57 protein-coding genes (1 of these 57 cut by a window edge) are annotated in these 55,171 nt (G+C 73.5%); 15 read left to right on the forward strand and 42 right to left on the reverse strand.

Annotation, left to right across the window (positions count from 1 at the left end; translation table 11 throughout):
• On the reverse strand, nucleotides 1-893 hold an 893-nt coding region (infC, locus tag AC1DYZ_RS15595; protein WP_477066064.1), incomplete at its 3' end, for a translation initiation factor IF-3.
• Between the two features lie 293 nt (nucleotides 894-1,186).
• Between infC and AC1DYZ_RS15600 the strand changes: the two genes are divergently transcribed.
• Nucleotides 1,187-1,555, forward strand: a complete 369-nt coding sequence (locus AC1DYZ_RS15600; protein WP_477066065.1) for a DUF1844 domain-containing protein — start codon at nucleotides 1,187-1,189, stop codon at nucleotides 1,553-1,555.
• On the opposite strand, the gene AC1DYZ_RS15605 is transcribed toward AC1DYZ_RS15600, so the two are convergent.
• Nucleotides 1,536-2,825: an MFS transporter gene (locus AC1DYZ_RS15605; protein ID WP_477066066.1), complete on the reverse strand. Its 1,290-nt coding sequence runs from the start codon at nucleotides 2,823-2,825 to the stop codon at nucleotides 1,536-1,538. The genes AC1DYZ_RS15600 and AC1DYZ_RS15605 overlap by 20 nt on opposite strands.
• A 107-nt stretch (nucleotides 2,826-2,932) precedes the next feature.
• Here AC1DYZ_RS15605 and AC1DYZ_RS15610 point away from each other — a divergent pair, with 107 nt between their 5' ends.
• The 3 genes from AC1DYZ_RS15610 to AC1DYZ_RS15620 are packed head-to-tail and all read left to right on the forward strand — an operon-like array spanning nucleotide 2,933 to nucleotide 4,726.
• The gene (locus AC1DYZ_RS15610) at nucleotides 2,933-3,586 is read left to right on the forward strand and encodes a hypothetical protein (RefSeq protein ID WP_477066067.1); all 654 of its coding nucleotides are present in this window, start codon (nucleotides 2,933-2,935) and stop codon (nucleotides 3,584-3,586) included.
• Nucleotides 3,583-4,308 carry a S1C family serine protease gene (locus tag AC1DYZ_RS15615; RefSeq protein ID WP_477066068.1) on the forward strand — a complete coding sequence of 242 codons (726 nt, stop codon included), beginning with the start codon at nucleotides 3,583-3,585 and terminating at the stop codon, nucleotides 4,306-4,308. The genes AC1DYZ_RS15610 and AC1DYZ_RS15615 overlap by 4 nt, the downstream gene beginning before the upstream one ends.
• A gap of 16 nt (nucleotides 4,309-4,324) precedes the next feature.
• Complete coding sequence (locus AC1DYZ_RS15620) at nucleotides 4,325-4,726, forward strand: spore germination protein GerW family protein (protein WP_477066069.1); 402 nt, start codon at nucleotides 4,325-4,327, stop codon at nucleotides 4,724-4,726.
• Here the strand turns inward: AC1DYZ_RS15620 and AC1DYZ_RS15625 are convergent.
• The 10 genes from AC1DYZ_RS15625 to hisD all read right to left on the reverse strand — a co-directional run bounded on the left by AC1DYZ_RS15625 (nucleotide 4,723) and on the right by hisD (nucleotide 15,145).
• Nucleotides 4,723-5,454, reverse strand: coding sequence for an SseB family protein (locus AC1DYZ_RS15625; RefSeq protein WP_477066070.1), 732 nt, complete (start codon nucleotides 5,452-5,454; stop codon nucleotides 4,723-4,725). The two genes, AC1DYZ_RS15620 and AC1DYZ_RS15625, sit on opposite strands and share 4 nt — an antisense overlap.
• Nucleotides 5,451-6,191, reverse strand: coding sequence for a bifunctional 1-(5-phosphoribosyl)-5-((5-phosphoribosylamino)methylideneamino)imidazole-4-carboxamide isomerase/phosphoribosylanthranilate isomerase PriA (priA, locus tag AC1DYZ_RS15630; protein ID WP_477066071.1), 741 nt, complete (start codon nucleotides 6,189-6,191; stop codon nucleotides 5,451-5,453). Before priA ends, AC1DYZ_RS15625 begins: the two co-directional genes overlap by 4 nt.
• Nucleotides 6,188-6,838, reverse strand: coding sequence for a type 1 glutamine amidotransferase family protein (locus tag AC1DYZ_RS15635; protein ID WP_477066072.1), 651 nt, complete (start codon nucleotides 6,836-6,838; stop codon nucleotides 6,188-6,190). The genes priA and AC1DYZ_RS15635 overlap by 4 nt, the downstream gene beginning before the upstream one ends.
• A 95-nt stretch (nucleotides 6,839-6,933) precedes the next feature.
• Nucleotides 6,934-7,428 carry a hypothetical protein gene (locus tag AC1DYZ_RS15640; protein WP_477066073.1) on the reverse strand — a complete coding sequence of 165 codons (495 nt, stop codon included), beginning with the start codon at nucleotides 7,426-7,428 and terminating at the stop codon, nucleotides 6,934-6,936.
• Nucleotides 7,428-8,039, reverse strand: a complete 612-nt coding sequence (hisB, locus tag AC1DYZ_RS15645; protein ID WP_456826875.1) for an imidazoleglycerol-phosphate dehydratase HisB — start codon at nucleotides 8,037-8,039, stop codon at nucleotides 7,428-7,430. Before hisB ends, AC1DYZ_RS15640 begins: the two co-directional genes overlap by 1 nt.
• A complete protein-coding gene (locus tag AC1DYZ_RS15650; RefSeq protein WP_477066074.1) occupies nucleotides 8,036-9,151 on the reverse strand; it encodes a histidinol-phosphate transaminase in 1,116 nt (371 codons plus the stop codon). Before AC1DYZ_RS15650 ends, hisB begins: the two co-directional genes overlap by 4 nt.
• A 10-nt stretch (nucleotides 9,152-9,161) precedes the next feature.
• A complete protein-coding gene (locus tag AC1DYZ_RS15655; protein WP_477066075.1) occupies nucleotides 9,162-10,157 on the reverse strand; it encodes an NAD-dependent epimerase/dehydratase family protein in 996 nt (331 codons plus the stop codon).
• A complete protein-coding gene (locus tag AC1DYZ_RS15660; protein ID WP_477066076.1) occupies nucleotides 10,154-12,706 on the reverse strand; it encodes an alpha/beta fold hydrolase in 2,553 nt (850 codons plus the stop codon). Before AC1DYZ_RS15660 ends, AC1DYZ_RS15655 begins: the two co-directional genes overlap by 4 nt.
• Complete coding sequence (locus tag AC1DYZ_RS15665; protein WP_477066077.1) at nucleotides 12,703-13,725, reverse strand: 3-oxoacyl-ACP synthase III; 1,023 nt, start codon at nucleotides 13,723-13,725, stop codon at nucleotides 12,703-12,705. Before AC1DYZ_RS15665 ends, AC1DYZ_RS15660 begins: the two co-directional genes overlap by 4 nt.
• A 97-nt stretch (nucleotides 13,726-13,822) precedes the next feature.
• Nucleotides 13,823-15,145, reverse strand: a complete 1,323-nt coding sequence (hisD, locus tag AC1DYZ_RS15670; protein WP_477066078.1) for a histidinol dehydrogenase — start codon at nucleotides 15,143-15,145, stop codon at nucleotides 13,823-13,825.
• Between the two features lie 99 nt (nucleotides 15,146-15,244).
• On the opposite strand from hisD, the gene AC1DYZ_RS15675 reads away from it, so the two are divergent.
• Nucleotides 15,245-15,463 (forward strand): RNA-binding S4 domain-containing protein, encoded by a 219-nt coding sequence (locus tag AC1DYZ_RS15675; RefSeq protein WP_456825205.1) that lies wholly within the window; start codon nucleotides 15,245-15,247, stop codon nucleotides 15,461-15,463.
• Nucleotides 15,464-15,476: 13 nt separating this feature from the next.
• Here the strand turns inward: AC1DYZ_RS15675 and AC1DYZ_RS15680 are convergent, their stop codons facing one another.
• Nucleotides 15,477-15,974 (reverse strand): SRPBCC family protein, encoded by a 498-nt coding sequence (locus AC1DYZ_RS15680; RefSeq protein WP_477066079.1) that lies wholly within the window; start codon nucleotides 15,972-15,974, stop codon nucleotides 15,477-15,479.
• On the reverse strand, nucleotides 15,964-16,335 hold the full coding sequence (locus AC1DYZ_RS15685; protein ID WP_477066080.1) for an ArsR/SmtB family transcription factor: 372 nt from the start codon (nucleotides 16,333-16,335) through the stop codon (nucleotides 15,964-15,966). The genes AC1DYZ_RS15680 and AC1DYZ_RS15685 overlap by 11 nt, the downstream gene beginning before the upstream one ends.
• A gap of 51 nt (nucleotides 16,336-16,386) precedes the next feature.
• Here AC1DYZ_RS15685 and AC1DYZ_RS15690 point away from each other — a divergent pair, with 51 nt between their 5' ends.
• Genes AC1DYZ_RS15690 through AC1DYZ_RS15715 form a run of 6 tightly spaced genes read left to right on the forward strand, consistent with a single transcriptional unit; the run spans nucleotide 16,387 to nucleotide 20,789 of the window.
• Entirely contained in the window at nucleotides 16,387-16,977 is a 591-nt protein-coding gene (locus tag AC1DYZ_RS15690) for a peroxiredoxin (protein ID WP_477066081.1), read from the forward strand.
• Nucleotides 16,978-17,010: 33 nt separating this feature from the next.
• Nucleotides 17,011-17,580 (forward strand): RNA polymerase sigma factor, encoded by a 570-nt coding sequence (locus AC1DYZ_RS15695; RefSeq protein ID WP_477066082.1) that lies wholly within the window; start codon nucleotides 17,011-17,013, stop codon nucleotides 17,578-17,580.
• The gene (locus AC1DYZ_RS15700) at nucleotides 17,577-18,395 is read left to right on the forward strand and encodes a zf-HC2 domain-containing protein (RefSeq protein ID WP_477066083.1); all 819 of its coding nucleotides are present in this window, start codon (nucleotides 17,577-17,579) and stop codon (nucleotides 18,393-18,395) included. The genes AC1DYZ_RS15695 and AC1DYZ_RS15700 overlap by 4 nt, the downstream gene beginning before the upstream one ends.
• Complete coding sequence (locus AC1DYZ_RS15705) at nucleotides 18,392-19,270, forward strand: ATP-binding cassette domain-containing protein (RefSeq protein WP_477066084.1); 879 nt, start codon at nucleotides 18,392-18,394, stop codon at nucleotides 19,268-19,270. Before AC1DYZ_RS15700 ends, AC1DYZ_RS15705 begins: the two co-directional genes overlap by 4 nt.
• Nucleotides 19,267-20,145 carry a hypothetical protein gene (locus AC1DYZ_RS15710; protein ID WP_477066085.1) on the forward strand — a complete coding sequence of 293 codons (879 nt, stop codon included), beginning with the start codon at nucleotides 19,267-19,269 and terminating at the stop codon, nucleotides 20,143-20,145. The genes AC1DYZ_RS15705 and AC1DYZ_RS15710 overlap by 4 nt, the downstream gene beginning before the upstream one ends.
• Nucleotides 20,146-20,168: 23 nt before the next feature.
• Nucleotides 20,169-20,789 carry a hypothetical protein gene (locus AC1DYZ_RS15715; protein WP_477066086.1) on the forward strand — a complete coding sequence of 207 codons (621 nt, stop codon included), beginning with the start codon at nucleotides 20,169-20,171 and terminating at the stop codon, nucleotides 20,787-20,789.
• Here the strand turns inward: AC1DYZ_RS15715 and dnaE are convergent.
• From dnaE to mraZ, 22 genes are all read right to left on the reverse strand, one after another.
• Nucleotides 20,730-24,269, reverse strand: a complete 3,540-nt coding sequence (gene dnaE / locus AC1DYZ_RS15720) for a DNA polymerase III subunit alpha (RefSeq protein ID WP_477066087.1) — start codon at nucleotides 24,267-24,269, stop codon at nucleotides 20,730-20,732. The genes AC1DYZ_RS15715 and dnaE overlap by 60 nt on opposite strands.
• A gap of 94 nt (nucleotides 24,270-24,363) precedes the next feature.
• Nucleotides 24,364-24,843 (reverse strand): GNAT family N-acetyltransferase, encoded by a 480-nt coding sequence (locus AC1DYZ_RS15725; protein ID WP_477066088.1) that lies wholly within the window; start codon nucleotides 24,841-24,843, stop codon nucleotides 24,364-24,366.
• Nucleotides 24,840-25,778: an RluA family pseudouridine synthase gene (locus AC1DYZ_RS15730; protein WP_477066089.1), complete on the reverse strand. Its 939-nt coding sequence runs from the start codon at nucleotides 25,776-25,778 to the stop codon at nucleotides 24,840-24,842. Before AC1DYZ_RS15730 ends, AC1DYZ_RS15725 begins: the two co-directional genes overlap by 4 nt.
• The gene (locus AC1DYZ_RS15735) at nucleotides 25,771-26,364 is read right to left on the reverse strand and encodes a signal peptidase II (protein ID WP_477066090.1); all 594 of its coding nucleotides are present in this window, start codon (nucleotides 26,362-26,364) and stop codon (nucleotides 25,771-25,773) included. Before AC1DYZ_RS15735 ends, AC1DYZ_RS15730 begins: the two co-directional genes overlap by 8 nt.
• Nucleotides 26,365-26,384: 20 nt before the next feature.
• Nucleotides 26,385-26,846, reverse strand: a complete 462-nt coding sequence (locus tag AC1DYZ_RS15740; RefSeq protein ID WP_456825218.1) for a TraR/DksA family transcriptional regulator — start codon at nucleotides 26,844-26,846, stop codon at nucleotides 26,385-26,387.
• A 167-nt stretch (nucleotides 26,847-27,013) separates the two neighbouring features.
• Nucleotides 27,014-27,697: a DivIVA domain-containing protein gene (locus AC1DYZ_RS15745; protein WP_477066091.1), complete on the reverse strand. Its 684-nt coding sequence runs from the start codon at nucleotides 27,695-27,697 to the stop codon at nucleotides 27,014-27,016.
• Between the two features lie 129 nt (nucleotides 27,698-27,826).
• Entirely contained in the window at nucleotides 27,827-28,111 is a 285-nt protein-coding gene (locus tag AC1DYZ_RS15750; RefSeq protein WP_456825220.1) for a YggT family protein, read from the reverse strand.
• Between the two features lie 3 nt (nucleotides 28,112-28,114).
• A complete protein-coding gene (locus AC1DYZ_RS15755; protein WP_477066092.1) occupies nucleotides 28,115-28,606 on the reverse strand; it encodes a cell division protein SepF in 492 nt (163 codons plus the stop codon).
• A gap of 171 nt (nucleotides 28,607-28,777) precedes the next feature.
• Nucleotides 28,778-29,539: a peptidoglycan editing factor PgeF gene (gene pgeF / locus AC1DYZ_RS15760; protein WP_477066093.1), complete on the reverse strand. Its 762-nt coding sequence runs from the start codon at nucleotides 29,537-29,539 to the stop codon at nucleotides 28,778-28,780.
• A gap of 5 nt (nucleotides 29,540-29,544) precedes the next feature.
• Nucleotides 29,545-30,801 carry a cell division protein FtsZ gene (ftsZ, locus tag AC1DYZ_RS15765; protein WP_456825223.1) on the reverse strand — a complete coding sequence of 419 codons (1,257 nt, stop codon included), beginning with the start codon at nucleotides 30,799-30,801 and terminating at the stop codon, nucleotides 29,545-29,547.
• 213 nt (nucleotides 30,802-31,014) lie between these two features.
• Nucleotides 31,015-32,010: a cell division protein FtsQ/DivIB gene (locus AC1DYZ_RS15770; RefSeq protein WP_477066094.1), complete on the reverse strand. Its 996-nt coding sequence runs from the start codon at nucleotides 32,008-32,010 to the stop codon at nucleotides 31,015-31,017.
• Nucleotides 32,007-33,434 carry a UDP-N-acetylmuramate--L-alanine ligase gene (gene murC, locus AC1DYZ_RS15775; RefSeq protein WP_477066095.1) on the reverse strand — a complete coding sequence of 476 codons (1,428 nt, stop codon included), beginning with the start codon at nucleotides 33,432-33,434 and terminating at the stop codon, nucleotides 32,007-32,009. Before murC ends, AC1DYZ_RS15770 begins: the two co-directional genes overlap by 4 nt.
• Entirely contained in the window at nucleotides 33,431-34,567 is a 1,137-nt protein-coding gene (murG, locus tag AC1DYZ_RS15780; RefSeq protein WP_477066096.1) for an undecaprenyldiphospho-muramoylpentapeptide beta-N-acetylglucosaminyltransferase, read from the reverse strand. The genes murC and murG overlap by 4 nt, the downstream gene beginning before the upstream one ends.
• Entirely contained in the window at nucleotides 34,560-35,798 is a 1,239-nt protein-coding gene (ftsW, locus tag AC1DYZ_RS15785; protein WP_477066097.1) for a putative lipid II flippase FtsW, read from the reverse strand. Before ftsW ends, murG begins: the two co-directional genes overlap by 8 nt.
• A gap of 22 nt (nucleotides 35,799-35,820) precedes the next feature.
• Nucleotides 35,821-37,251, reverse strand: a complete 1,431-nt coding sequence (murD, locus tag AC1DYZ_RS15790; RefSeq protein ID WP_477066098.1) for a UDP-N-acetylmuramoyl-L-alanine--D-glutamate ligase — start codon at nucleotides 37,249-37,251, stop codon at nucleotides 35,821-35,823.
• Nucleotides 37,252-38,334, reverse strand: a complete 1,083-nt coding sequence (gene mraY / locus AC1DYZ_RS15795) for a phospho-N-acetylmuramoyl-pentapeptide-transferase (RefSeq protein WP_477066099.1) — start codon at nucleotides 38,332-38,334, stop codon at nucleotides 37,252-37,254.
• Nucleotides 38,331-39,779: a UDP-N-acetylmuramoyl-tripeptide--D-alanyl-D-alanine ligase gene (locus AC1DYZ_RS15800; RefSeq protein WP_477066100.1), complete on the reverse strand. Its 1,449-nt coding sequence runs from the start codon at nucleotides 39,777-39,779 to the stop codon at nucleotides 38,331-38,333. The genes mraY and AC1DYZ_RS15800 overlap by 4 nt, the downstream gene beginning before the upstream one ends.
• On the reverse strand, nucleotides 39,776-41,353 hold the full coding sequence (locus AC1DYZ_RS15805) for a UDP-N-acetylmuramoyl-L-alanyl-D-glutamate--2,6-diaminopimelate ligase (RefSeq protein ID WP_477066101.1): 1,578 nt from the start codon (nucleotides 41,351-41,353) through the stop codon (nucleotides 39,776-39,778). The genes AC1DYZ_RS15800 and AC1DYZ_RS15805 overlap by 4 nt, the downstream gene beginning before the upstream one ends.
• A 49-nt stretch (nucleotides 41,354-41,402) precedes the next feature.
• Entirely contained in the window at nucleotides 41,403-43,277 is a 1,875-nt protein-coding gene (locus AC1DYZ_RS15810; RefSeq protein ID WP_477066102.1) for a peptidoglycan D,D-transpeptidase FtsI family protein, read from the reverse strand.
• Nucleotides 43,274-43,690 (reverse strand): cell division protein FtsL, encoded by a 417-nt coding sequence (gene ftsL, locus AC1DYZ_RS15815; protein WP_477066103.1) that lies wholly within the window; start codon nucleotides 43,688-43,690, stop codon nucleotides 43,274-43,276. The genes AC1DYZ_RS15810 and ftsL overlap by 4 nt, the downstream gene beginning before the upstream one ends.
• Nucleotides 43,687-44,703, reverse strand: coding sequence for a 16S rRNA (cytosine(1402)-N(4))-methyltransferase RsmH (gene rsmH, locus AC1DYZ_RS15820; RefSeq protein ID WP_477066104.1), 1,017 nt, complete (start codon nucleotides 44,701-44,703; stop codon nucleotides 43,687-43,689). Before rsmH ends, ftsL begins: the two co-directional genes overlap by 4 nt.
• Before the next feature lie 150 nt (nucleotides 44,704-44,853).
• Nucleotides 44,854-45,330, reverse strand: a complete 477-nt coding sequence (mraZ, locus tag AC1DYZ_RS15825) for a division/cell wall cluster transcriptional repressor MraZ (protein WP_477066105.1) — start codon at nucleotides 45,328-45,330, stop codon at nucleotides 44,854-44,856.
• Between the two features lie 358 nt (nucleotides 45,331-45,688).
• Here mraZ and AC1DYZ_RS15830 point away from each other — a divergent pair, with 358 nt between their 5' ends.
• Genes AC1DYZ_RS15830 through AC1DYZ_RS15840 form a run of 3 tightly spaced genes read left to right on the forward strand, consistent with a single transcriptional unit; the run spans nucleotide 45,689 to nucleotide 50,216 of the window.
• Nucleotides 45,689-46,690 (forward strand): AAA family ATPase, encoded by a 1,002-nt coding sequence (locus AC1DYZ_RS15830; protein WP_477066106.1) that lies wholly within the window; start codon nucleotides 45,689-45,691, stop codon nucleotides 46,688-46,690.
• On the forward strand, nucleotides 46,690-47,937 hold the full coding sequence (locus tag AC1DYZ_RS15835) for a DUF58 domain-containing protein (RefSeq protein WP_477066107.1): 1,248 nt from the start codon (nucleotides 46,690-46,692) through the stop codon (nucleotides 47,935-47,937). Before AC1DYZ_RS15830 ends, AC1DYZ_RS15835 begins: the two co-directional genes overlap by 1 nt.
• A complete protein-coding gene (locus AC1DYZ_RS15840) occupies nucleotides 47,934-50,216 on the forward strand; it encodes a transglutaminase TgpA family protein (RefSeq protein ID WP_477066108.1) in 2,283 nt (760 codons plus the stop codon). The genes AC1DYZ_RS15835 and AC1DYZ_RS15840 overlap by 4 nt, the downstream gene beginning before the upstream one ends.
• Here AC1DYZ_RS15840 and AC1DYZ_RS15845 read toward each other — a convergent pair.
• From AC1DYZ_RS15845 to AC1DYZ_RS15855, 3 genes are read right to left on the reverse strand one after another with little or no spacing between them, the layout of a single operon-like run.
• The gene (locus AC1DYZ_RS15845) at nucleotides 50,161-50,565 is read right to left on the reverse strand and encodes a DUF3040 domain-containing protein (RefSeq protein ID WP_477066109.1); all 405 of its coding nucleotides are present in this window, start codon (nucleotides 50,563-50,565) and stop codon (nucleotides 50,161-50,163) included. The two genes, AC1DYZ_RS15840 and AC1DYZ_RS15845, sit on opposite strands and share 56 nt — an antisense overlap.
• 39 nt (nucleotides 50,566-50,604) lie before the next feature.
• Nucleotides 50,605-51,876 (reverse strand): DNA polymerase IV, encoded by a 1,272-nt coding sequence (gene dinB, locus AC1DYZ_RS15850; RefSeq protein WP_477066110.1) that lies wholly within the window; start codon nucleotides 51,874-51,876, stop codon nucleotides 50,605-50,607.
• 22 nt (nucleotides 51,877-51,898) lie between these two features.
• Nucleotides 51,899-52,369, reverse strand: a complete 471-nt coding sequence (locus tag AC1DYZ_RS15855; protein ID WP_477066111.1) for an SAV_6107 family HEPN domain-containing protein — start codon at nucleotides 52,367-52,369, stop codon at nucleotides 51,899-51,901.
• Nucleotides 52,370-52,469: 100 nt separating this feature from the next.
• On the opposite strand from AC1DYZ_RS15855, the gene AC1DYZ_RS15860 reads away from it, so the two are divergent.
• Nucleotides 52,470-53,348, forward strand: coding sequence for a spermidine synthase (locus AC1DYZ_RS15860; RefSeq protein WP_477066112.1), 879 nt, complete (start codon nucleotides 52,470-52,472; stop codon nucleotides 53,346-53,348).
• 45 nt (nucleotides 53,349-53,393) lie between these two features.
• Here AC1DYZ_RS15860 and AC1DYZ_RS15865 read toward each other — a convergent pair whose 3' ends face one another.
• From AC1DYZ_RS15865 to AC1DYZ_RS15875, 3 genes are all read right to left on the reverse strand, one after another.
• Nucleotides 53,394-53,597, reverse strand: coding sequence for a cold-shock protein (locus tag AC1DYZ_RS15865; protein WP_055921997.1), 204 nt, complete (start codon nucleotides 53,595-53,597; stop codon nucleotides 53,394-53,396).
• A gap of 262 nt (nucleotides 53,598-53,859) precedes the next feature.
• Nucleotides 53,860-54,795, reverse strand: coding sequence for a proteasome assembly chaperone family protein (locus AC1DYZ_RS15870; RefSeq protein ID WP_477066113.1), 936 nt, complete (start codon nucleotides 54,793-54,795; stop codon nucleotides 53,860-53,862).
• A 71-nt stretch (nucleotides 54,796-54,866) separates the two neighbouring features.
• A protein-coding gene (locus AC1DYZ_RS15875) for a response regulator (RefSeq protein ID WP_477066209.1) crosses the window boundary here: on the reverse strand, nucleotides 54,867-55,171 show its 3' portion. The gene runs 73 nt beyond the window's last position; the window shows 305 of its 378 coding nt (coding positions 74-378); the start codon falls outside the window, past its right edge; it ends in the stop codon at nucleotides 54,867-54,869.

A 55,171-nucleotide genomic window follows, 5' to 3' on the forward strand; every position in this document is an offset into this window, starting at 1 on the left:
GCGGCCGGACGCGAGGCAGCCGGGCGAGGAGCAGCGGCCGGACGAGGCGCGACCGGCGCGGGCGCCGGGGTCTCGACGGCGGCGGGCGCCTCGACGACGGGCTCGACAGCGGCGGGAGCCTCGACCGGGGCCGGCGTCTCCACCACGGCGGGCGTCTCGACGACGGCCGGGGTCTCGACGACAGCGGCGGGCGCCTCGACGACGGGCTCGGCCGGAGCCGGGTTCGCCGCCGCAGCAGCGGCCGCGGCGGCTGCCGCAGCGTTCTGCTCGCGTGCCGCAGCAGCCTGCGCCGCACGGCGCTGCTCCTGCTTCTGGTCCGCCTTCTTCTTGTTCGGGCCGAGCACCATGATCATGTTGCGGCCGTCCTGCTTCGGCATGCTCTCGATGAAGCCGAGCTCCGAGACGTCGTCGGCCAGCCGCTGCAGCAGGCGCACGCCCATCTCGGGGCGGGACTGCTCGCGGCCGCGGAACATGATCATGACCTTGACCTTGTCGCCGGCCGTGAGGAACCGCTCGACGTGGCCCTTCTTGGTGCCGTAGTCGTGCGGGTCGATCTTCAGCCGGAAACGGATCTCCTTGAGGACCGTGTTGGTCTGGTTCCGCCGGGCCTCGCGGGCCTTCATGTCTGCTTCGTACTTGAACTTGCCGTAGTCCATGATCTTGCAGACGGGCGGACGAGCGTCAGGTGCGACCTCGACAAGGTCGAGGTCAGCGTCCTGAGCCAGGCGCAGTGCGTCCTCCACGCGGACGATCCCGACCTGCTCGCCGTTGGGGCCGACCAGGCGGACCTCGGCTACGCGGATCCGATCGTTGATGCGGGGCTCGCTGATGTGGTGCTCCTCAGGTTCGTCGTGGCGACCGTCAGGAACGAGGAAGGCCCCCGTCCTGAGCACAGGAGGAGGCCTCGAAGTCCGCCACGTGCCCACGGCCGCAGCCATGCTCACGCCACCGGGACCTGCTTGCGCCGTCCGGTGCGGACTGGAACCCGGTCTCTGTCGTCGGTGCGCATCCAGCGCATCGATCGGTCGAGGCCCAGGTGGGAGAGACTCCACTTGTGCGCCTGAGCCGTGTTCCGCTCGTGAGAGCGAGGCACAGCCCAGGTCAGTCGACTGCCAAGACTACCAGAGAAGCGGGGTGCGCCCGAACCGGCGCCGGAGCACCCATGGCCCGATGAGAGGATCGAGCCATGACCGAGAGCAGTCCCAGCACGGACCCCACCACCGCGGCCACCCGCGACATCGCGGACGTCGCCGCCGTCGAGGTCATCACGACCGCCGCCGTCCACCTCATGAGCGCAGCCGCCGTCAAGTGTGGTCTCGCCGAGGACGGACCGACCGGTGCGGGCGCCGACTTCATGGACCTGGACGAGGCCCGCAAGCTCATCACCGCGCTCGCCGCGCTGGTCACGGCCTCGGCTCCGGACATCGGCAACCAGCACGCCCGCTCGCTGCGGGACGGTCTGCGCTCACTGCAGCTGGCGTTCCGCGAGGCGTCACCGTTCCCCGACGCCCCCGGCGAGGGCCCCGGCGAGAAGTTCACCGGCTCGGTCGTCTGACCCGCTCGCGTCGGGCGGCGCCGGCGCCGCGGTGGCGGACGAGCCGGACCCTGGTGCGGGTGGCGGGCACGTGACGCGGCACCTCACGGTCGGCCGTCTCGGGCTCGCTCCGGCGGCGGACGGTCGCGAGCGCGACGAGCCCGCTGACGGCGATGGCGCCGCCCACGACGGCGGCGGTGAGGAACCCGGCGCCCGGCGTCGTCCGGTCGATCACCGCGCCGCACAGGGGTGCGCCGAGCGCGTTGCCGACCGTTCCCATCGTCCCGCTCCAGCCCATGACCTCGCCCCGCCGGTGCTCGGGGACCAGGCGGACGAGCGTCGCGTTGATCGAGGACAGCGCGGGCGCGCAGGGCAGGCCGGCGATGACGATCGCGACCGCGAGCCAGACCTGCCCCGTGGCGAAGGCGGCAGGGACGGCGGCGAGCGCGAGGACGGCGACCAGCACGAGCGGTGACGGGTTGCGGTGCGTGGCCCCGTGCACGAGCCCGCCGACCACCGAGCCGCCGGCCCACAGCGCGATCATCCAGCCGACGTCCGCCGAGCGGCCGGCGTCGTTCAGGGTGGCGACGAGCGACACGTCGGTGCCGACGAGCACGAAGGCGGCAGCGAGGCCCGCGAGGAGCACGACGACCAACCCCGGGCTGAGCAGCCGGCCCTTCGGCAGCTCCGCGACCGGCCCGGCCGACGGTGCGCTGCGGGTGGGCGGGTTCGCCCACATGAGGAGGACCCCGGCGCCGACGGTCAGCGCGCCGACCACGGTCAGGGCCACCGACGTCGACGCCTGCGTCGCGAGCAGCACGCCGACGACCGGCGAGAGCATGAAGGTCAGCTCGACGGCGACCGAGTCGAGCGAGAACGCGGCCCGCTGGTGCTGGAGGGGCACCAGCACCGACAGGGACTGCCGGCTGACGGAGAACACTGGCACCAGGAAGAGCCCGGCGAGGAACGCCGCACCGATGAGGGCCCCGTAGGTGAGGTGCGGAGCCGCGAGCCAGACCGCCGACTCGACGACGACCGACGGGGCGACCGCGCGGCGCAGCCCGAGCTTGTCGACGAGGCGGCCGCGCCACGGCGCGCCGAGCGCCATCCCGACGGTCGCGGCGCCGACGACGATGCCCGCCTGGGCGTAGCCGCGGCCCAACGTGGAGACGACGTGCAGCGTGAGGACCACGCCGACCATGGCCGACGGGATGCGGGCGAGGAAGGAGACGCCGAAGAGCCGCGCGACGCCGGGCAGGCGCAGCACGGCTCCGTAGGTCGTCGAGGGCATCCGACGATTGTCGCCGCTGCCTCGCGGTGTCCCGGGCGCGGTCGCCGTCCGCCGGCCGGGGCCGAACATCACCCTGAAAGCGGCTGATGGCCTCCTATCCTGGGGCGATGCAGCCCGACGACCCCCGCGCGAGTGCCGGGACGCCCCCGGAGCCGCAGCGCCCGGTGACGGAGATCACCCCCGCGCCTCCGTCGTGGCTGCCGGCCGTGCCGGATTCGTCCGAGTCCCCGTCGCCGACCCGTCGGCGCGGGCCTCGGGTCACGACGACCGTGCTCGCGGTGCTGCTCGTCGCGACCCTCGTGGGCGGGGGCCTGCTCCTGGCGCACATGCTCCGGACGAACGAGGCGTGGCAGGCCTCGACGCAGGACTGGGAGACGCTCGCGCGCTCGACCGGGAAGGACCTCGCGACGTCCCAGGCCGACCTCGCCGCGACGCAGGCCGAGCTCGACGCCGCGCGGGGGCAGCTGGCGACCGCCCAGGAGCGGATCACACAGCTGGCCGACGAGAAGGCGCAGCTGGGCGACACGAGCGCGTCGCAGCAGCAGCTCGCCGACTACCAGTCACGCGTGTCGCAGGCGGCCGGGCAGGTGGCCACCGCGCTGGCCGCCTGCGTCGACGGGCAGCAGCGCCTCATCGGGTACCTGCAGAACTCCGCGCAGTACGACCAGGCCGACCTCGCGCGGTTCACCTCCGACGTGCAGACGGTGTGCCAGAAGGCGACCGACGCCAACGCGGCGCTCCAGGGCGAGCTCCAGCGATGAGGAGCCGCGTCGTGCTCGTCGGCGCCGTGCTGCTGCTCACCGCGGGGTGCAGCGTGCTCCCGGCGATGCCCGCACCCGTGCCCACCAGCGTCGTGCCCACCGACCTCCCCCGGCCGACCCCGACGTCCAGCGGGAACCTCTCCCCCGACGGCTTCGACTCGGCGCAGCGGATGGCCGTGCGCATCCGCAACATCGGCTGCGGGGCGCTGTCGACGGGATCGGGCTTCGCGATCGACGACCACACGCTGGTCACCAACCGGCACGTGGTCGAGGACGCCTCGACGCTGCAGATCGCCACGTACGACGGCCGTGACGTCGCGGCCGCCGCGGCCAGCACCGCCGACCTGGCGGACCTCGCGATCGTGCACACGCAGGACGCGCTGCCGGCCGCTCCGGAGCTCGCCAGCGCCGACCCGGCGATCGGCGACGCCGTCACGGTCGTCGGCTACCCGCTCGGGCAGGCACTCACCGTCACCACGGGCCACGTCCTGTCCAGCGAGACCGACCCGCTCAACGAGAACCTCGGCGCCGTCCTGGTCACCGACGCCCCCGTCGAGCACGGCAGCTCGGGCTCCGCCGTGCTGGACGCCGACGGCCGCGTGGTGGGCGTCGTGTACGCCAAGGACGCAGACGGGCACAGCTTTGTGGTGCCCGTGAGCACGCTGCGGTCCATGCTGGACGACGAGGCGTCGTTCACACCCGCCGCACCCTGTACCGGCTGACCCTTCGGAGGTTCTCATGCCTGTCCCGCGCTTCGACCCAGAGACCGTCACGCGTGCCACCAACGACGCCCTGTCCGTCCGACGGGTGTTCGGTGAGGCGTACGAGCGCGAGGGAACGCTCGTCATCCCGGTCGCCAAGGTGTGGGGCGCGACCGGGTCCGGGGCCGGCTCCGGCCAGAGCGGTGCGTCGGACGAGCCCGAGGGCGACACCGTGCCCAAGGGCACCCAGGTCGGGCACGGCGGGGGCGGCGGGTACGGCGTGCGGGTCAAGGCGGTCGGCGTCTTCGTCGTCGACGGCGCAGGCGCCCACTGGCGGCCGGCCCTCGACCTCAACCGCGTGATCCTCGGCGGTCAGCTGGTGGCCGCGTTCGTGCTCAGCACGTGCGCCCTCGCGTGGGCGGTCAGGCGCCGCCGCTAGCGTGCCGCGCGCGGCCGCAGCTCGAGCGAGTCGACCCGCGTAGCTACCAGCTCCACACCGGCCACCGCGGTGTTGACCTGCGCGAGCACCGAGTCGAGCCCGGCGCGGTCCAGGCCGGCGACGAGGTCGACGACGACCGCGACCTCGGCGCGCGCTCCGGGCACCGCGTCGACGGCGACCACGCCAGCAACGGGTGCCACCGCCGCGGCGATCGCGGCGCGGACCTCCGGGTCCACGCCGTCGGCCGTCACCGCCGGGCGCCAACGCTCCTGCTGGGCGAGCGCCCACACGGCCGGCCGCGGGACGAGGACAGTCGTCGGACCGCCCGGGTCCACGACGAGCACCTCCCAGCCCTCGGTCACGGCCGAGAGCGCCGCGCGGGCGACGTCCGAGGGCACCGGTCGCGCGTCGGGCCGCCACGCCGTCATCGTCGCGACCGACGTGAAGACCGGCAGGGCCGTGCGGCCGTCGGGAGCCCGCAGCGCGACGATGCCCGCGGAGGCCTCCTTGTCGACCGTGTGCTCGTGGCCGGCGTGCACGACGACGTCCTCGACCTCCAGCTCGGCGAGCACGGGGACTAGGACGCGGGTGCCCTCGAGCGCGTCGACCACCGCCGCGACCGTGCCGGTGCCGGCGTCGAGCGCGGCCAGCGCGGCGGCCACGGCGGGATCGGCCGTGCCGTCGTCGCCCGCGAACGGGGAGGACGGCGGCAGCTCGCGTCCCGTCACGGGCGGCCCGCGACGTCCAGCGCCTCGGGCAGCGTGAACGCGCCCGCGTACAGCGCCTTGCCGACGATCGACCCCTCGACACCGAGCGGCACGAGCGTCCGCAGCACGCGCAGGTCCTCGAGGCTGGACACGCCGCCCGAGGCGATCACCGGGGCGTCGGTCCGGGCGCACATCTCGCGCAGCAGCTCGACGTTCGGGCCGTTGAGCATGCCGTCCTTGTTCACGTCGGTCACGACGTAGCGGGCGCACCCGGCGTCCTCGAGGCGGGCGAGGACCTCCCAGAGGTCGCCGCCGTCCTTCGTCCAGCCGCGCGCGGCGAGCGTGGTGCCGCGCACGTCCAGGCCCACCGCGATCTGCTCGCCGTAGGACCCGATCACGCGTGCGGTCCACTCCGGGTTCTCCAGGGCGGCCGTGCCGAGGTTGATGCGCGTGGCACCGGTGCCGAGCGCGCGCTCGACCGACGCGTCGTCGCGGATACCGCCGGAGAGCTCGACCTTGACGCCCTTGGCGACCAGCTCGGCGGTCACCTCGGCGAGCAGGACCGCGTTGGAGCCGCGCCCGAATGCCGCGTCGAGGTCGACCAGGTGGATCCACTCCGCGCCACCGGCGTACCAGTCGAGCGCGGCCGAGAGCGGGTCGCCATACCCCGTCTCTGTGCCGGCGGCGCCCTGGGTCAGGCGGACGGCCTGGCCGTCGGCGACGTCGACGGCGGGCAGCAGCTCGAGGCGGTCGGTCATGCGTGGTCTCCGGGGGTGGCAGGGGCGGGAAGGGACGCGACCCAGCGTGCGAGCACCTGGGCGCCGGCGTCGCCGGAGCGTTCCGGACGCAGCTGGAGGGCGGTGAGGGGGCCGTTCTCGACGGCGGCGACGAACCGGGCCGGGCCGGCCGACCAGGTGACGACGGGGACGACGAGGCGCGTGTCCGCGGGCCAGTCGTCGAGCAGCGGGAACGTCGTGGCGGCGTGGGCGTGCTCGAAGGCGAACTCGGCGTCCTCGAGCCCGGCGAACAGCCGCGACCCGTCCGACACCTCGACCGGGACCGGTCCCGGAGGCTCGACGGGGTCGACGACGCCCGGCCACTCCCCCAGGCCCTCGGCTCCCGGTCCGGCCGCGAACATCACGTGCATCCCGACGCCGATGGCGAGCACGGCCCGACCGCCCGCGAGCCGACGGTCCACGACCTGGTCKCCGCCGACGGCCAGGACCCCGGCGATGACCTCCGCGAACGGCCCGTTCMCCGCGATGACCAGCCCGTCGGCGACGAGGGCGGCGCGCTTGTCGGACGTGATCTCGACCTGGGCGCCCGCGCGGGTCAGGGCCTCGGCCAGCGGGACGTGGTCGTCGGGACCGTGGTCGAGCACGACGACGAGGGGCTGGGCGGGCACCGGACCACGGTACCCGCGGCCGGCGCGCCGCTCGGTCGGGCGCCGGTCCGCGAGACGGATGCTCCGCGACGGGCGAAACGTTCCTCTCGGGACGGCTACTGCGACTTCTTCTTGCCCGAGCCCGTGATCGTCCGCATCGCCTGCCAGCGCGACATCCCCACGCTCGTGACGACGCCCTCGACGTCGCCCGCCTGCACCGAGCCGAGCAGCAGGTCCTCGAGCACCGCGGGCGCGTCGGACAGGACCAGGCCGGCGGGGAGCTTGTCGCCGCGCTCGCCGGCGGTCCAGCGGGTCGCGGTGATCTGGCCCTCGCGCCGCTCCAGCAGGATCACCGGCAGCGTGCGCAGCAGCTTCGAGATCGCCCCGGCGCCCTCGGCGGCGGCCCGCGGGTCGCGCAGGACCGCGATCGCGCCGATGTCCGTCGGCACGACGTCGACCTCGACCTTGGCGATCGCGCACGCGGCCGCCAGCGGCGCGGGAGCGGCCACCTGCGTGATCACCAGGACGACCGACGGGTCCTCCGGCGGCGCGTCGAGCAGCGAGGAGAGGTCGTCGGGGACCTCGAAGTCGTCGGGCAGCTCGTCGGACATCACAGCGCGCCCTTCGTCGACGGGATCCCGTCCACCCGCGGGTCGAGCGCGACGGCGAACCGCAGCGCCCGCGCGAGCGCCTTGAACTGGGCCTCGACGATGTGGTGCGGGTCGCGGCCCGCGAGGACGCGGACGTGGATGCTGAAGGCGGCGTGGTGCGCGATCGACTCGAGCACGTGCCGGGTGAGCGAGCCCGTGAAGTGGCCGCCGATCAGGTGGTACTCCTGGCCGGGAGGCTCGCCCGTGTGCACGAGGTACGGCCGCCCGGACACGTCGACGACCGCCTGGGCGAGCGCCTCGTCGAGGGGCACCGTGGCGTCGCCGAACCGCGAGATCCCGCGCTTGTCGCCCAGCGCCTCGCGCAGGGCCTCGCCGATCGTGATCGCCACGTCCTCGACGGTGTGGTGCGCGTCGATGTGCGTGTCGCCGGTCGCCTTGACGGTGAGGTCGATCAGCGAGTGCTTGCCCAGCGCGGTGAGCATGTGGTCGTAGAACGGCACCGTCGTCGAGATGTCGGTGCGACCGGTGCCGTCGAGGTCGAGCTCGACCAGCACGCTCGACTCGCTCGTCGCGCGCTCGATGCGCGCGGTACGGGCCTTGGGAGTACTCACAGCCCAGCCACCTCCACCAGGGCGTCCCGGAACGCCGCCATGTCCTGCGGGGTGCCGACCGACACCCGCAGCCACCCGTCAGGCCCCACCTCACGGATGAGAACCCCACGGTCGAGCAGACCCTGCCAGATCGCGTGCCGGTCGTCGAACAGGCCGAACAGCACGAAGTTCGCGTCGGACTCCGCGACGGTGAGCCCGCGCTCCCGCAGCCACACGACGAGGGCGTCGCGCTCGTCGCGCAGGGAGCCCACCTGGGCCATCAGGGCCGGCGCGTGCGCGAGCGCCGCGCGGGCGACCGCCTGCGTCACGGCCGAGAGGTGGTACGGCAGGCGGACGACGCGCAGGGCGTCGACGAGGGCCGGCGCAGCGGCGAGGTAGCCGACGCGTGCACCGGCGAGACCGAAGGCCTTCGACATCGTGCGGCTCACGGCGAGGTGCGGGTGGTCGGCCAGGAGCTCGAGCGCCGACGGCGTGCCCGCGCGGCGGAACTCGCCGTACGCCTCGTCGACGACGACCACGCAGCCGCCCGGCACCGCCGCGGCGGCGTCGAGCACCGCGAGCACCGTCGCGGCGGGCAGCGCCGTGCCGGTCGGGTTGTTCGGGCTGGCCAGCAGCACGACGGACGGCGCGTGCTCGGCGATCGCGGCGCGCGCGACGTCGGGGTCGAGCCCGAAGTCCTCCTCGCGGCGCCCGGCGACCCACCCCGTGAACGTGTCGCGCGCGTACTCCGGGTACATCGAGTACGTCGGTGCGAACGACAGCACCGTGCGGCCCGGTCCGCCGAAGGCCTGCAGGACGTGCAGCATGATCTCGTTCGACCCGTTCGCGGCCCACACCTGCTCCGTGGCCAGCGCGACGCCGGACTCCACCTCCAGGTACGCGGCGAGGTCGGCGCGCAGGGCGTCGAAGTCCCGGTCCGGGTAGCGGTTCAGGCCCGCGGCCGCCCGCGCGACCGCCGCCGCGATGTCGGAGACCACGTCGGGCGCGGGCGCGTACGGGTTCTCGTTGACGTTGAGCAGGTGCGGCACGTCGAGCTGGGGCGCGCCGTACGGCTCGAGGCCGACGAGGTCGGGACGCAGCGGGAGGGCGCCGCGAAGGAGATCAGCAGTCACGTGCCCGAGTCTAGGGAGCCGCGGACGACGGCTGCCGCGCCGTCCACTCCGCCAGACGGGCCAGCCCCTCGTCGAGGCTCACGGCGGGCTCCCACCCGAGCGCCTCGCGCGTGCGCCTCTGGTCGAACCAGTGGGCGGTGGACAGCTGCTCGGCGACGAAGCGGGTCAGCGGCGGCTCGCCCGGCAGGGGCAGCGCCCGCCAGGCCGCGTCGAGGACGGAACCCGCGCCGCGCGCGAGCGCCGCGGGGACGTGCCGTCGCGGGGTCGGGACGCCGGAGGCCTCGCAGATCCCGATGAGCAGCTCGAGCACGGGTCGCGGCTCGCCGTTGGTGACGACGTAGGCCTCGCCGTACGCGGCCGGGTCGGCGTGCAGCGCCGCCACCAGGGCGTCGACCGCGTTGTCGACGTAGGTCGTGTCGATGAGCGCGGCGCCCTTGCCGAGGACGGGCAGCCGGCCGCTGCGCGCGCGGTCCACCACGCGCGCGACCAGCTGGGTGTCGCCCGGTCCCCACACGACGTGGGGCCGGACCACGATGACTCCCACGCCGCCCGGGTCGTGCGCCGCGAGCGCGAGGAGCTCCGCGGTCGCCTTCGTCCGGGCGTAGTGGCCGCGCGCGTGCGACGGGTCGGCGGGGCCCGCGGGCGCCCCGGCCAGCGACCGGCCGAGGTGAGCCACCGACGGCGACGAGACGTGCACGAACCGACGCACCCCGGCTGACGCGGCCTCGTTCAGCAGGTGCCGGGTGCCGTCGACGTTCACGGCCTCGAACTGGCTGAGCGGCCCGGTGATGTCCACCTTGGCCGCGAGGTGCACGACCGCGTCCCGGCCGTCGACCGCCGTGCGCACGACAGCGGGGTCCGTCACCGACCCGGCGACATCCTGCGCTCCGGCCACGCGCGACGGGCTGCGCTGGAGGGTGCGGACGTCGTGCCCGTCGGCCACCAGGCGCTCGGCGACCGCCCGCCCGAGCATGCCGCTGGCACCGGTGACCAGGACGCGCGTCACAGCCGCGCCCGCTCCCCCGCCAGCACGCGCTCGGCCCAGGCCGCGACACGGGCCCGGTCGACCTTCGAGTTGTGCCGGACGTCCGTCGGCAGCTGCTCGACGACGAGCACGGCGGCGACGTCGGTGCCCACGAGCGCGGCCCGCACCTCCGCCGCCAGCCCCGGCTCCGCGACGACCGGGCCGTGCGAGAACACCTCGGGCTGCACCACGACCACGACCTGCTGGGCTCCACGGGGGCCGACACCGACCACGGCCGCCGCGACCACGCCCGGGACGGACTGGGCCCGCTGCTCCAGCCCGACGGGCGTGCGGACGTCGGTGGCCGTGACCAGGACGTGGGCCAACCGGCCCTCGATCCAGAGCCGACCGTCGGCGTCGAGGTGCCCGACGTCGCCGGTGCGGTGCCAGCCGGCGTCCCGCGACGAGGCCTGCTGGGTGAGCCAGAGTCCGTCGTACCGCTCCTTCACGTGGGCCGCGGAGACCAGCACCTCGCCGGTGACTCCCGGCTCCTGCACCGGTGCGCCGGTCGCCTGCCCGTTGGCGTCGAGCTGGCTCACGGCGACCCGCACGCCCGGCACGGGTCGGCCGACGCACACCCCGTCGCCCGGCGGCAGCACCCGCAGCTCCTCGAGCGAGACGTCGGCCACGACCAGGGCCTCGGTCATCCCGTACGGCGTGTGCGCCTCCGCTCCGGGCATGAAGTCGGCGGCCGCCTCCAGCAGCTCGCGACCGACCGGCGCGCCCGCCGAGAGGAACAGCCGGACGCCGGCCAGCGCGGCCCGCTCCGAGCCGTCGGCGGTGCGGACCACCGACCGCAGCGCGGCCGGGGAGGCGAACACGACCGCGGCGTCGATCGCGCGCACGGCCTCCGCCAGCGCGGCCGCGGTGAGCGTGCCCGGCGAGGTCACGTCCATGTGCGGGCTCGCGCTCGTCGCGCCGAGCGCGGGGCCCAGCAGGACGAACGGCGCGAACGCCGCGACGAGCGGGCTGTCGGGTCCGATGCCGTAGGTGCGCCCGACGACGTCGCGCATGGCCGCGAGCCGGCGGTGCGTATACGCGACGCCCTTGGCGGGGCCTGTCGAGCCCGAGGTGAAGAGGACCGCGGCGTCGGCGTCGGCGTCCGGCCACGGGAGGTCCTCGGTCGAGGCTCGCCCCAGCGCGGCGAGCTCGTCGAGGGACGCGCTGACMCCGAGCGCCTGGCGCACGCCCGCGCGCAGCGGTCCGGCGCTGACCAGCATGGGTGCCCAGCGCAGCCACCGCGCCGCGACCAGCGCCCGCTCGATCCCGATGACGACCGTGGGCTCGGCGGCGCGCACCGCGCGGGTGAGCCCCTGGACGCCGAGGCCGGCGTCGGCCACGACAACGACGGCGCCGAGCCGCAGGCACGCGTAGAGCACGGACGTCAGGTCGACCCCCGGCGGCACGAGCAGCGCCACCCGGTCGCCCGGTCGCACCCCGCTCGCCGCGAGGCCTCGGGCGAGCTGGTCCGTGCGGGCCGCGAGCGCCGCCCAGCTCGCGCGGCGGGACCGCGTCCCGGCCAGCTCGACGAGCGCCGTGCCCTCGTCGGCGGCGCGCTCGACCAGGGTCGCGCCGAGCGACCGGTACGGCTCAGGGCTCTCCGCGGGTTCGGGCGCGGCGCCCTGCGCGTCGAGCCAGCGCAGCACTCCCCCGGCCACGTCCGCATCCTCGACCACCAGGTGGCCGGCCCCCTCGAAGCGATGGACGGCGGCGTGCGGGAGGCGTTCGCGCAGGTCCCGCAGGTAGCGCGCGGAGAAGACCGGGTCGCGGGGGCCCCAGAGCAGCAGGGCCGGCACGTCGAGGCCGCGGACGCCGTCGGCGATCCGGTCGAGCTCCGCGCGGCTCGGGTGGTCGGGCGTCGCGGGGATGTCGGCGACGAAGCCGCCGATCCCGGCGCGCCGCTCGGGCGTCCGGTACGGCGCGCGGAAGGCGTCGGCGACCTCGGGTGCCAGTCTCGGGTGGGCGAGCGCGAGGGTGGTCTCGAGGAACGCCGGCGTCGTCACCGTCCCGACGGGCAGCACCCCCGGCGCCATCGCGACGCGCAGCGCCGCGGGCAGCGGGTCGTCGGCCGGCTGGTGCACGGCGGTGTTGGTCAGCACGATCCCCGTCAGCAGGTCCGGGTGGTCCAGCGCCCAGCCCAGGCTCACCACGCCGCCCCAGTCGTGCCCGACCGTCACGACGGGTCCGGTCAGGCCGAGCTGGTCGGTCAGCTCCCCCAGCTGTGCCACCCGGTCGGCGAGCCGGTGCTGCTCGCCGGTCCGCTCGGAGAACCCCATCTCCAGCTGGTCGACGGCGATCACGCGCCACGGGCGCTCGGCCCGCGCCCCAGCCGCGACGAGGCGGCGCCACAGGAAGGACCACGTCGGGTTGCCGTGGACGCACAGCAGCGTCCCGACCGGCTCGGCCTCCAATGAGGGGCCGTTGTCGAGCAGGTGCCAGGTCCGCGATCCCAACTGCACCACCCGCGACCAGCGCGGATCGATCCCGCCGGCCTCGAGGACGTCCGCCGGGGGTGTCGACGCGGCGGTCACCAGACGATCTCGGCCATGGCGGTGTGGAGGCCCGAGCCGACGCCCATGCACAGCACCCGGTCGCCCGTGCGCAGCGAGTCGGCCTGCGTCGCGAGCGTCATCGGCAGGGCGGCCGGACCGACGTTCCCCCAGCGCGGGAAGGTCGTCGGCACGCGCTCGGGGTCCAGGCCCAGCGCCTCGACGATCGAGCGGGTGTGCACCGAGGAGACCTGGTGGGTGACGATGCGGTCGACGTCGGCCCAGTCCCACTCGGGCTGCGCCTCGTTCCAGGCGTCGACGACGAGCTCCAGCCCGCCCGCGAGCAGCCCGCTCGGGTCGGTCTTCATCCCGTCGACCCCGCCGACGCACAGCTCGTGGTGCTGGGTGGCCGAGCGCGCCACGCCGCCGACGAGCCGGTGGGCGCCCGGGTGCAGGTGCGCCGGGCCGAGCACGGCGGCCGCGGCGCCCGCGCCGAGCGTGAGCGTCGCGAACTCCTCGAGGAACGACTCGCGTGTGGTGTCCGGCGAGGTCAGCCGCGCGATCGTGGCCTCCTGCGTCGGACGCGGGTCCTCGCCGTTGACGATCAGCGCGTAGGAGATCTGGCCCGAGTCGATCAGCTGCGCCGCGAGCGTCATGCCGTTGACGAAGCCCAGGCACGCGTTGGTCAGGTCGAAGTTGAGCGCGCTCGACGGGAGCGACAGGTTGGAGTGGATCCGGGAGGCGACGGAGGGCTCCAAGAACGTCCGGGTCACCGACGTGTTGACCAGCAGGCCGACGTTCCCGGCGTCGATCCCCGCCTCGGCCAGCGCCTTGGCGCCGGCGGCTGTCGCGGCGTCGTCGAACGTCATCTCCTCGTCCCACCAGCGGCGCTCGTGCACCCCCGCCACGCGGGACAGCAGCCCCCGCGGCAGGCGCAGCCGCTTGAGCGTCGGCGCCAGTCGCTCGTCGAACACCGTCGACGGCACCACGACCGGCGCCTCGATGCCGACGACCGCGAGGAGTGCGACATCACGGTGTCGGAACGTCGCGTTGCCTGTCACAGGCTGTCCTCTCGACGGGGGCTGAGGTCGCGCGCCCGGGTGGCGGCGCACACGCAGGGTCGGCGCGGTCCGCGCGCCGGCTCTGGGGAGGGATGAGTCAGAATCGGGCCCGCACCGCCTCGCCGTGCGCCGGGAGTCCCTCGGCGTCCGCGAGCGCGACGATCTTGTCCGCGACCTCGGCGAGCGCATCGGCGTCGTACTCGACCACCTGGACCGCGCGCAGGAACGAGTGCACGCCGAGCCCGCTGGTGAAGTGTGCGCAGCCGCCGGTCGGCAGCACGTGGTTGGAGCCGGCCATGTAGTCGCCCAGCGAGACCGGGGAGTACGCGCCGACGAAGATCGCCCCCGCGCTGGTCACCCGCTCCGCGAGCGCCGCGGCGTCGACCGTCTGGATCTCGAGGTGCTCCGCGCCGTAGGCGTTCACCACCTCGAGGCCCTGCTCCAGGTCGTCCACCAGCACGATCGCGGACTGCTCGCCGCTCAGGGCGGTGGTCACCCGCTCGCGGTGCATCGTGGCGTCGACCCGGTCCATCAGCTTGGCCTCGACCGCCCCGGCGAGCTCGACCGAGGGCGTCACCAGGACGGCGGCGGCGAGCGGATCGTGCTCGGCCTGGGACACAAGGTCCGCGGCGACGTGCGTGGCGTCAGCCGTGCCGTCCGCCAGGATCGCGATCTCGGTGGGGCCGGCCTCGGCGTCGATGCCGACGATCCCCCGCACCAGCCGCTTGGCCGCCGCCACGTACACGTTGCCCGGGCCTGTGACGACGTCGACCGGCTCGCAGAGCGTCTCGCCGTCCACGTCGTCGCTGCCGGCGGCCCCGTACGCGAACATCGCGATCGCCTGCGCACCGCCCACGGCGTACACCTCGTCCACACCGAGCAGCGCGCACGTGGCCAGCACCACCGGGTCGGGCAGCCCGGCGTCGTTCTTCTGCGGCGGCGACGCGACGGCCAGCGACCCGACGCCGGCGGCCTGCGCCGCGACGACGTTCATGACCACCGACGACGGGTACACCGCGAGGCCGCCCGGCACGTAGAGGCCGACGCGACGGACGGGCACCCAGCGTTGCCGGACCTGGGCCCCCGGTGCCAGCTGCACCGTGAAGTCCGCCGGTCGTTGCGCGCCGTGGACCTCGCGCACCCGACGGATGGTCTCCTCGAGCGCTGTCCGGACGTCCGGGTCGAGCACGTCGACGGCCGCGGCGATCGCCGCGGCGGGCACCCGCAGGTGCACGGGCCGCACACCGTCGAAGCGCTCGGCGAGGTCGCGCAGCTCGGCGGCGCCCCGCGCGCGGACGTCCACCAGGATGGGCGCGACGACCTCAGCCGCGTGCTCGACGTCGACCTCCGCGCGGGGCAGCTCCTCGAGGAGCTCCCGGCGCGTGAGGGTGCGACCGCGCAGGTCGATGCGGGTGATCACGTTCCTGAGCATAGGACCGACGTCTGCCGGTGGCCTGACCACGACCACGGTGCGGGCCGTGCGCTGCACCACACTGTCTGCACCAGGCAGACTGCTCCCATGACCACGGTGCCCATCTCCGACGACTCGATCCGGCTCGGCCAGTTCCTCAAGCTCGCCGACCTCGCCGACTCCGGCGCGCACGCCCGAGAGCTGCTCGAGGACGGCGCGGTCACCGTGAACGGCGAGGACGAGGCGCGCCGCGGTCGCCAGCTGGTCCGCGGGGACGTCGTCGAGGTGGACCTGCCGACCGGCTACAAGGAGGCCACGGTCGGCTGACCGGGGCTCGCCTTCACGCGTCCCGGTAGTGCGGCAGGGCCGCCTCGAAGATCTGCTGCCACATCCGGACCGGTCGACCCGCCGTGTGGTCGTCGAGCTGCCCGAGCGAGGCGTGCCAGCCGGCTCCGTAGCCGCGGGCCGCGGACTCGGACAGCCCCAGGTGCTCCAGCACGAGGACCGAGCCGCCGCCGTCCGGGCGGATGGTGACGCTCACGCGCGACTCGTCCTCACCCGGGAACGACCAGCCGACCACCAGTCGCCGCGGCGCGTCGCACTCGAGCACGTCGCCGACGGCGTTCTGTTGCGAGCCCGCCACGTCCTCACCCATCCGCAGCTCGTACCGGCCGCCCACCCGCAGGTCGCCGTAGACCGGTCCGAGCCACCGGCTCAGCCGCGAGGGTTCGGTGATTGACGCCCAGAGGTCCTCCGGCGTCGTCGGGTACCGGCGCTCGAAGCGGACCGACACGTCCGCCCCGGTCGGCACCAGCACGCCCCACACGTCAGTCGTCATCTCGGCTCCTCGTCGTCCCGGTGGACAGGCGGCGCTCACGGGCTCCGCGCACGATCTCCGTCTCCAACGCGTCCAGCCGGCCATCCCAGAACCGGCGGATGCCCCGCGCCCAGCGCTCGACCTCGTCGAACGCCTCGGGGCGCACCGAGTAGAGGCGGACGGCACCCTGCGGCACCGAATCGACAACCCCGGCCTCGCGCAGCACCCGCAGGTGCCGGGACGTCGCGGGCTGGCTGATCCCGAACTCGTCGCCGACCGCCGCCGCGAGGTGCCCCGCGCTGCGCTCCCCGTCGGCCAGGAGCTCGACCAGCCGCCGCCGGACCGGGTCCCCGAGTGCGTCCATCGCGTGCATGGCGACCATGTTTGCATCTAGCGTTATATAACGCAAGCCGCATACGAGTACGGTGGACCCATGGATCTGACGCGGCTCCCCGACGACCTTCCGGTGCCGGTCGACGACGGCGCGGCCGACCACCTCACCGGTGCGCGGTTGCCGGCTCTATCCCTGCCCGCGACGGACGGCAGCGCCGTCGCGCTCGACCGGCTCGGGCCGGGCCGAGCGGTGGTCTACGCGTACCCGATGACGGGCGGCGGCCCGGGCGCGGCGCTACCGGACGACTGGGACAGCATCCCCGGCGCCCGCGGCTGCATCGCCGAGGCGTGCGCCTTCCGGGACCACCACGCCGACCTGCTCGCCGCCGGTGCGGCGGCGGTGTACGGCCTGTCGACGCAGGACACGGCCTACCAGCGCGAGGCCGTCGACCGCCTGCACCTGCCCTTCCCGATGCTCAGCGACGAGGCGTTCGCCCTCACGCACGCGCTGAGGCTGCCGACGTTCGAGGCCGGCGGCCGCACCCTGCTGCGCCGGCTCACGATGATCGTGACCGACGGCGTCGTCGAGAAGGTGTTCTACCCCGTGTTCCCGCCGGACCGGCACGCGGCCGAGGTGCTCGCGTGGCTGACGCAGGCGGTCCGTCCGACAAACTCGGTGCCCCCGATCTGATCCGTCCGCCGGTCGACTCGCGACAGGAGGAGTGTGGAAGCCGCGGCCCTCTCGGACGTCGACCTCCTCCGGGCCGTCGGAGGGGGTGACGAGGCCGCGCTCGCCGCGCTCTTCGACCGTCATGCCGGCTGGCTCGCTCTCCGGCTCGGCCGACGCACGGCCGACGCCGACCTGGTCGCCGACGCACTGCAGGACACGTTCGTGGCCGTGTGGCGTTCCGCTGCGCGGTATCGCGGCGACGGCGACGTCGGTGCGTGGCTCTGGGGCATCGCGATCCGGCGGCTCATCTCCCGGCTGCGGGTGCGGCGCGCGCCGCTCCCGATCGGGGCAGCCGTCATCGAGGCCGGCACCCCCGTCGCGCCCAGCGCCGAGGACGAGCTGCTCGTGCGGCTCGAGCACGGCGACGTGGGTACCGCCCTGCGCTCGCTGTCGCCCGAGCTGCGCACCGTCCTGCAGGCGACCGTGCTCGACGGCCTCACCACACGTGAGGCGGCTCGGCTGCTCGACCTGCCCCAGGGCACCGTCAAGAGCCGGCTCCGGGCGGCGCGCGCCCAGCTGCGACACCACCTCGTCGCCCGTCCCGAACCCTGGAGGCCGACATGACGACCAGCACCTGGCACGCGGCCCCCGACCTGCTCGCGCGGTACGCCGGCGGGAGGCTCGACGACACCGCCCAGGCAGCGGTCGAGGCACACCTGACCGCGTGCGCTCCCTGCCGTGAGCACGCCCGCTCGCTCGCGCCGCCGACACTGCTCGACCGGGCATGGCTCGGCATCCGGAGCGAGGTCGCGGCACCCACCGGCCCGGCGGTGCTGCGACGGCTCGTGCGTCTCGGCCTGCCCGAGCGCGACGCGGTCATCCTGCGCGCCTCGTCCAGCCTGCACACCTCGGCGGCGCTGGCGGTCGGCGCCGCGATCGTGTGCGCGATCGTCGGGGGAACCATCGGCGCGAACCGTCAGGACGCGGCGTTCCTGCTCCTGGCCCCCCTCGTGCCCGTGCTCGCAGTCGTCGCGGCCTACGACGCGACCGACCCGCTGCGACACCTCACCGGCACCACGCCGGCGAGCGCACTGCGCACCGCACTGCTCCGCTCCGTCGCCGCGCTGACGATCGCCGTGCCGCTCACGATCGCCGTCGGCCTGCTGGTTCCCGGCCTGCGTGACCTCGCGGGCACGTGGGTCCTGCCCGGCCTCGCCCTGACGAGCGGTTCGCTCGTCCTGCTCACGAGGTGGACCGCACGAGTGACCTTCCCCGTCGTCGCCGCCGGCTGGCTGGTGCTCGTCGGACTGCGGTCCGGGTCGACCGTCGCCGCGCTCACCTCCACCGGCGGGCAGGTCGCCTGCCTCGTCGCCACCGCTCTTCTCACCGCAGTGCTCGTCCTGCGGACCTCGTCCGCCCGTCCGGAGGGACAGTCATGACACAGACGCCACCCGTCGCCGTGCTCGAGGGGGTCAGCCGGTCGTACGGGTCGACCCACGCGCTGGCGCCCACCGACCTCCGGCTCGACCACGGCATCGTCGGGCTGCTCGGCCCGAACGGAGCCGGCAAGTCCACGATGATCCGCCTGCTCGCGACGGCCATGCAACCGAGCGCCGGCCGCATCGTCGTCGCCGGCTTCGACATCACGGGCTCGGCGGCCGACCGTACGCGGGCGCGGCGCCGGATCGGCTACCTGCCGCAAGAGGTCGGGTTTCCCCGCGGCATGACGGCCTTCGGGTTCCTCGACTACGTCGCGGTGCTCAAGGAATGGCGTGAGACCGGCCCCCGACACCTCGAGGTCCGACGAGTCCTGGACCTCGTCGGCCTCGGAGACCGGCCCACGCGTCGGATCCGTGCCCTGTCCGGTGGGCAGCGGCGCCGGCTCGCGCTCGCGCAGGCGCTCATGGGGACACCGGAGCTCGTCATCCTCGACGAACCGACCACCGGGCTCGACCCGGAGCAGCGCGCCTCTCTCCGGGGGATCCTCTCCGGTCTCGCCGGTGCTGGCTGCGTGCTGCTGGCCACCCATCAGACGGAGGACGTCTCAGCGCTCTGCGATCGGGTGCTGGTGCTCGACGCCGGTCGGATCCGGTTCGACGGGACGCCGGCCGAGCTGATGGCGACGGCCGAGGGGGCAGTCTCGCAGGGCGCGGAGGTCGCCCCGGGTGCGGTGACCTCGTGGCGCACCGGGACCGGTGCTGTCCGGTCCGTCGGCGGCGCCCCCGGACCAGGGTCGGTGCGCGTGGAGCCGACCGTCGAGGATGCGTACCTGCTGCTGCGCGCCGCGCAGCCCGTACCGGGAGCAGTCCGGTGACCGCCGTGGCGAGCTCGGTCCGCCTCGACGCACCTCGCGGCATCGGGGTGCTGGCGCGCCGGGAGATGGTGCGGTACCTGCGTCACCCCCTGTTCTGGCTCGGCGTGCTCCTCACCGCCGCCAGCTGCCTCGGACGGCCCGACGAGCGCATGTCGAGCCTGCTGTCGGTCATCGCCCCGGCGGCGGGGCTCGGACTCTTCGGGCTCGTCGTGATGATGTCGCTGGTCCGCTCATCAGATCGGGCCGCGGCCTCCGGCACGGTGGCCACACCGGAGCGGCTGCGCACGCTCGCCCTCGCCTGTGCCGTCGCCGTCCCGTTCGTCGCCGGCCTGGCGTGGTTCGCGTGGGCCGTCTGGGCGTACCGCCACTGGCCCCCGGCGCCGGACGGGGCTCCGTTCGGCGGGCTGGGCGACAGCTGGTCGCTGGCCGTCCTGTTCGACCTCGGAGTCATGCCTTCCGTCGGCGGCCCTCTCCTCGGACTGGTGGTCGCACGCTGGCTGCCGTTCCGCGGCGCCGCAGCCGTCACAGTGGTGCTCCTCGTTCTGGCGACCATCGTCATGCAGGGGATCTTCGCGCCCCTGCGCACCGTGCGGCTCCTGATGCCTTGGACGTACTTCGGCGGGCCCATCGGCATCCCCGGTGACCCGGAGCGGGTCCTCATCCTCGTCGGCTCGCCGTTCTGGTACGGCACCTACCTCGTCAGTCTGTGCAGCCTCGCCGTGCTCGCGGCTGCAAGCCACGACCCCGAAGGCCCGCGCCGCCGTCTCGGCGTGGCGATGGCCGTCGTCGTCCTGGTCGCCGCCGTCCTCTGCCTGCTCGCTGTCACCATGGGTGTCGACCACACCATGGTCAACCCCATCCCCTCGGCTCCCTGATGTTGCGGTACGCCAGGACGGCGGTGCCCTGGACCCGGGTCGTCGTCGTCGCCGTGCTCGTCCTCGTGCTCCTGGACGTGGTGCGCCGCTGGCCCTACACCATGTGGCCGCTCGAAGGCTGCGCGGTGGGACTGCTCGCCGCCGGCGCGGCGTGGTGCTACGACGAGCCCGCCGCGGCCGTCGCGGACTCCACGCCCCGCGGTCTGGCCTGGCGGACGTGCGCGCGAGGGCTGGGGGTGCTGGCACTCGTCGCGTTCTGGCTCGGCGGCGTCGCGACGGCGCGCGCATCGCTCTTCGGGCACGCGCCCGACGTCGCGCTTCAGGGGGTCGCGGCCATCGTCGTCACGTCCGCTGTCGCCGTCGCCGCGCGCTCACGGGGGTCCGCCATGCCGGGGCGGTCGGTCGCGACGGTCGCCGTGCCGCTCGCCGTCTTCGTCGCGCTCGCCCGACCGATGAGTGACACCGTGGCGGTCTTCCCGTACGTCACCGACGACTGGGGCCGCAGCCGCCTGCTCTGGGTCGCGCTCGGAAGCGCGGCCGCGGCCGTGCTCGTCGCCGTGCTGGCCGGGATCCGAGGGCCGAGCTCAGGACGCCAGGCAGCTAGGCCCGAGCAGCGCCTTGAGGTCGCCGAAGAGGGACGGTGACCGTTCGACCCGGAGCCCGTGGTCGAGGCGCATCACCGTGGCGCGACCGGGACTGGTGAGCCTGAGGTGGACCTCCGTGACGCCCGGGTGCGTGGAGAGCACCTCGCGCAGCCGCTCGACCACGGGTGGGGTGCAGCGCGAGACCGCCATCGACACGACGACCGGAGCGTCGGCGGCCTGCGAGACGTCCGGCAGCGACACCTCCATGGCCTGCAGCTGCATGGTCTCGTCGCGCCGCCGCACGCGCCCCCGGATCACGACGACCGCGTCCTCGGCCAGCGCCGTGGAGTACGCCAGGTAGGTCTCGCCGAAGAACATGATCTCGACCGAGGCCTCCATGTCCTCGATGGTGACCGCGGCCCACGGGTTGCCCTGCTTCGACATCTTGCGCTGCAGCGACGTGATCAGACCCGCGACCACGACGGTCGAGCCGTCCGGACGCTGCTCGTCACCCAGCAGGGTCGCGATCGACACGTCCGCCGCCGCGGCGAGCACGTGCTCGAGCCCCGACAGCGGGTGGTCCGACACGTACAGGCCGAGCATCTCCCGCTCGAACGCCAGCCGCTGCTTCTTGTCCCAGTCCGGCAGGTCCGGCACGACGACCGCGAAGCCCTGCGCGCCGTCGTCGCCACCCAGCATGTCGGCGAAGAGGTCGAACTGGCCCTCGGCCTCCTTGCGCTTGACGCCGATGACCGAGTCCACGGCCTGCTCGTGCACCAGCAGCAGGGCGCGTCGCGCGTGGCCGAGGGAGTCGAACGCGCCGGCCTTGATGAGCGACTCGATGGTCCGCTTGTTGCAGACGACCGCGGGCACCTTGTCGAGGAAGTCGGTGAAGGACGTGAACTCGCCCTTCTCCTCGCGCGCCCGCACGATCGCGTCGACCACGTTCGAACCGACGTTGCGCACGGCCGTCAGACCGAACCGGATGTCCTTCCCGACGGCCGTGAAGTTGGCCGACGACGAGTTCACGTCGGGGGGCAGGACCGTGATCCCCATGTGCCGCGCCTCGCCCAGGTACAGCGCGGACTTGTCCTTGTCGTCGCGCACGCTGGTCAGCAGCGCGGCCATGTACTCGGTCGAGTAGTTGGCCTTCAGGTAGGCGGTCCAGTACGAGATGACCCCGTACGCCGCGGAGTGCGCCTTGTTGAACGCGTAGTCGGAGAACGGCAGCAGGATGTCCCAGAGGGTCTGCACCGCGCCCATCGAGAAGCCGCGCTCGACCATGCCGGCCGAGAAGCCCTCGAACTGCTTGTCCAGCTCCGACTTCTTCTTCTTTCCCATCGCGCGGCGCAGGATGTCGGCCTGGCCGAGCGAGTACCCGGCGACGCGCTGGGCGATCGCCATGACCTGCTCCTGGTAGACGATCAGGCCGTACGTCGTGCCGAGGATCTCCGCGAGCGGCTCCTCGAGCTCGGGATGGATCGGGGTGACGGGTTGGACGCCCGTCTTGCGCAGCGCGTAGTTGGTGTGCGAGTTGGCGCCCATCGGGCCCGGCCGGTAGAGCGCGCCGACCGCCGAGATGTCCTCGAAGTTGTCGGGGCGCATCAGCCGCAGCAGCGAGCGCATGCCGCCGCCGTCCAGCTGGAACACGCCCAGGGTGTCGCCGCGGCCCAGGAGCTCGTACGTGGCCCGGTCGTCCAGCGCGAGGTCCTCGAGGACCACGGGCTCCTTGCCGTTCATGACGATGTTCTCGAGCGCGTCGTCGAGGATCGTCAGGTTGCGCAGCCCGAGGAAGTCCATCTTGATCAGGCCGAGGCCCTCGGACGTCGGGTAGTCGAACTGCGTGATGACTGCGCCGTCCTGCGGGCGCCGCATGATCGGGATGATGTCGATCAGCGGGTCGCTCGACATGATGACGCCGGCCGCGTGCACACCCCACTGGCGCTTCAGGCCCTCGATGCCCTTGGCCAGCTCGACCACGCGCTGCGCCTCGGGGTCCGTCGCGTGGACCTGGCGGAACTCCTCGGCCTCGTTGTACCGCTTGTCCGCCGGGTCGAAGATGCCCGTGAGCGAGATGTCCTTGCCCATGATGGCGGGCGGCATCGCCTTGGTGAGCTTCTCCCCCATCGCGAACGGCATGCCTAGCAGTCGCGCGGAGTCCTTGAGGGCTTGCTTGGCCTTGATCGTGCCGTAGGTGACGATCTGCGCGACGCGGTCCTCGCCGTACTTCTCGGTCACGTACCGGATGACCTCGCCGCGGCGACGCTCGTCGAAGTCGACGTCGAAGTCGGGCATCGAGACGCGGTCGGGGTTGAGGAACCGCTCGAAGATCAGGCCGTGCTGCAGCGGGTCGAGGTCCGTGATCCGCATGGCGTACGCCGCCATCGAGCCGGCACCGGACCCACGGCCGGGGCCGACCCGGATGCCGTTGTTCTTGGCCCAGTTGATGAAGTCGGCGACCACGAGGAAGTACCCCGGGAAGCCCATGCCCGTGATGACCTCGGTCTCGAACTCGGCCTGCTTGCGCACCTCGTCGGGGATCCCGTCCGGGTAGCGCACGTGCAGGCCGGTCTCGACCTCCTTGATGAACCAGCTGGTCTCGTCCTCGCCGGCCGGGACGGGGTAGTTCGGCATGTAGTTGGCCGAGGTGTTGAACGACACCTCGCACTGCTCCGCGACGAGCAGGGTGTTGTCGCAGGCCTCGGGGTGCTCGGCCCAGACGCGGCGCATCTCCTCCGCGGTCTTCACGTAGTAGCCGTCGCCGTCGAACTTGAACCGGTCGGGATCGGCGAGCGTGGAGCCCGAGTTGATGGCCAGCAGCGCGTCCTGCGACGCGCGGTCCTCCTGCTTCACGTAGTGCAGGTCGTTGGTGGCTAGCAGGGGCGCGCCGATAGTCTCCGAGAGGCGCAGCAGGTCCTTGATCGCCCGGGTCTCGATGTCGAGCCCGTGGTCCATCACCTCGATGTAGAAGAAGTCCTTGCCGAAGATGTCCTGCAGCTCGCCGGCCGCGCGGACGGCCTCGTCCCACTGGCCCAGGCGCAGCCGGGTCTGGATCTCTCCCGACGGGCAGCCGGTGGTCGCGATCAGGCCTTTGCCGTACCGCTGCAGCAGGTCGCGGTCCATGCGCGGCCACTTGCCCATCTGCCCCTCGAGCGACGCCAGCGACGAGGCGCGCATGAGGTTGTGCAGGCCCTCGTTGTTCCGGGCCAGCAGCGTCATGTGGGTGTAGGAGCCGCGCGCCGAGACGTCGTCCTGCTCCTGGCCCTGCTGGCCGAACCGCACGCGGGTCTGGTCGAACCGGCTGGTCCCGGGCGTGACGTACGCCTCGACGCCGATGATGGGCTTGATGCCCGCCGCCGTCGCCTTCGACCAGAAGTCGAACGCGCCGAACAGGTAGCCGTGGTCCGTGGTGGCGATCGCCGTCTGGCCGACCCGCTCCACCTCCGCGAACAGGTCGCCCAGCCGGGCGGCGCCGTCCAGCATCGAGTACTCGGTGTGCACGTGGAGGTGGACGAAGTCGGAGCCCCCAGCTGATGCCATGCGGGCGATCCTACGTCGCCGGTCGGACACTCCCTGGCCGCCACCGGCTGTGTCGGCGCGGTGCTCGGCGTGTCGCACCCAGGTGTGTCGCGGGCTACGCGGGAGCCGACACGACCTTCACCGCGTCGCGGTGCCAGATGGCCTCGTCGAGGTACCGCTCGGGCCGTGCGACGTAGCCCAGCCGCCCGTAGAACCCGAGGGCCTGCTCCTGGGCGCTGAGCTCGACGGACACCGTGCGCAGCCCGTCGGAGACGACCCCGAAGCGCTCCAGCGCCGCGGCCTCGAGCGCCGTCATGAGCAGCGCTCCGACACCCAGCCCGCGGGCCTCGGCGCTCACGGCGACCCGTCCGATGTGCGCGGGCTGCTGGTCGTGGTGCGGCGGCAGCAGCCGCGCGGTGCCCAGGGCCGTGCCGTCGTCGGCGACCGCCAGCACATGGAGCGTCGACGGGTCGTCGTCCAGCGCGTCCATCTCACGCTCGGCGGCGACGTTCTGCTCCTGCACGAACACGGCCATGCGGATCGCCGTCATCTGCGCGCGCTGCTCGGGCGTCTCCACCCGGACGATCTCGGTCACACGTACCCGTCCTGCAGCACGGCCAGCGAACGTGCCAGGTCCTCGGGGTACTCGCTGGTCAGCTCCAGCCACTCGCCAGTGCTCGGGTGGTGGAACCCGAGCCGCATCGCGTGCAGCCACTGCCGGGTCAGCCCCACGCGCGCCGCGAGCGACGGGTCCGCACCGTACGTCAGGTCGCCCACGCAGGGGTGCCGCGTCGCCGAGAAGTGCACGCGGATCTGGTGCGTCCGGCCGGTCTCGAGGTGGACCTCGACCAGCGACGCCGCGGGCAGCATCTCCAGCACCTCGTAGTGCGTGATCGACGGCTTGCCGTCCGCCACCACGGCGAACTTCCAGTCCGAGCTGGGGTGGCGGCCGATGGGTGCGTCGATGGTGCCCGTCGTCGGCTCCGGGTGGCCCTGCACGAGCGCGTGGTAGACCTTCTCGACCGTGCGCTCCTTGAACGCCCGCTTGAGCACCGTGTACGCGTGCTCGCTCTTGGCGACCACCATGAGGCCCGAGGTGCCGGCGTCGAGCCGGTGCACGATCCCCTGCCGCTCGGCCGCGCCGGACGTCGAGATCCGGTAGCCGACGGCCATGAGGGCGCCGACGACCGTCGGGCCGGTCCAGCCGGGCGACGGGTGCGCGGCGACGCCGACGGGCTTGTCGATGACCACCAGGTCGTCGTCGTCGTAGACGATCCGCATGCCGGGCACGGGCTCGGCGACGATCTCGATGGTCGCCGCCGGTGCCACGTCCGGGATCTCGACCTCGAGCCAGCCGTTCGCCGCGAGGCGGTCCGACTTGCCGAGCTCCTTGCCGTCGAGGTGCACGCCACCGGCCTCGGCGATCTCCGCGGCGCGCGTCCGGGACAGGCCCAGGAGGCGCGACAGGGCCGCGTCGACCCGCTCGCCGACCAGCCCGTCGGGCACGGGCATCGCGCGCGTGTCAGGCATTCTGCTCGGTCTGCTCGATGGGGGTCTCCGCAGCCTCGGCCTCGGGGGCCGGGTGCCCGTCGCGGGTCCCGTCGATGTGCACGCCCGTCGCCGCGAGGATCACGACCATGACGGCGGCGACCACGATCGCGATGTCCGCGACGTTGCCGACGAACCAGTGCGCGTACGCGATGAAGTCCACGACGTGGCCGCGCGCGGGCCCGGGCTCCCGGATCCACCGGTCCACCAGGTTGCCGAGCGCACCGCCCAGCAGGAGGCCGAGCGCGACCGCCCACGCCCGGGACCCGATCCGGCGGCTGGCGCGCACGACGACCACGATCACCACGGTCGCGACGAGGGTCAGCAGCCAGGTCATCCCGGTCGCGATGGACAGCGCCGCGCCCGGGTTGAACACCAGCTGGAGCCCGAGCAGGTCACCGATCAGCTGCCGGCGCGCACCGTCGGCCAGGGCGTCCAGCGCCCACGCCTTCGACGCCTGGTCCAGCACCAGGACGACGGCGGCGATCGAGAAGAGCGCGATCAGGAGCGCACGACGACGTGGGTGGGTCGGGGGCGCGGCGCTCTGGTCGTCCGTGGTGGTGGGCACCGCCAGAGTCTACGTGCGCGTCAGCGGCGCTCTTCGCGCTGCTTGCACTCCACGCAGAGCGTCGCCCGCGGGAACGCCTGCAGACGTGCCTTGCCGATCGCCTTGCCGCACGACTCGCAGGTGGCGAAGGTGCCGGTCGCGATCCGTGCCAGCGCGCGGCTGGTCTGCGCGAGGAGATCGCGCGTGTTGTTCACCAGGGTGAGCTCCTGCTCGCGCTCGAGCGCGGAGGAGCCCGAGTCGGCCTGGTCGTCGCCCGCTCCGTCACCGGAGTTGCGCAGCAGGTCCGAGAGCTCGGCATCCGCTGCCGCGAGCTCGCTGGTGAGTCGGTCGATGTCGCTGGTCAGCTCTTCCGCGACGTCCTTGACCTCGCGGGCGGTCCACGGCTTCTCGCCGTCGCGCACCGGGAACGTCTTGACGAGCTTCGCGAGCTCCTTGGTGTCCGTGCTGATCTCGACCGTGCTCAGCGCGTCATTGATGGCCACGAGCGGGCCCCCCTGTCCTCGAAGTCACGTGACTGTATGCGGGGACGGCCAGGGACACAACACGCCACGCCGGGTGAAACCCGGCGTGGCGTGTGGTGGACGTACGACCTGACCTGTGGTGATGCAGGGCGGGCGCGCGGGTTCGGCGGGTGGACGCCGAACCGCCGTCAGAGGTTCTGGCCGTCTCCGACCGGCTGCGGCTGGCCCGACCGGGGCGGCAGCGCGTTGCCCCGGTTGTCGAGGTCGCCGAGCAGGTTCTCGAGGTAGCTCTTCAGACGCGTGCGGTAGTCGCGCTCGAACACCCGCAGCTCGTCGATCTTGCGCTCGAGGAGCGAACGCTCCTGCTCGAGCTGCCCGAGGGTCCGCTGCGACGTCTCCTCGGCCTCACGGACGATGCGGTTCGCCTGGCTCTTGGCGTCGCCGACCAGTCGGTCGGACTCCTCCTGGCCGCTGCGCACGTAGTCGTCGTGCAGCTTCTGGGCCAGCGCGAGCATCCCGGTGGCCGACTCCGGCTCGCTCGCCCGGGCGGCGGGCTGGACGGGCGCGACGACCGGCGCCGGTGCCGCCACGGGAGCGGCGGCCACGGGTGCGGGAGCCGGGACCGGCTCCGGCGTGGGCTCGGGCTTCGGGGCCGGTGCGGCCTGCTGCGAACCCGCCCTGCTCAGCTCCGCGATGCGGCGCTCGGCCGCGGCGAGCTTGGTCTTCAGGTCGTCGTTCTCACCCTGCACCTCGCGCAGCGTGTTGACGACCTCGTCCAGGAAGTCGTCGACCTCGTCCTGGTCGTAGCCCTCGCGGAACTTCGTGGCCTGGAACTTCTTGTTCAGGACCTCGTCTGCGGTCAGCAGAGCCATCGTCATCACCTCAGTCGGTAGTGCTCGGTCGGGCCGGCGGCAGTCCACCGACCGCCTCGGGCCACGGTAGCGGAGAATGCGGTGGGCGCACGTCCCTGCGACACGCCCACGGACGGGTGGTTCGTCGTCTCAGAACTGGCCGAGCAACGACATCAGGACAGAACACCCGAGGACAAGAACCAAGAATGCGAGATCGAGGCGCACGGATCCGATGCCCACGGGAGGCAGGATCCGGCGCAGCGCCTTGAGCGGCGGGTCCGTCACCGAGTACGTCGCCTCGGCGATCACCAGCGCGATCCCCGACGGCTTCCAGTCGCGCGCGAAGAACTGCACCCAGTCCAGCACCAGCCGGACCAGGAGCAGCAGGAAGAAGACGAGGACGACGTAGAACAGCAGGGTCGCGACGAGGTGCACGCGTCAGCTCTGGTTGTAGAAGCCTGCGCGCGTCGGCGGCTCTGCGGCCGGTCCGGCGGCCTCTCCGGCCACCTCGACGTGCGCCGGCGAGAGCAGGAAGACCTTGCTGGTCACCCGCTCGATGGCGCCGTGCAGGCCGAAGATGAGCCCCGCGGAGAAGTCGACGAGACGCTTGGCGTCGGCGTCGTCCATGTCCGTGAGGTTCATGATCACCGGGGTGCCCTCGCGGAACGCCTCGCCGATCTTGCGGGCGTCGTTGTACGAGCGCGGGTGGATGGTGGTGATGCGACGCAGCTCACCGGCGACGGGCGTCTGCGGCGCGGCCTGCGTGGGCAGCGTCGTGCGCGTCGGCCGGTGCAGCGGCGTGACCTGGGCCTCGTACTCCTGCGGCACCGCGACCTCCTGGTCGTCGAACTCCTCGAGGTACTCCTCGTGCTCGGACCGGTCGTCGGCCAGGCCGAGGTACAGCATCGTCTTGCGCAGCGCTCCGGCCATCGCCTTGGCTCCCTCCCCGGATCTCTCCGGACCACCCCCGGAGCCCCACGCTGCTGCTGAGCAGTCACTCAGCAACGTCGGGCTCCCTCTGCCGGTCACGCTAGCAACGGCCACGAACGGCGCGCGCCGCGACACGCCCGACAACCTCGGCATTCACCATCAGCCGTGCCCTCAGCGCGGCGGCCGCACCACACCGGCGAACCGGCCCGTGCGCGGCGACCGCCGGAACGAGAAGAGCGCCGGGTCAGTCCACGTGTCCCGCGCGTGGTCGGAGACGTGCGCGATGCCCGCGGCGCGCAGCACCGCCACCACACCGGCCGGCAGGTCGAGCGCGGGCGTGCCCCACGCCGTGGTGGCGCGCGTCTCGGGCACCACCGCGACGACCTCGTCCTGCAGCTCGGCCGGCACCTCGTACGACTCGCCCGCGATCGCGGGGCCGACGGCGGCACGGATCCGGGCGACGTCGGCGCCCTGGTCCACCATCGCCGCCACCGCGGCCTGGACGACGCCCGCGACGAGCCCGCGCCTGCCGGCGTGGACGGCGGCCACGACCCCCGCGTCGGGATCGGCCAGGAGGACGGGGACGCAGTCGGCGACGAGCACGGCGACGGCCACGGTCGGGGACACCGACACCAGGGCGTCGGCCTCTCCGACCGTCTGCACGCCCGCCCGGGGCGGCTCCGAGAGCACCCGCACCCCGGTGCCGTGCACCTGGGTGGCGTACGCCACCGGCGCACCGGCCCAGCGCGCGAGCCGCTCCCGGTTCTCGGCCACCGCCCAGGGCTCGTCGCCCACGGCGGTGCCGAGGTTGAGTGCGTCGTAGGGCGGCCTGCTGACGCCACCGCCCCGCGTGCTGAAACCGGCCCGGACGGCGGCACCGAGATCGACCTCGACGACGGGCGGGAGGTCCGTCCCCGGTCGAGCGCCGGACACGAGGCCTACTTGAGGAAGTCCGGTACGTCGAGCTCGTCGCGGTCGCGGCGCGCGGCGTCCTCGGTGAAGATCCGCGGCACCTCGAGCGCTCCCGTGATCGGCGTGGGCTCGGCCTCGGTGGACAGGAACGCCGGCACGTCGGGCTGCGCCGGGGCCGCCGCGCGGTTCTGCGCGTACGAGCCGACCGGCACCAGCTGCTCCTCGGGGTCGAGGACCGGGCGCGGCGTGGGCACCTGCGACGCGACGGCGGGCACCTGGCGCGCCGAGTTCCCGCTGACCTGGCCGAGCGCGCGGGCGTCCCGACGGACCGTGGGCGAGCCGGAGTCGAACCCGGCGGCGATCACCGTCACCCGGACCTCGTCGCCCAGGGCGTCGTCGATGACCGCGCCGAAGATGATGTTCGCCTCGGGGTGCGCGGCCTCCTGGACCAGGCGCGCGGCCTCGTTGATCTCGAACAGCCCCAGGTCGGAGCCGCCCTGGATCGAGAGCAGCACGCCGTGCGCGCCGTCGATGCTGGCCTCGAGCAACGGCGAGGAGATCGCCATCTCGGCCGCCTGCACGGCGCGGTCGTCGCCGCGGGCGAAGCCGATGCCCATGAGCGCCGAGCCGGCACCCTGCATGACGGACTTCACGTCGGCGAAGTCGAGGTTGATGAGGCCCGGCGTCGTGATCAGGTCCGTGATGCCCTGGACACCGGACAGCAGCACCTGGTCGGCCGAGTGGAACGCGTCGAGCACGGAGACGGACCGGTCGGAGATCTGCAGCAGCCGGTCGTTCGGGATGACGATGAGCGTGTCGACCTCGGCCCGCAGGGCCTCGATCCCGGAGTCGGCCTGGACCGACCGGCGACGGCCCTCGAAGGTGAACGGGCGGGTGACGACGCCGATGGTCAGCGCGCCGAGCGACCGCGCGATCCGGGCGACGACGGGTGCGCCACCGGTCCCGGTGCCACCACCCTCGCCCGCCGTGACGAAGACCATGTCGGCGCCCCGCAGGACGTCCTCGATCTCGTCCTTGTGGTCCTCGGCGGCCTTCTTGCCGACCTCGGGGTCCGCGCCCGCGCCGAGGCCGCGCGTGAGCTCGCGGCCGACGTCGAGCTTGACGTCCGCGTCGGACATGAGCAGGGCCTGGGCGTCGGTGTTGACGGCGATGAACTCGACACCCTTGAGGCCGACCTCGATCATGCGGTTCACGGCGTTCACGCCGCCGCCGCCGATGCCGACGACCTTGATGACCGCCAGGTAGTTCTGCGGAGCTGCCACGGTGGGTGCCTCTCGTTCTGTGCCGGTCGCGGCCCTGGGCCACGGGGTCCGTCCGCGCCCCGCTGCGAGCGGCGGGACGAGGCGGCGGTGAAACCTTCACCCTCTACTTGAGGGTTATAGTTATGTCAGGTGTTCTGTCAGTGCGTGACGCTAGGTGCCGCCCGGACCGCGATCAACGACCGCGCCGCGCGTGTCGGGAGTTGGTGTCGAAACTCACCTGGTGATGGGCAGCCGCGGCGCGGACACGTCGATGACGGTCGCGCCGGCCGCCTGGGGCGACGCACGCAGCGCCGTCAGGACCGCGATCTTCAGCGGGGTCTGGTGGGCGCTCCCCCAGTCGACGACGACGCCGTCGCGCAGCGTCATGCTCACGGTGTCCTGCGTGTGCGCCGACACGTCGGCCACCTGCGCGAGGAGGTCGGCCGGCAGCTGCTGCAGGACGCTGAGGACGGCGTTGAGCGTGCGCTTGTCGCCCACGGGGACGTCGACCACGGGCAGCCCCTCCGGCGCCGCGTCGACCCGGCCCACCTGCACGCCGTCCATGTCGAGCAGCGCGTAGCCGGGCGCGGGGTGCGACGAGTCGCCCGTCTGCTCCGGCACCGCGGCGACCGGCTCGCGCGCGACGAGCACGACGGCGAGGCCCCGCGGCCAGTCGCGCGTCACCCGCGCCTCGCGGACGCCGGGCACGTCGAGCACCTCGTCGCGCAGGCGCACGGTGTCCAGGCGCGGCAGCGGGGTGCCGGCATGGGMGTCGACGACGCCCGCGACCTGGTCGACCGCGACGACGGTCCCGGCCCCCTCGACCCGGACGAGCGTCGGGTCGAGCGCGAGCACCGGGGAGAAGAACAGCAGCCAGCCCAGCCCGCCGACCGCGAGCACCGACGCGGCCACCAGGACGACCTGCCGCCGGGCGAGGTTGCGCCGGGCGCGGGCGCGCTCGGCGAACCGGGCGACCGAGCTGGTCGACACCACGGGTGGCTCGACGGGTCCGGAGTACCCGCGGGCTCCCCCGGCGCTGTACGTCGTCACGGCGCGGCCGAACTGTGCAGGGTCCGACCGGTCCGGCTGGGTCGGGAGCGCGGCCGTCGGGACGCTCACGGGCGCGGACGGCTTGGGGCGCGTCGCGGGCTCGGGCGGCGCGGCTCGCCGAGGGGCGGCGGGTCGACCGGGCGCGGGGTCGCGCGGGGCGGTGGGGCGCGACGGGCTCATGCGACCGGTCCGTCGCCGGCGGCGAGCGCATCGAGCACGACGGACGCCAGCAGGGTCACGTCCCCCGCCCCGACCGTGAGCAGCAGGTCGCCCGGACGCGCGGCGGCGGCGGCCGCCCGGGCGGCGGCCAGCTTGTCCGCGACGAAGACCGCCTTGCCCGCCGTCGGGACCCGGTCGACGATGAGCGCGCCGGTGACCGACGGGTCGGGGTCCTCGCGAGCGGCGTACACGTCGGTGACGACGACGACGTCGGCGAGGTCGAGCGCGGCGCCGAACTCGGTCGCGAACGTGCGGGTGCGCGAGTACAGGTGGGGCTGGAACAGCACGACGACGCGGCCGTCGCCGACGACCGATCGGGCGCCGCGCAGCAGCGCGGCGACCTCGGTCGGGTGGTGCGAGTAGTCGTCGACCACGCGGACGCCACCGGCGGTCCCGCGGTCCTCGAAGCGTCGACCGGTGCCCCGGAACGCGGCGAGACCGTCCGCGGCATCGGGCACCCCGAGGCGGCGGGCGGCCGCCCAGGCGGCCGCGGCGTTCAGCGCGTTGTGGGCGCCCGGGAACGCGAGGCTGACCGTGGTGGTGAGGTCACCGGCGGTGAGCTCGAACGCCCATCGTCCGGCGTCGGCGCGCAGCTCGCCCACGACGACGTCGGCGTCGGGCGACGTGCCGTAGGTGACGACGGAGACATCCCGCGCCGCGAGCGTGTCGCGCACGCGGCCGACAAGCCGGGCCGCGCCGGGGTCGTCGGCACAGACGACGAGCGTGCCGCCGGGGCGGATGCGGCCGGCGAACTGGACGAACACGTCCTCGAACGCCTCGGCGGAGCCGTAGTGGTCGAGATGGTCCGGCTCGACGTTCGTGACGACGGCGACCAGCGGGGCGTACGCGAGGAACGAGCCGTCGGACTCGTCCGCCTCCGCGACGAACGCGGGGCCCGCGCCGTCCCGACCGCCGCCGAGCGGCCCGTCGGCGGAGAACACGGTCCCGCCGATGGCGAAGGAGGGGTCGGCGCCCGCGTGCAGCAGGGCCGTCGCGATCATCGCCGACGTCGTGGTCTTGCCGTGGGCACCGGCCACCGCGACCGCGTCCCGGTCGACCATGAGCGAGGCGAGCGCCTCCGACCGGTGCAGCACCCGCAGGCCCCGCTCACGTGCGCGGGCGAGCTCCGGGTTGGACTGCCGGACCGCCGACGAGATCACGACGGTGTCGACCCCGTCAACCAGCGCGGCGTCGTGGCCCACGTGCACGGCGACACCGGCGTCCCGCAGCGCGGGGAGCGCGGGGCCGTCGGCGGCGTCGGACCCGCTGACCACCAGGCCGCGGGCGGCGAGCAGAGCGGCGACGGCCGACATGCCGGCGCCACCGACGCCCACCAGGTGCACCCGGCCGAGGTCGGCGGGACGCAGCTCCTCCGCCGCGGTCACGGCAGCTCCGCCTCGACCAGCCGGGCGACGCGGGCGGCCGCGTCGCGGACCCCCACGCTCGCGGCCGCGGCGCTCATGCGCTGGCGCGTCTCGGCGGCCGAGTCGCCCACGAGCAGGACGGGCAGGTGCGCGCGGATCCACGCCGGGTCCAGGTCGGCGTCATCGACCAGCAGCCCGCCGCCCGCGGCGACCACGGCGGCGGCGTTGAGCCGCTGCTCGCCGTTGCCGATCGGCAGCGGGACGTAGACGGCGGGGATGCCCAGCGCGGCCTGCTCGCAGACCGTGCCCGCGCCGGAACGACCCACCACGACGTCGGCGACGGCCAGCGCGAGGTGCATCTCGGTCAGGTACTCGCGGACGTGGTAGCTCTCGGCTCCCGCGACGCCCTCCAGCGCCGCGCGGACGGCGTCGGCCTTGCCGGCGCCGGTCAGGTGCAGCACCTGCACGCCCGCGGCGAGCAGGTCGGCGGCCGCGCCGGCGACGGCGGTGTTGACGCTGACGGCGCCGAGCGAGCCGCCGCTGACCAGCAGCGTGGGCCGGTCGGCGTCGAGCCCGAGCTCGGCGGCCGCGGCGGCCCGGGTGCCTGCGCGGTCGCGCGCGAGCTCGTCCGCCAGGCGGGCGATGGGCGCGCGCAACGGCAGGCCCGTGAGCTGCGCCCCGCGTAGCGCGGTCCCGGGGAACGTCACCGCGACGGACTTCGCCCACCGGGCACCGAGCCGGTTGGCCAGGCCGGGGCGCGCGTTCTGCTCGTGGATCACGACGGGGATCTTGCGGCGCCTGGCGGCCAGGTAGGCGGGGGTCGCCACGTAGCCGCCGAATCCCACGACCACCTGGGCGCCGGACTCGTCGATCGCGGTGCCTGCGGCGCGCACGGCGTCGCGCAGCCGCCACGGCAGCCGGAACCAGTCGAGGGTGGGTCGGCGCGGCAGCGGGACCCGCGGGACGACAGCGAGCGGCAGGCCGTGCTCCGGCACCAGCCGCGCCTCGAGGCCCTCGGCGGTGCCGAGCACCGTGAGCTGTGCGTGCGGGTGGCGGCGGCGCAGCTCGTCGGCGACCGCGAGCAACGGGTTGACGTGGCCCGCGGTGCCGCCGCCGGCGAGCAGCACGCTCGGGACCGGACGAGCCTCAGCCACGGGACCGCCCGATCACGGCCAGCGACCGGCGCACGACGCTCGGGCGCGCGGCGAGAGCCTCCGCCGCACCCGGTTCCGAGCGCGCGAAGGCGATGAGCACACCGAGGGCCGCCATCGTCATGATGAGCGCCGACCCACCGGCGGAGACCAGCGGGAGCGGCACGCCGATGACCGGCGCCAGGCCGATGACGACCGCGACGTTGACCAGCGCCTGCCCGATGATCCAGCACAGGATCGCGCCGGTGGTGATCTGCACGAACGGGTCGGGGTGCCGGCGGATCACGCGGATCATGGCGAACGCCAGCAGGCCGAACAGGCCGAGCACCAGCAGCGTCCCGATGAGCCCAAGCTCCTCGCCGAGGATGGCGAAGATGAAGTCGTTGTGCGCCGCGGGCAGGTAGGACCACTTCTCGCGGCTCTCCCCCAGCCCCAGGCCGCCCCAGCCGCCGCTCGCCAGACCCCAGCCGCCGTGCAGAGTCTGGTAGCACGAGGACTGCACGTCGCACTCGTTCGAGAGCCAGCTGGTGATGCGCGCGGTCCGGTTGTCGCTGGTCACGGTGAGCAGCGCCGTCAGACCGCCGGCCATCAGCGCGGCGAGGCCGAACATCCGCATGGGCACCCCGGCGACGAACAGCGCCCCGGCCACCAGCATGATGAGGACCAGCGCGGTGCCCAGGTCGTGGCCCGCCAGGACGACGAGGATCGCCAGGCCCGCGACCGGCACGGCCGGGATGAGCGCGTGCTTCCACTGCCGCAGCAGCGGCAGCTTGCGGGCCAGCACGGCGCCCAGCCAGACGGCGAGCGCCAGCTTGATGGTCTCCGACGGCTGCGCGGACAGACCGGCGAAGCAGACCCAGTTCTGGTTGCCGCCGGCGCCGCAGCCCAGCGGCGTGAACACGGTGAGCTGGAAGACGATCGCGACCGCGAGGGCCGGCCAGGCGATCGCCTGGAAGAACTTGACCGGCGCCCGCGAGAGCCCGAAGAGGATCGGCAGGCCGATGAGGGCGTACTTCGCCTGGTCCAGGAACACGGCGTAGGCCGAGTGCCCGCCGTCGAGCGACTCGACGCTCGAGCTCGACAGCACCATGACCAGCCCGATCACCAGCAGCAGGGCGGTCGCGCCCAGCAGCACGTAGTAGCTGGTCACCGCACTGTTCCACTGGCCGAGCAGGGAGCTGGTGCTGGGGTCGTCGGCGCGGGGCGCGCCGGTGCGCGGTGTCGTCGCGGTCATCCCGGTGTCCCCTTCGTGCGCCTCACGCGTCCCCGCCGAGCGCGCGCACGGCAGCGGCGAAATGTTCGCCCCGCGCGGCGTACGACGTGAACTGGTCCATCGACGCGCAGGCGGGGGCGAGCAGAACGGTCACCGCGTCGCTCGAGGCGGCGGCCAGCCGGCTGGCCTCGGACACGGCGCGGGTCATCACCGAGCCAGTCTCACCGGCGTCGACCTCGACCACGGGGACCTCGGGTGCGTGTCGGGCGAGCGCCTCGCGCAGCGGCGCGCGGTCCACCCCGATGAGGACGACCGCGCGGAGCCGGTCGCGGCGCGCGGCGACGAGCTCGTCGAACTGCGCACCCTTGGCCAGACCACCCGCGACCCAGACGACGCTGCCCGGCGCGAACGCGCCGAGCGCCGCGGCCGCCGCGTGCGCGTTGGTGGCCTTCGAGTCGTCGACGTAGGCCACGCCGTCGACCACCGCGACGGTGGCCAGCCGGTGCTCCCCGGGGCCGTAGGCGCGCAGCCCGGCGCGGATCGCCGCCGGCGCGACGTCGTGCGCCAGCGCCAGCGAGGCGGCGGCGAGCGCGTTCGCGACGACGTGGGGCGGGACCGTCCCGTCGGGACCGGCCAGCTGGGCCAGGTCCTCGAGGGTGCCCAGCTCGGCGGCGTGCGTGTGCCGGAGCCGCGCGAACCCGCGGTCCACCAGGACGTCCTCGACGAGGCCAACCTGCCCGACCAGCGGGGTACCGAGCGTGAAGCCCACCGCGACCGCGCCGTCGACGACGTCGGCCTCGCGCACGAGCGACTCGGTCGCGGGATCGGCCAGGTTGTACACGCAGGCCACCTGCGCGCGCTCGAAGATGCGGCCCTTGTCGGCGGCGTAGGCGTCGAGCGACCCGTGCCAGTCGAGGTGGTCCGGCGCGACGTTGAGCACCGCGGCCGCCTGCGCGGACATCGAGTGCGTGAAGTGGAGCTGGAAGCTCGACAGCTCCACGGCGAGGACGTCGAGCGTCGGGTCCGTCGCCGCGAGCACGACGGGCGTGCCGACGTTGCCGACGGCCACCGCGTTCTCGCCCGCGGCCCGCAGGATCGACTCCAGCATGCCGACGGTCGTCGTCTTGCCGTTGGTGCCTGTCACCGCGAGCCACGGGGCGGGGCCGCCGCCGGACGCCCGGTCGACGCGCACGTGCCACGCGAGCTCGACTTCGCTCCATACCGGCAGGCCGCGGTCGAGGGCCGCCGCGAGGAGCGGGTGGTGCGGCGGCAGGCCGGGCGAGGCGACGACGAGGTCCGCGCGGTCCAGCACGGAACCCTCGAGCAGCTCCGCGGTCCCGATGACGTCGTCGGCGTGGTCGTCGACCGGCACGACCCGCGCCCCGCGCGAGGCCAGGACCTCGACCGCGGCGCGTCCCGAGACCCCGAGCCCGGCGATCACCACCAGGGCGCCCTCCAGCACGAGCTCGGACACCTAGCCGGCCACCCACTCCGCATAGAAGATGCCCACGCCGAGCGCGACGAACAGCCCGGCGATGATCCAGAACCGGATGACGATCGTCACCTCACCCCAGCCCGAGAGCTCGAAGTGATGGTGCAGCGGTGCCATCTTGAACACCCGTTTACCGGTCAGCTTGAAGAAGCCGATCTGGATGACGTCCGAGAGCACCTCGAGCACGAACAGGCCACCGATGATCGCGGCGAGGATCTCGGTCCGGGACAGGATCGACAGGCCGGCGAGCGCGCCGCCCAGCGCGAGCGAGCCCGTGTCCCCCATGAAGATCTTCGCGGGGCTCGCGTTCCACCACAGGAACCCGAAGCACGCGCCGGTGATGGCCGCCGCCACGACGGCCAGGTCCAGCGGGTCCCGCGTCTCGTAGCACCGCGGCCCCGCGCTGGCCAGGAACTGGCAGCTCTGGTTGAACTGCCACACCCCGACGATGACGTACGCGCCGAACACGATGAGCGAGACGCCCGTCGCCAGGCCGTCGAGGCCGTCGGTGAGGTTGACCGCGTTCGACCAGGCCGTGATGAGGAAGTTGGCCCACACGACGAACAGGATGATCCCGAGCGTCACCCCCCAGAACGCGAGGTCCAGGTTGGTGTCGCGGATGAACGAGATCCGCGTGGACGCCGGCGTGCGGAACTTCTCGTTCGGGAACTGCAGCGCGGCGATCGCGAACGTGACGCCCACGATCCCCTGCCCGAGGATCTTCCACCGGGCCTTGAGCCCGAGGCTGCGCTGCCTCGAGATCTTGATGAAGTCGTCGAGGAACCCGACGACGCCCAGGCCCGTCATGAGGAAGAGCACCAGGACGGCGGACGCGCTCGGCACGGTCTGGGTCGCGATCAGGCCGCCGATCCAGCCCAGCAGGGTCGCGCCGATGATGACGACGCCGCCCATGGTCGGGGTGCCGCGCTTGGTGAAGTGCGCGGTCGGTCCGTCCTGCCGGATGAACTGCCCGTACTGCTTGTGCACCAGGTACCGGATGAACAGGGGCGTGCCCAGCAGCGCGATGAGCATCGCGAGGCCGCCGGAGATCAGCACCGCCCTCATCGGGCGGTACCCGCGACCAGCTGGTCGCCCAGCTTCCAGAGGCCGGCGCCGTACGACGACTTCACCAGGACGACGTCGCCCGGCCGCAGCTCGCTCTCGAGGAACGCGGTGGCCACGGCCAGGTCGTCGGCGAGGACGACCTCATCGCCCCAGGAGCCCTCGTGGTTGGCGCCGTCGCGGATCGCCCGTGCACCCTCGCCCACCACGATCGTCAGACCGATGTTGAGCCGGACGCACAGGCGGCCGATCGCGTCGTGCGCCTCGCGCGCGTCCGGGCCGAGCTCGAGCATCTCGCCGAGCACCGCGATCGAGCGGCGGTCCCGCCCGGCCAGCACGGCCAGCGCCTTGAGCGCGGCACGCATGGAGTCGGGGTTCGCGTTGTAGGAGTCGTCGACGACGGTCACGCCGTCGGGCCGGTCGACGACGTGCATGCGGTGGGGGCTGAGCGCGTCGGCGGCGCTGAGCCCCTCGGCCACCTGGTCGAGGTCGAGACCGACGGCCAGGGCCGCGGCGGCCGCGGCGAGCGCGTTGTGCACGTGGTGCTCGCCGACGAGCCGCAGCTCGACCTCGGCCGTCCGGTCGTCCCCGCGGTCGACGAGGGTGAACCGCGCGCGGCCGGCGCGGTCGAGGCGCACGTCGCGGGCCCCGACGGTCGCCTGCGGTGCGGCGCCGAACGTGATCACGTCGCCGGGAGCGAGGGAGGCCATGGCGGACACGCGCGGGTCGTCCGCGTTGAGCACCGCGATGCCGTCCGACACCAGGCCCTGCACGATCTCCGACTTCGCCACGGCGACCGCGTCGATGCCGCCGAAGCCGCCCAGGTGCGCGTGGCCGACGATGAGGACCACCGCCACGTCGGGCGGTGCGATGTCCGTGAGGTACGTGAGGTGCCCGGGTCCGCTGGCGCCCATCTCGAGCACGAGGAACTGCGTCGACTCGTCGGCGCGGAGCACCGTCAGCGGCAGCCCGATCTCGTTGTTGAACGACCGCACCGGGGCGATCGTCGGACCGACGCTCCCGCACAGCTGCGCGAGCAGGTCCTTGGTCGTCGTCTTGCCGACGGAGCCCGTGATGCCGACGACGCGCAGCTCGGAGCCACCCGGCTCGTGCGAGAACTCGCGCAGGCGCTCGAGCACCACGCGCGCGAGGTCGCCCAGCGCCTTCTCGACGTCGGTCACGACGACGCTCGGCAGCACCGCGCCGCCGGGGCCGACCACGTCGCGGGCGGCGAGCACCAGCGCGGCACCCCCGGCCACCGCCACGGCGGCGTACTCGTGCCCGTCGACGTGCTCGCCGGGCAGCGCGACGAAGAGGCCGCCCGTGACGTCCTCGCGCGAGTCGACGACGACGGGCCCGCTCACGACGAGGGCCGGGTCTGTGGCGGCCGCTCCGCGCAGCACGCCACCGGTCGCGGCCGCGATCTCGGCCGCGGTGAGAGCGATCACGCGTGCTGCTCCTGACGGGCGAGGCGTGCCGCGATCAGCACGTCACGGTCGTTGTACCGGTGGAACACGCCGGCGATCTCCTGTGTCGGTTCGTGGCCCTTGCCCGTGATGATCACGGTGTCCTGCTCGGCGGCGAGGTCGAGGGCGTCGCGGATGGCCTGCGCGCGGCTGGTGGCCTCGTGCACGTCGGCCAGGTCCGGCCGCTGTGACCGGACTCCGTCGAGGATGGCGGATCGGATGGCGGACGGCTCCTCGGAACGGGGGTTCTCGTCGGTGACGACGATCACGTCGGCCAGCCGGGCGGCGATCTCGCCCATGATCGGACGCTTGCCCTGGTCGCGGTCGCCGTCCGAGCCGAACACGATCACGAGCCGGCCCGGCGTGATCGGGCGCACCGCGTCGAGCGCCAGCACGAGTGCGTCGGGCGTGTGCGCGTAGTCGACGATGGCCAGCGGGAGCCCGTCGCCGCGCTCGATCACGCGCTCCATGCGCCCCGGGATCTCGTGCGCCACGGCGACTGCGGCGATCGCCGCGTCGAGGTCCACCCCGGCCGCGTGCGCGAGCACGATCGCCAGCGCGGCGTTGGAGACGTTGACCATGCCGGGCAGCGGGCTCGCGGCGACGTGCTCGACGCCGTCCGGGCCGCGCAGCGTGAAGCTCGACCCGACGCCGTCCAGGCCGATGTCGGCGGCGACGACCGCCCAGTCGGCGTCGGCACCCTCGGGCTCTCCGACGTGGGTGGCGACCGACTCGACCGGGATCGGGGACTCGGCCACGAGCCGGCGGCCCCACTCGTCGTCGACCACGACCACGCCGCGGCGCGCCTGCCCGAGCGCGAACAGGCGCGACTTGTCGCGGAAGTAGCCCTCCATGTCGCCGTGGAAGTCGAGGTGGTCGCGCTGCAGGTTGGTGAACCCGACGACGTCGAACATCAGGCCGTGCACCCGCCCGAGCGCGAGCGCGTGCGACGACACCTCCATCGAGAGCGCAGTAGCGCCCCGCTCGACGCCCAGCGCGAGGATCGCCTGCAGCGCCGGCGCCTCGACGGTGGTGCGCGGGCTCTCGACCGCGTCCGGGCCGATCCGGAGCTCGACGGTGCCGAGCACGACGGTCGTCGCGTGCGCCGCGCGCAGGGCCGCGTCGAGGAAGTAGGAGGTCGTGGTCTTGCCGTTGGTGCCGGTGACGCCGACCGTGACCAGCCGCTCTCCCGGCGCGTCGTGCGCCCACGCAGCCACGGGACCGGCGATCGCGCGCGGGTCCGGTGCGACCAGCACCGCCACGCGGTCGGACAGTCCTGCGGCGTCGAGGTGCCCGAGGCCGGCGTCGTCCGTGAGCACCGCCACGGCACCGGCGGCCACGGCCTGGTCCGCGTAGGTGGCGCCGTGCACCTTGAAGCCCGTCACGGCGACGAAGACGTCGCCGGGCTCCACGTCACCGCTGGCCAGTGTCACGCCGGTCAGGACGGCGTCGGCCGGCAGCGCCAGACCGTGCGTGACCAGGCCGAACGTCGAGACGAGGTCGGCGACCCGATGGGCCGCGGGATGCAGCGGGCGCATCCGAGCGGGGGTCGTCATGGGGAGAATCTACCCCGGGCGTGGTCACCGGACGTCCGGTGCGGGCCCGTCACCACGTCGTCGGGAAGAGCGTCCCGGTGGTGCCGGAGGGGGCCACCCCGAGCTCGCTGAGCGTGTATCCGGCCACGTCCGAGAACACCGGTGCGGCGACCGTGCCGCCGTAGATCGAGGTCTTCGGGTTGTGCAGGATCACCGCGACCGCGATGCGCGGGTCGTCCGCGGGCGCGACGCCGATGAACGAGGCGGTGATGCCCTTCGACCAGTTCTCCGCCGTCCCCGTCTTGCCGGCCACCTGGTAGCCGGGGATCGCGGCACTCGCGCCCGTGCCGTCGTCGACGACGCTCTGCATCATGGTGAGCACGGTCTTGGCCGTCTCGGGCGAGACCACCTGGGTCTTCGCCGCCGCGGCGACCGGCGTGTAGGTGCCGTCGGGCGACGTCCAGCCCTTGATGATGTGCGGCTGCACCCGGACGCCGCCGTTGGCGATGGTCGCGAACACCTGCGTCGCCTGGATCGCCGTGACGGACACGCCCTGCCCGAACAGGACCGCGTACTTGGTGCGGCCGTCCCACGCGTCGACGGGGTGCAGGATGCCGTTCGACTCCCCCGGCATCTCGATCCCGGTCTTGGCGCCGAACCCGAACTTCGCCATGTAGTCGTACCGCGTCTGCGCGGGCAGGTTCTGGCCGATCATCACGGTGCCGGTGTTCGAGGACTCGGCTAGCACGCCCGTGGTGGTCAGGCGCAGCACGCCGTGCTCGTGCGAGTCCTTGAACGTCTGGTTGTTCTCGGTCGTGTACTGGTACGGCACCTCCCACTGCGACAGCGGGTCGGCGACGTGGTTCTCGAGGATGGCGGACATCGTGATGACCTTGCCCGTCGAGCCCGGCTCGAACACGTCCGAGACGGCGCTGGACAGCGAGCCCGACGCCTCCCCCGGGTGGTTGGGGTCGACCGATCCCGAGTCCGCCAGGGCGTAGATCTCGCCGGTCTTGGAGTCCAGGACGATGAGCGAGCCCGAGTCCGATCCGGTCGCGGCGACCTGCGCGTCGAGCGCCGACTGGGCCTTCCACTGGATGTCGGACTTGATCGTGAGCTGCACCGAGTCGCCCTGCCGGGCCGGGGTGTCCTTGGTGTACCCGCCGGGGATCGCCTGCCCCTTGCGACCGCGCTCGTACGTCTCGCTGCCGGCCGTGCCCGTCAGGCGCGGGTCGAGGGACGCCTCGAGGCCCGCGAGCCCCACGCCGTTCGAGTTGACGAAGCCGATGACGTTCCCGGCGAGCGTGTTGTTGGGGTAGACCCGCTCGGCCACGCGGTCGACGTTGACCCCGTTGATCCCGAGCTTGCGGATCTCGCGGGCGACCTCGGGCAGGACACCCTTGCGGATGTAGACGAACGAGCGGTCGCCGACCAGCGAGCCGCCCAGCTCGGCGGCGTTCACGCCGAGCAGCGGGGCGAGCGTCGCGGCCACGCCGGCCGCCCCGTCGGGCACCGCCGGGTTCGTCGTGCCCTTGAACTTCGCGATCAGCTTCTGGTTCACCGAGATGTCGTAGCGCTCGACCGAGGTCGCCAGCGGGTTGCCGTCGGCGTCCGTGATCTGGCCGCGGCCGCCGATGAGGGTGATCGACGTCAGGCGGGCGTTGCGCGCCTGCTCGGCGATGCTCGACCCCCGCAGCCCCTGGACGTAGACGAGGCGCCCGCCGAAGACGGCGAGCGCCAGGACCACGAGAGCGGTGAGGAAGGCCATGCGCCGGCGCGAGCCAGGCCGCACCGGTCCCACCGGCGGGCCGCCGCGGGTGCCCGGAGGGACCTCGACCGTGCGCTGGCGCGGCGGGGTCGCGCCCGGCGCGCGGTTGGTCGGTGCCGGGCGGCGGGTGCCGGTCTGCTCGGTGCGGGCGCGCGGGCGCGCGACCGGTGTGGTCATCCGCCTGCTCCGGCCGGCTCGGGCGTGCCCTGCACGCTGCCGTCGGAGAGGCGCAACCAGCCCGTGCCGTTGGTGGGGACCATGCCGAGCGCGGCCGCGGCCCCGGCCAGCTGCGTGGGCGACGCCTTCGCGTCGAGCTGCGCGGTCAGGTCCTGCTCGTCCTGGTTCAGCCGGCCCAGCTCGTTGGACAGGTCGTACTTGGCGTACGCGGTCGCCGCCATGGACGTGTTGAGCAGCAGCGCGGACAGGAGCGCACCGGCGAGGACGGCCATGCAGGCAAGGATGAACGGAACTCGCGTCCTGGCGTGCTCCGGCGCGCGGACGACGCGAAGTCTTGGTGCGGGTGGATTTGCGGTGCGCGGGCGGGACGGGGCCGGGTAGGCCGTTGCTCGGGCAGCGGACTGGGCGCTCATGCTGCCCTCCTTCCGGTCTGGCGTGGCGTGAGGTGGTCGGGCGTGGGGCGGATCCGCTCGGCGGCGCGGAGACGGACGGACTGCGAGCGCGGGTTGTGCGCCAGCTCGTCCTCGTCGGCCTCCTCGGCGCCCCGCGTCACCAGGCGCAGGAACGGCGCGTGCGTCTCGGGCTCGACCGGGAGGTCGGGCGGCGCGCTGGAGGTCGCACCGACGGCGAGCGCGCGCTTGACGGCGCGGTCCTCGAGCGAGTGGTACGACTCGACGACGATCCGACCGCCGACCGCGAGCGCCTCGATCGACTGCGGCAGCGCGCGCTCCAGCACCTCGATCTCGCCGTTCACCTCGATCCGGAGGGCCTGGAACGTGCGCTTGGCGGGGTTGCCCCCGGTCTTGCGGGTCGCGGCGGGGATGTTGGCCCGCACGATGCTCACCAGCTCGCCGGTGCGCTCGAGCGGCCGCCGGGCACGCTGCGCGACGATCGCCCGGGCGATGCGCGGCGCGAACCGCTCCTCGCCGTAGACCCGCAGGATCCGCGCGAGCTCGCGTTCGTCGTAGGTATTGAGCACGTCCGCGGCGGTCTGGCCGGTCGTCGCATCCATGCGCATGTCGAGCGGGGCGTCGGCGGAGTAGGAGAACCCGCGCTCGCGCTCGTCCAGCTGCAGCGACGAGACGCCGAGGTCCATGAGCACGCCCTGGACCTTGCCGACGCCCAGCCGGTCCAGCACGTCGTTGATCTCGTCGTAGATGGCGTGCACGCCCGTGAACCGGTCGCCGAACGGGGCGAGCCGGCGGCCCGCCAGCTCGAGCGCCTGCGTGTCACGGTCCAGCCCGACCACCCGCACGTGGGGGAAGGCCTGCAGGACGCCCTCGGTGTGGCCGCCCATGCCCAGGGTCGAGTCGACCAGCACGGGGTTCTCGACCTCGAACGCCGGGGCGAGCAGGTCGAGGCAGCGCTGCAGCAGCACCGGGGTGTGCCGGGACGCCGCGTCGTCGGGCGTCTGCTGCTCGGTCATCGCTGCTCCCTCCCCAGGGCGTGATGTGTGTGGTCAGGCGGCCCCTCCGCCGTCCGACCAGATCCCCCACCGACCCTCTGACGCCGGGGAAGTGCGTCAGAGATTCGGGAGGAGGTCTCACCGGGCGACGATGCGTGCGGGCTGTGCGGTCTAGAAGGGTCCGTTCGGGAAGACCTCCTCCGCGGTGTCGGCGTACCCGGCCTCCTGCTCGGCCAGGTACGTCTCCCACGCGGTGAGGTCCCAGATCTCGACTCGGGTACCTGTGCCGATGACGGCGACGTCGCGCTCGAGGCCCGCGTACTTGCGGAGCATCGGCGGGATGGAGATGCGGCCCTGCTTGTCGGGCAGCTCGTCGCTGGCACCGGACAGGAACACGCGGAGGTAGTCGCGGGCCTGACGGCTGGTGACCGGGGCCTGCCGGAGCTGGTCGTGCATGCGGCGGAACTCGTCCATGGGCAGCAGGAACAGGCAGCGCTCCTGACCTCGGGTCATCACGAGACCCGGGGCCAGCTGGCCACGGAACTTGGCCGGAAGGATGAGCCGCCCCTTCTCGTCCAGGCGCGGGGTGTACGTCCCGAGGAAGGGCGCGAAGGAACCGAAGGCGCCGGACGTCGACTCATACGACACCTCGCCTCCCTCTGCTCCGCCGACGCGAGACTCCCTGCCTCACCACGTGCCTCCACGGTACTCCACTTCACTCCACCTGCCATCGGAGATGGCCACGATTCACCCGATCGAGAGGATAAAACCGCAGGTCAGGGCGCGTGGAGCGAAGTGGAGGGAATCGACCGCCGACACGTCTCCTGGGGTGTGTCGGACCCGCACCCGAGGCGTGGATTCCGGAGGGATCCGACGAATCCCCGCACCTGGACGGCCGTCCGGCGCTCGACCGGGTGGGTGGTGGAGCGAAGTGGGGGTGCCGTGGGCGATGAACAACGCGCGCTTGACCTTTAGGCTCGGACCCAGTTCCGCCAAAGGAGGCGTCATGCTGCAGGCAGTCCCGTCGTCGAGCGAGCTCGAGGACGTCGTCGCGACCACGCAACGGATGCGGGCCGCCATCGAGGGTGTGGTGACCGGCCGGCCCGAGCTGGTCCGGGTCACCGTCGCCGTCCTGCTCGCCGAGGGGCACCTGCTCCTCGAGGACGTCCCCGGCGTCGGCAAGACGACGCTGGCCAAGGCGCTGGCCAAGACCATCGACTGCACGGTCGGCCGGATCCAGTTCACCCCGGACCTGCTGCCGTCCGACCTCACCGGCGTCAACATCTTCCGGTCACAGACCCACGAGTTCGAGTTCCGGCCCGGACCCGTCTTCGCGCACGTCGTCATCGGCGACGAGATCAACCGCGCCTCCCCCAAGACGCAGTCCGCGCTCCTGGAGTGCATGCAGGAGGCGCAGGCCACGGTCGATGGCCGCACGTACCCCCTGCCGCGCCCGTTCCTCGTCGTCGCGACGCAGAACCCCGTGGAGATGGAGGGCACCTACCCGCTGCCCGAGGCCCAGCGCGACCGGTTCATGGCCCGCCTGACGGTCGGCTACCCGAGCGTGGAGTCCGAGCTCGACATGCTCGACCTGCAGGAGACGTCGGACCCCCTGGACAGCCTGCACTCCGTCACCGACGCCGCCCAGGTCAAGTCGCTCATCGAGACCACGCGCCGCCTCTTCGCCGCGCCGGCGGTGAAGCGCTACGTGGTCGACCTGGTGACCGCCACGCGCGAGGACCAGGGCCTGCGGCTCGGCGCGTCCCCGCGCGCCGCGATCCAGCTGCTGCGTGCGGCCAAGTCGCTCGCCGCGATGGACGGCCGCGACCACGTGCTGCCCGACGACGTCCAGCAGCTCGGGGTGCCCGTCCTCGCGCACCGCCTCCTGCCCAGCACGGAGTCGCGCCTGTCCGGGCGCAGCACGTCCGACATCGTCACCGACATCCTCGACCGCATCCCCCTCCCGTCTGCGGCGGGCACGGCGCGCTCGCGCCGCGCTATCGGCTGATGCGCCTCCGCCCCACCCCCCGCGGCTGGGCGATCGGCGTCGCCGGCCTGGTGGCGCTGCAGCTCGGCGTCGTGCTGGGTGCCGTCGACCTCGTGCGCATCGGCACGCTCGCGGTGCTGCTCGTGGTCGGGGCGGCCGTCGGTGTGGGGCTGCTCGACCCGGGCCGCGGCAAGCACCGGCTGAGCGTGCATCGGCACGCGACCCCGAATCCCGTGCACGCGGGCGACGAGGCGCAGATCGAGGTCACGATCGCCGCGACCGACCCCGCCGCCCGCGTCCGGCTGGCGGGCCTGAAGTTCGCCGAGCAGGCCGCCACCGAGCTCTCCGGCGGTCGCCCGCTGCGTGCGCGCGTCAACCGGGCGCCGCGTCGCGTCACCGTCACCTACGCGGTGCAGGCGGCACGACGAGGGCGCTGGCCCCTCGGCCCGCTCGTCGTGACCCGCAGCGACCCCTTCGGGGTGATCCGCACGTCCGCCACGCTCGGCGAGCAGGCCGAGGTGGCGGTGTGGCCCGCCGTGGTCCCCCTGCCGACCCCGGGCGACGTCCTGGTCGGCGAGCCCGACCGCGTCGCACTCGGAGCCCGCACGCCGTCCACCGACGACGCGTCGCTGCGCGACTACCGCGAGGGCGACGACCTGCGGCGCGTGCACTGGAGCAGCAGTGCGCGCAAGGGCGCGCTCATGGTGCGCTCCGACGAGCGCGCCGGCATGCGCCCGGTCTCCGTGCTGCTCGACCTGCCCGCCCGCGTCGCCAGCCTGGAGTGGTCGATCTCGCTCGCCGCGTCCATGTCGTTGGCCATGCTCGACGGCGGGCACCCCGTGCGGCTGGTGAGCGGCCTGCGCGAGGACGCGGCCGTGTACCCGCTGGCGTTCGTGCACAACCGCACCGGGCCGGGCGCCCGCAACGCCGTGCTCGACCGCACGATCGACCTCGAGGCCCCCCGCACCGCCGCGCAGGGCGAGGCGGAGCTCGTCGCAGCCGCGCACCTGCTGCAGACCACCGACGCCGGCGGGGAGATCGTCCTCGCCGTCCTCGGCCCGCTCGGTGCTCGCGCGCGTGCCGCCCTCGCCCACGTCGCCGACAACGCCCAGGCCTGGGCCGTGGTCCGGGCCGACACGGCCGCGCACGAGACCGAGGCGGAGCACACCGTCAAGGCGCTGCGACGGGCGGGCTGGCGCGCGTGCCGCGTGACACCCGGCGAGCCCGTCGTCGACTGCTGGCTGCGACTCCTGGGGTCGGCGGCATGACCGGCCGCCCGCAGCGCATCCCGCGCGGTCCCCGCGCCGCCCTCGGCTCCGCCCTGTGCGCGGCCGCGACCTGCGCGAGCCTGTTCGCGCTCACCGGCCTGATCGTCCGCGGCGGCTGGCTCGCCGCGACCTGGGTGATCGTGCTCGTCGTCGCCGCGATCGTCATCGGCGTGCGCGCGGTGACGCGATCCTGGTGGGCGCCGACGCTCGTCGGCGCGGTCGTGGCCGCCGGCACGATCCTGGTGCGCTACGGCGCGCCCCCCGGACGCCTGCAGGTGCTGCCCGACGGCGGCTCCCTCGAGCGGACGATGGCAACCGCGCGCGAGGGCGTCGCCATCATCAACGCGTCCCTCGTGCCGATGCCGGGCGTCCGCCCCGCGGAGCTGCTGGTCGTCTTCGGCGCCGTCGCCGTCTTCCTGGTCGCCGACCTCGTCGCCATCGGGCTCGGCATGCCCGCCCTCGCCGGGATCGCGTTCGCAGGACTGTGGGTGCCCGCGATCATCCTCGGCTTCCCGGCGAGCGGCTGGGCGATCGCGTGGACGGCGTTCTTCTACCTTCTGCTGCTCGCGCTGAGCGCCGCACCGGCGTCGGCCCACTCCGACCGCGGGCGACGGGTCACGGTCGCCGTCCTGTCCTCGCTGTCGCTCATCGTCGCGACCCTGCTGGCCGGTCCGGCCGTCGCCGCGTTCCCCGGGTGGGCAAGCATGAGCATGCCCACCTTCGGCAGCGGACCGATCGGACCGATGTCGCTCAGCAGCGACCTGGACCTGCGCAAGAGCCTCGGCTCGCGGTCCGGGCAGGTCGTCCTGCGCTACTCCGTCGCCCCGGTCGCGGCGGACGCCGCGGCGGCCGACGAACCGAGCCCCACCCCGTCGGCGGCCAACGTCACGGCCGCCGACGTCGGACCGCTGCGGGCCTTCACTCTCACCACCTTCGACGGCAAGACGTGGGACCGCACGGAGAGCACCGAGCTCGAGCCGTGGGACCCGGCGACGCTCCTGGCGTCCGACCCCGCGGTGCGGGGCACGGTGCCGGACGCGTCGCGCGGGACGCTCGGGGACGTCCAGGTGGAGGTCGCCGGGCTGCGTGAGCGTCGGCTGCCCGTCAGCACGTTCCCCCGCACGGTCGACGTCCGGGGCACGTGGGAGTACGACACAGCACGCGACGAGGTGGTCGGCCGGCGTGGCACGTTCGACGGCATGACCTACGCGATGACGGTCGAGATCCCGTCCCTGACCGCCGAGGACCTCGCCGACACCGAGGTGGGCGACCCCGGCGACGACGGCGCCACCCTCGCCGTGCCGCAGACGGACCACACGCAGGACATCACCGACCTCGCGCAGGAGGTCACCGCGAACGCGGAGACCCCCTACGAGCAGGCGATGGCGCTGCAGACGTACTTCCGGGCGACGACGAACTTCACCTACGACATCCGCGTGGCACCGTCCCGTTCCGACGACGCGGTCTGGGACTTCCTGCAGTCGAAGAAGGGGTACTGCGTCCAGTTCTCCACCTCGATGGCGATGATGGCCCGCACCCTCGGCATCCCCGCCCGGGTGGGCGTCGGCTTCCTGCCGGGTGAGTCCGACCGCAACGGGTCCTACATCGTCACCGGCCACGAGTCGCACGCCTGGCCCGAGCTGTTCTTCGAGGGCTACGGCTGGGTGCGCTTCGAGCCGACGCCTGCCGTGCAGACGGGGGCGCCGCCGCGGTGGAGCGACCCGTTCCAAGGCATCTCGGCGCAGGCCGACGTCCCCGACAACCTCGTCCCGTCGTCCCGTCCGCTCGCCTCCGCCCCGGCCACGACCGACAACCAGCCGGCCTCCGGCGCAGCCGCCGACGCCGGCCGCGCCTGGGTGCCCGTCGGGATCACCGTCGCGATCGTGCTCGCCCTGGCCTCGGTGGGGCTGGCGGTCGTCCGCCGCCGCACGCGGTTCCGCGCCGACCTCACGCCGGAGCGCGCCTGGCTGCGGGCCCGGAAGCGGCTCGCCGCGCGCGGGGTCACGTGGACGGACTCGGACACGCCGCGCACGGTCGTCGCGTCGGTGCAGGACCAGCTCCTGCGGCTTGCCGGGTCACCGTTGACCGGGGCTCCCGCGGAGGCGCTGACGTCACTGGCACGCACGGTCGAACGCGACCGTTACGCGCCGCAGCAGCCCGAGGTGGATCCGGCGCTGCTGGCCGGATGGGTGGACGAGCTGACGTCCGGTGTCGAGAGCCTGCTTAGCGACCGCTCTCGCCGCGCCGACGTTCCCAGCGCTCCTCGAGACGGCTCATGAAGCTGCTGCGCTGACGCGCGGGCGACGAAGCCGGCTTCACCTTGCCGTCACCCTGCACCACACCCTGCGGTCCCGAGCGACGCCCGGATCCACGGCGGGGGTCGGCGAAGGCGAAGGCCACCGCGGCGAACATCACGACGAAGCCCACGACGCCCAGCCATGCGTGGCTGTTCGCCGCGCCGAGCACGAGCAGCAGCAGACCGACTGACGCACCGACTCCCGCGATGACGTAGCGGCCGAACGGGCGATGCCCGCGCTGAGTCAGCGTGTTCGCGAGTCGAGGATCGTCAGTAGTCAGCTGCCGTTCCATCTGCTCGAGCACGCGCTGCTCGTACTCCGAGAGAGGCATCCTGACCCCCGTTGTCAGCTTGTGGACCTGCGTTCGGGTTCAGGATAGATCCGCCGGAACGAAGGTGGTAGTCGAGTGGGAGGTTACTCCTCTCGGCTGTGAAGTCCCGGCCTCGATCGACCCGCGACCGAAGCGGTCCCGCACCACGTCCATCACCCGCTCGGCGTCCCGGCGCGCACGGAAGGGCTGGTCCGCCTCGTCGAGCGTCGGTTGCCGGACGACCGACGCCGCAGGTGAGAGCCCCTCCGCCCGGACACCCACCAGCCGCACCGGCAGACCCGCGAGGTCGACCCCCGCGAGGAGCTCGCGCGCCGCCAGGTACAGCTCGCGCCCGACGTCGGTCGGCGTCAGCAGCGTGCGCGAGCGGGTGAGCGTGCGGAAGTCCGACGTGCGCACCTTCACGGTGATCGTGCGGGTGACCAGGCCGTTCCTGCGCAGCCGGACCGCGCACCGGTCCGCCAGCTCGCGTGCCTTCTCCTGCACCAGCGTCAGGTCGGCGACGTCCACGGCGAACGTCTCCTCCGCGCTGAGCGACCGCTCCTCGCGGCCCGGCTGCACGGGGCGCGGGTCCCGTCCCCACGACAGGTCGTGCAGGTGCGCGCCCGCGACCTTGCCGACGGCGTGCTGCACGGTGGACACGTCGCTGTCCGCGAGCTCGGCTACGGTCCGGATGCCCCACCGGGCGAGCGCCGACTCCGTCTTTTCACCCACCCCCCAGAGCGCCCCGACCGGCAGCACGCGGAGGAAACCGACCGTCGCGGCACGCGGGACCAGCAGGACGCCGTCCGGCTTGGCCTGCCCGGAGGCGAGCTTGGCGACGAACTTGGTGGACGCGATGCCGACCGAGCACGTGATCCCGAACTGCTCCCGGACCTGCCGGCGGATGATCTGGGCGATGACGGTCGGCGGTCCGAGCCGTCGGCGGGCGCCGGCAACATCGAGGAAGGCCTCGTCCACGCTGACCTGCTCGACGAGCGCCGTGACGTCACCGAGCACCCGCATGATCCCGGCCGAGACCTCGTGGTAGGCGTGGTGGTCGGGCGCGACGACGACGGCGTGCGGACACTGCCGCAGCGCGACCGACATCGGCATCGCCGCGTGCACACCGAAGGCGCGCGCCTCGTAGGTCGCCGCCAGCACCACGCCGCGGGACGCTCCGCCGACGATCACCGGCAGTCCCCTCAGCTGGGGCCGGCGCGCGAGCTCGACCGACGCGAAGAAGGCGTCCATGTCGACGTGCAGGATCGAGCAACCGAGCTCGTCACGACCCCAGTCCCGCTTCGCCTCGGCCGACCGAGGTCCGCGGCTCATGCCACGGCCCTGCCGTCGGGGTTCACGAGGCGGCCAGGACGCGCATGCTCAGCGTCCGGCCCGCCACGGCCTCCGCGCCCTCGTGCACCAGGCCACGGACCGCGTCCACGAAGTCCTCCGCCGCGCACACCGCCTCCTCGCCCCGCTGTGGGCCGACCAGCTCGAACCTCCCGGCCTCCACCGCCGACCGCAGCGACGCCGCCTCCGCGAAGTAGGTGGACCACGACGACAGCTCCGGCGCGACCGCCCCGAGCATCGCCCACACCGTCCGCGGCGCACCGCGGCCCGCGGGGGTGCCCCGGAAGGCGACGGCCGCGGCCCCGGCGCGCAGCGCGGCGAGGTGCGCGTGGGACAGCTGCTCCCACGGCTCGGTGGAGAACTGGGCGGCGAGCAGCTCCGCGTCCGCGCGGCCGAGGAGCTCGAGCACGCGCGCCGGGACGGGCGCACCCGGGATCGCGCCACCCGTGCCGTGCTGAGCGAGCCGCTGGTCCATGCCGCCGTCCCCTTCCGCCTGCCGTCCGTCCCCCGTGATCCCAGTATCGAACACCTGTTCGATGCCGTCAAGCCCATCGTCGGCGCCGTAGCGTGTGCCCATGGCCGCCCGCGACCGCTCCGCCCGACGCAGCCCAGGCTCGCACCGACCACCCACACGGACCGCGGCCCGCGCGCTGTGGCCCACGGGACCCCTGCCGATCGCCACGGGCACGGTCGAGCTGGTCCGCGACCCCGACGATCCCGACGGCGTGACGGTCCTGGTCAACGGCGTGCCCAGCTCCTACCTCGACCTCGTCGACCCCACCCGGCTCGACTTCGAGTACATGCAGCAGATGGCCGCGGTGATCGAGCGGGTCGGCGACGCGGGGGGCCCGCTCGACGTGGTGCACCTCGGCGCCGCAGGGTGCGCGCTCGCCCGCGCGGTGGATGCCGCACGGCCCGGGTCGCGGCAGCTGGCGGTCGAGCTCGACGCGACGTTGACGGAGCTGGTCCGCGGGTGGTTCGACCTGCCGCGCTCCCCCGCGCTGCGGATCCGCGCCGGCGACGCGCGCGCGGAGCTCGAGAAGCTGGCCGACTCGTCGGCGGACGTCATCGTCCGGGACGTGTTCGCCGGCGACACCACGCCGGCCCACGTCCGGACGCGGGAGATGGTCGCGCACGTCGCCCGCGTCCTGCGGCCGGGAGGCGTCTACCTGGTCAACTGCGCCGACCGACCCCCGCTGGCGGCAGCGCGGGCCGAGGTCGCGACGCTGCGCACGACCTTCGCCGACGTGGCCGTCGTCGCCGAGCCCGGGCTCCTGCGGGGCCGCGGCTACGGCAACCTCGTGCTCGCCGCGACCGACGACACCGAGCTGCTGGGCGAGCCACGGCTGGCGCGCGCCATCCGGAGCCTGCCCGCGCCGGCCCGGCTGCTGCACGGGGACGAGGCCACGGCGTTCGTCGGGAAGGCACCCGTCCTGGCCGACCCGGAGGCATGACGAAGGGCCGCATCCGAGTGGGTGCGGCCCTTCGCGATCAGACGATCAGATCGGGCGGACGCTCTCGGCCTGGGGGCCCTTGGCGCCCTGCGTGATCTCGAACTCGACGCGCTGGCCCTCGTCGAGGCTGCGGTAGCCCGAGGAGTCGATCGCGGAGTAGTGGACGAAGACGTCGGCGCCGCCGCCGTCCTGGGCGATGAAGCCGAAGCCCTTCTCAGCGTTGAACCACTTGACAGCACCCTGTGCCATGTTCGTTTCCTTCTGTCCAACCGGTGACGGCGCGGACCGTCTGCCTGCGCCGTGCCGCAATGCCTCACGTCCCTGCACCGGGTGGCCCAGCCGAACGAACGACGGGTCGGAACCGACCCCCGAGCCAGTGGTCCGGGGGACGACGCCGGTCGAGCGAGTACGTCACTGCAACGTGTGCATCCTTACATCGGGCCCGCGGGCCGCGCCACGGTTTCGCCCTTCCGGCGCACAGGGTTTGACAACGATCTGGTAAAGACGAGCGTCAGATCGCGGGGCCCTCGTCGCCCTGCTGGGCCAGGAAGCGCTCGAACTCGGCGCCCAGCTCGTCGGCCGTCGGCAGGTCCGTGGACCCCGCCAGCAGGCTCGTCCGGCCGATGTTGCGGGTGAACGAGTCGTACTGCTCCTCGAGCGCGTGCACGACCGCGGCCACGTCCTCCGACCCGGTCACCTGACGCTGGATCTCCTGCATGGCCTCGTCGGCCGCCGCCGTGAGCGACCCGACCTGCAGGTCGAGGCCCGTCGCGCGCTCCACGTTGGTCAGCGCCGCCTGGCTGGCCTGCGGGAACGCCGACTGCGCGAGGTAGTGCGGCACGTGCACCGCGAAGCCCACCGCGTCGTGCCCCGACTGGCCCAGCCGCAGCTCGAGCAGGGCGCTCGCGCTGGCGGGCACCTGCACCGTGCCGAACCACGAGGTGTGGTCGGCGACGAGCTCGGGCCGGGTGGCGTGCGCCGTGACCGACAGCGGCCGCGTGTGCGGGATGCCCATGGGGATCCCGTGGACCCCGACGGTCAGCGGGACGTCGAAGCGCTCGACGATCTGGCGGACCGCGGCCACGTACCGCTCCCACTGCACGTCGGGCTCGACCCCGTGCAGGAGCAGGAACGGCACGCCGCTGGCGTCCTGCACCAGGTCGACCACCAGCTCGGGCTCCGTGTAGGCGGACCACGTCGACTGGTCGAACGTCATCACCGGCCGCCGCGAGCGGTAGTCCAGCAGCTGGTCGACGTCGAACGTCGCCAGGCGCGTGGTGGGCAGCTCGTCGACCAGGTGCTCGGCGGCCAGCTGACCGGCGTTGCCCGCGTCGACGAAGCCACGCACGGCGTGCACGAGGACGGGGCCGGCGCCGTTCACGGTCCGCGCCTCGACCTGGGCGGCGACCTCGGGGTCGACGTCGTAGATCTCGCTCGGGTTCAGCATGGGTGTCCGCTCACTTCCGTCCGGTCCGGGTTACCGGGGACAACGCCAACCCCCGACGAGTTCTTCCCGGGTCAGCGACCGGGCAGCCGGACGACCTCGACGAAGAACTCGTCGATCTGGCGCACGACCTCGATGAACCGGTCGAAGTCGACGGGCTTGGTGACGTAGGCGTTCGCGTGCAGCGAATAGCTGCGCACGACGTCCTCCTCAGCCTCGGACGTCGTCAGCACGACCACCGGGATCGAGCGCAGGTCCGCGTCCGCCTTGAGCGCCTGCAGGACCTCCCGGCCGTCCATGCGCGGCAGGTTGAGGTCGAGCAGGATCAGGTCGGGCGTCGGGGCGTCGACGTGCTCGCCCTCCTTGCGCAGGAACTCCA

It is taken from the genome of Cellulomonas sp. P1_C4 (assembly GCF_056406355.1).

What these genes read in the sequence shown, in the direction of transcription:
- AC1DYZ_RS15865 (WP_055921997.1), bottom strand. Translation starts at nt 53,597, where the DNA reads ATGGCACAGGGTGCTGTCAAGTGGTTCAACGCTGAGAAGGGCTTCGGC.
- rsmH (WP_477066104.1), bottom strand. Translation starts at nt 44,703, where the DNA reads ATGACCGAGCAGCAGACGCCCGACGACGCGGCGTCCCGGCACACCCCG.
- dnaE (WP_477066087.1), bottom strand. Translation starts at nt 24,269, where the DNA reads ATGGCATCAGCTGGGGGCTCCGACTTCGTCCACCTCCACGTGCACACC.
- AC1DYZ_RS15615 (WP_477066068.1), top strand. Translation starts at nt 3,583, where the DNA reads ATGAGGAGCCGCGTCGTGCTCGTCGGCGCCGTGCTGCTGCTCACCGCG.
- AC1DYZ_RS15745 (WP_477066091.1), bottom strand. Translation starts at nt 27,697, where the DNA reads ATGGCTCTGCTGACCGCAGACGAGGTCCTGAACAAGAAGTTCCAGGCC.
- AC1DYZ_RS15640 (WP_477066073.1), bottom strand. Translation starts at nt 7,428, where the DNA reads ATGTCCGACGAGCTGCCCGACGACTTCGAGGTCCCCGACGACCTCTCC.
- AC1DYZ_RS15730 (WP_477066089.1), bottom strand. Translation starts at nt 25,778, where the DNA reads ATGCCTGACACGCGCGCGATGCCCGTGCCCGACGGGCTGGTCGGCGAG.
- AC1DYZ_RS15680 (WP_477066079.1), bottom strand. Translation starts at nt 15,974, where the DNA reads ATGACGACTGACGTGTGGGGCGTGCTGGTGCCGACCGGGGCGGACGTG.
- ftsL (WP_477066103.1), bottom strand. Translation starts at nt 43,690, where the DNA reads ATGAGCGCCCAGTCCGCTGCCCGAGCAACGGCCTACCCGGCCCCGTCC.
- AC1DYZ_RS15685 (WP_477066080.1), bottom strand. Translation starts at nt 16,335, where the DNA reads ATGGTCGCCATGCACGCGATGGACGCACTCGGGGACCCGGTCCGGCGG.
- AC1DYZ_RS15600 (WP_477066065.1), top strand. Translation starts at nt 1,187, where the DNA reads ATGACCGAGAGCAGTCCCAGCACGGACCCCACCACCGCGGCCACCCGC.
- mraY (WP_477066099.1), bottom strand. Translation starts at nt 38,334, where the DNA reads ATGAGGGCGGTGCTGATCTCCGGCGGCCTCGCGATGCTCATCGCGCTG.
- AC1DYZ_RS15610 (WP_477066067.1), top strand. Translation starts at nt 2,933, where the DNA reads ATGCAGCCCGACGACCCCCGCGCGAGTGCCGGGACGCCCCCGGAGCCG.
- ftsW (WP_477066097.1), bottom strand. Translation starts at nt 35,798, where the DNA reads ATGACCGCGACGACACCGCGCACCGGCGCGCCCCGCGCCGACGACCCC.
- AC1DYZ_RS15700 (WP_477066083.1), top strand. Translation starts at nt 17,577, where the DNA reads ATGACGACCAGCACCTGGCACGCGGCCCCCGACCTGCTCGCGCGGTAC.
- priA (WP_477066071.1), bottom strand. Translation starts at nt 6,191, where the DNA reads ATGACCGACCGCCTCGAGCTGCTGCCCGCCGTCGACGTCGCCGACGGC.
- AC1DYZ_RS15870 (WP_477066113.1), bottom strand. Translation starts at nt 54,795, where the DNA reads ATGCTGAACCCGAGCGAGATCTACGACGTCGACCCCGAGGTCGCCGCC.
- AC1DYZ_RS15805 (WP_477066101.1), bottom strand. Translation starts at nt 41,353, where the DNA reads ATGACGACCCCCGCTCGGATGCGCCCGCTGCATCCCGCGGCCCATCGG.
- AC1DYZ_RS15860 (WP_477066112.1), top strand. Translation starts at nt 52,470, where the DNA reads ATGGCCGCCCGCGACCGCTCCGCCCGACGCAGCCCAGGCTCGCACCGA.
- AC1DYZ_RS15605 (WP_477066066.1), bottom strand. Translation starts at nt 2,825, where the DNA reads ATGCCCTCGACGACCTACGGAGCCGTGCTGCGCCTGCCCGGCGTCGCG.
- AC1DYZ_RS15755 (WP_477066092.1), bottom strand. Translation starts at nt 28,606, where the DNA reads ATGGCCGGAGCGCTGCGCAAGACGATGCTGTACCTCGGCCTGGCCGAC.
- AC1DYZ_RS15675 (WP_456825205.1), top strand. Translation starts at nt 15,245, where the DNA reads ATGACCACGGTGCCCATCTCCGACGACTCGATCCGGCTCGGCCAGTTC.
- AC1DYZ_RS15690 (WP_477066081.1), top strand. Translation starts at nt 16,387, where the DNA reads ATGGATCTGACGCGGCTCCCCGACGACCTTCCGGTGCCGGTCGACGAC.
- AC1DYZ_RS15840 (WP_477066108.1), top strand. Translation starts at nt 47,934, where the DNA reads ATGACCGGCCGCCCGCAGCGCATCCCGCGCGGTCCCCGCGCCGCCCTC.
- AC1DYZ_RS15810 (WP_477066102.1), bottom strand. Translation starts at nt 43,277, where the DNA reads ATGACCACACCGGTCGCGCGCCCGCGCGCCCGCACCGAGCAGACCGGC.
- AC1DYZ_RS15845 (WP_477066109.1), bottom strand. Translation starts at nt 50,565, where the DNA reads ATGCCTCTCTCGGAGTACGAGCAGCGCGTGCTCGAGCAGATGGAACGG.
- AC1DYZ_RS15835 (WP_477066107.1), top strand. Translation starts at nt 46,690, where the DNA reads ATGCGCCTCCGCCCCACCCCCCGCGGCTGGGCGATCGGCGTCGCCGGC.
- AC1DYZ_RS15620 (WP_477066069.1), top strand. Translation starts at nt 4,325, where the DNA reads ATGCCTGTCCCGCGCTTCGACCCAGAGACCGTCACGCGTGCCACCAAC.
- AC1DYZ_RS15830 (WP_477066106.1), top strand. Translation starts at nt 45,689, where the DNA reads ATGCTGCAGGCAGTCCCGTCGTCGAGCGAGCTCGAGGACGTCGTCGCG.
- dinB (WP_477066110.1), bottom strand. Translation starts at nt 51,876, where the DNA reads ATGAGCCGCGGACCTCGGTCGGCCGAGGCGAAGCGGGACTGGGGTCGT.
- AC1DYZ_RS15705 (WP_477066084.1), top strand. Translation starts at nt 18,392, where the DNA reads ATGACACAGACGCCACCCGTCGCCGTGCTCGAGGGGGTCAGCCGGTCG.
- AC1DYZ_RS15855 (WP_477066111.1), bottom strand. Translation starts at nt 52,369, where the DNA reads ATGGACCAGCGGCTCGCTCAGCACGGCACGGGTGGCGCGATCCCGGGT.